This window comes from Streptomyces sp. NPDC093801 (genome assembly GCF_040701585.1).
Classification (GTDB): Bacteria; Actinomycetota; Actinomycetes; order Streptomycetales; family Streptomycetaceae; genus Streptomyces.
In genome coordinates, this window is sequence record NZ_JBFBDP010000040.1 from 1 (window position 1) to 57671 (window position 57671).

The 57671-nt window shown below is 74.5% G+C and carries 36 protein-coding genes (1 of these 36 running past the window's edge); 13 read left to right on the plus strand and 23 right to left on the minus strand.

All coding sequences use genetic code 11. From position 1 onward, the window contains the following. Positions 1 to 102: 102 nt before the first annotated feature. The 11 genes from AB0469_RS34300 to AB0469_RS34350 form a co-directional block, all read right to left on the minus strand. Positions 103 to 864, minus strand: a complete 762-nt coding sequence (locus AB0469_RS34300) for an ABC transporter permease (RefSeq protein ID WP_366455405.1) — start codon at positions 862 to 864, stop codon at positions 103 to 105. Then, positions 861 to 1814 (minus strand): ATP-binding cassette domain-containing protein, encoded by a 954-nt coding sequence (locus AB0469_RS34305; protein WP_366455406.1) that lies wholly within the window; start codon positions 1812 to 1814, stop codon positions 861 to 863. The genes AB0469_RS34300 and AB0469_RS34305 overlap by 4 nt, the downstream gene beginning before the upstream one ends. Positions 1815 to 1889: 75 nt before the next feature. Next, complete coding sequence (locus AB0469_RS34310) at positions 1890 to 2585, minus strand: alpha/beta fold hydrolase (protein ID WP_366455408.1); 696 nt, start codon at positions 2583 to 2585, stop codon at positions 1890 to 1892. A gap of 34 nt (positions 2586 to 2619) precedes the next feature. Beyond that, entirely contained in the window at positions 2620 to 6429 is a 3810-nt protein-coding gene (locus AB0469_RS34315) for an amino acid adenylation domain-containing protein (RefSeq protein ID WP_366455410.1), read from the minus strand. An 11-nt stretch (positions 6430 to 6440) separates the two neighbouring features. Then, the gene (locus tag AB0469_RS34320) at positions 6441 to 15218 is read right to left on the minus strand and encodes an amino acid adenylation domain-containing protein (protein WP_366455411.1); all 8778 of its coding nucleotides are present in this window, start codon (positions 15216 to 15218) and stop codon (positions 6441 to 6443) included. Continuing rightward, a complete protein-coding gene (locus tag AB0469_RS34325) occupies positions 15215 to 23014 on the minus strand; it encodes an amino acid adenylation domain-containing protein (protein ID WP_366455412.1) in 7800 nt (2599 codons plus the stop codon). Before AB0469_RS34325 ends, AB0469_RS34320 begins: the two co-directional genes overlap by 4 nt. Positions 23015 to 23058: 44 nt before the next feature. Further along, on the minus strand, positions 23059 to 24252 hold the full coding sequence (locus AB0469_RS34330; protein ID WP_366455413.1) for an NAD(P)/FAD-dependent oxidoreductase: 1194 nt from the start codon (positions 24250 to 24252) through the stop codon (positions 23059 to 23061). Between the two features lie 11 nt (positions 24253 to 24263). Further along, entirely contained in the window at positions 24264 to 24482 is a 219-nt protein-coding gene (locus AB0469_RS34335) for a phosphopantetheine-binding protein (protein ID WP_366455414.1), read from the minus strand. Beyond that, positions 24482 to 26047 carry an amino acid adenylation domain-containing protein gene (locus AB0469_RS34340; RefSeq protein WP_366455415.1) on the minus strand — a complete coding sequence of 522 codons (1566 nt, stop codon included), beginning with the start codon at positions 26045 to 26047 and terminating at the stop codon, positions 24482 to 24484. The genes AB0469_RS34335 and AB0469_RS34340 overlap by 1 nt, the downstream gene beginning before the upstream one ends. Positions 26048 to 26173: 126 nt before the next feature. Continuing rightward, complete coding sequence (locus AB0469_RS34345) at positions 26174 to 26896, minus strand: LmbU family transcriptional regulator (RefSeq protein ID WP_366455416.1); 723 nt, start codon at positions 26894 to 26896, stop codon at positions 26174 to 26176. A 161-nt stretch (positions 26897 to 27057) separates the two neighbouring features. After that, positions 27058 to 27273 carry an MbtH family protein gene (locus AB0469_RS34350; RefSeq protein ID WP_045946089.1) on the minus strand — a complete coding sequence of 72 codons (216 nt, stop codon included), beginning with the start codon at positions 27271 to 27273 and terminating at the stop codon, positions 27058 to 27060. A gap of 412 nt (positions 27274 to 27685) precedes the next feature. Here AB0469_RS34350 and AB0469_RS34355 point away from each other — a divergent pair, with 412 nt between their 5' ends. Together AB0469_RS34355 and AB0469_RS34360 are read left to right on the plus strand one after the other, a co-directional pair. Next, complete coding sequence (locus AB0469_RS34355) at positions 27686 to 28432, plus strand: alpha/beta fold hydrolase (RefSeq protein WP_366455417.1); 747 nt, start codon at positions 27686 to 27688, stop codon at positions 28430 to 28432. 33 nt (positions 28433 to 28465) lie between these two features. Next, entirely contained in the window at positions 28466 to 29449 is a 984-nt protein-coding gene (locus tag AB0469_RS34360; protein WP_366455418.1) for an AfsR/SARP family transcriptional regulator, read from the plus strand. 15 nt (positions 29450 to 29464) lie between these two features. On the opposite strand, the gene AB0469_RS34365 is transcribed toward AB0469_RS34360, so the two are convergent. Then, the gene (locus AB0469_RS34365; RefSeq protein ID WP_366455419.1) at positions 29465 to 30619 is read right to left on the minus strand and encodes a serine hydrolase domain-containing protein; all 1155 of its coding nucleotides are present in this window, start codon (positions 30617 to 30619) and stop codon (positions 29465 to 29467) included. Between the two features lie 253 nt (positions 30620 to 30872). Between AB0469_RS34365 and AB0469_RS34370 the strand changes: the two genes are divergently transcribed. Next, a complete protein-coding gene (locus AB0469_RS34370) occupies positions 30873 to 31571 on the plus strand; it encodes an LmbU family transcriptional regulator (protein ID WP_366455420.1) in 699 nt (232 codons plus the stop codon). Positions 31572 to 31622: 51 nt separating this feature from the next. Here AB0469_RS34370 and AB0469_RS34375 read toward each other — a convergent pair whose 3' ends face one another. Further along, positions 31623 to 32315: an FMN-binding negative transcriptional regulator gene (locus tag AB0469_RS34375; RefSeq protein WP_366455421.1), complete on the minus strand. Its 693-nt coding sequence runs from the start codon at positions 32313 to 32315 to the stop codon at positions 31623 to 31625. A 171-nt stretch (positions 32316 to 32486) separates the two neighbouring features. Here AB0469_RS34375 and AB0469_RS34380 point away from each other — a divergent pair, with 171 nt between their 5' ends. Beyond that, positions 32487 to 33833: a lysine N(6)-hydroxylase/L-ornithine N(5)-oxygenase family protein gene (locus tag AB0469_RS34380; RefSeq protein WP_366455422.1), complete on the plus strand. Its 1347-nt coding sequence runs from the start codon at positions 32487 to 32489 to the stop codon at positions 33831 to 33833. 86 nt (positions 33834 to 33919) lie between these two features. Here AB0469_RS34380 and AB0469_RS34385 read toward each other — a convergent pair whose 3' ends face one another. Further along, the gene (locus tag AB0469_RS34385; RefSeq protein WP_366455423.1) at positions 33920 to 34150 is read right to left on the minus strand and encodes an MbtH family protein; all 231 of its coding nucleotides are present in this window, start codon (positions 34148 to 34150) and stop codon (positions 33920 to 33922) included. Positions 34151 to 34376: 226 nt separating this feature from the next. Further along, entirely contained in the window at positions 34377 to 35198 is an 822-nt protein-coding gene (locus AB0469_RS34390) for an endonuclease/exonuclease/phosphatase family protein (protein ID WP_366455424.1), read from the minus strand. 229 nt (positions 35199 to 35427) lie between these two features. Here AB0469_RS34390 and AB0469_RS34395 point away from each other — a divergent pair, with 229 nt between their 5' ends. From AB0469_RS34395 to AB0469_RS34405, 3 genes are all read left to right on the plus strand, one after another. Then, a complete protein-coding gene (locus AB0469_RS34395) occupies positions 35428 to 37254 on the plus strand; it encodes a serine/threonine-protein kinase (protein ID WP_366455425.1) in 1827 nt (608 codons plus the stop codon). Between the two features lie 167 nt (positions 37255 to 37421). Next, a complete protein-coding gene (locus tag AB0469_RS34400) occupies positions 37422 to 37844 on the plus strand; it encodes a tyrosinase family oxidase copper chaperone (RefSeq protein ID WP_366455426.1) in 423 nt (140 codons plus the stop codon). Then, positions 37841 to 38686 carry a tyrosinase family protein gene (locus AB0469_RS34405; RefSeq protein WP_366455428.1) on the plus strand — a complete coding sequence of 282 codons (846 nt, stop codon included), beginning with the start codon at positions 37841 to 37843 and terminating at the stop codon, positions 38684 to 38686. The genes AB0469_RS34400 and AB0469_RS34405 overlap by 4 nt, the downstream gene beginning before the upstream one ends. Before the next feature lie 33 nt (positions 38687 to 38719). On the opposite strand, the gene AB0469_RS34410 is transcribed toward AB0469_RS34405, so the two are convergent. From AB0469_RS34410 to AB0469_RS34420, 3 genes are all read right to left on the minus strand, one after another. After that, the gene (locus AB0469_RS34410; RefSeq protein ID WP_366455429.1) at positions 38720 to 39478 is read right to left on the minus strand and encodes a DJ-1/PfpI family protein; all 759 of its coding nucleotides are present in this window, start codon (positions 39476 to 39478) and stop codon (positions 38720 to 38722) included. A gap of 48 nt (positions 39479 to 39526) precedes the next feature. Further along, positions 39527 to 40417, minus strand: a complete 891-nt coding sequence (locus tag AB0469_RS34415; RefSeq protein ID WP_366455455.1) for an aminoglycoside phosphotransferase family protein — start codon at positions 40415 to 40417, stop codon at positions 39527 to 39529. A gap of 180 nt (positions 40418 to 40597) precedes the next feature. Continuing rightward, positions 40598 to 42862: an MMPL family transporter gene (locus tag AB0469_RS34420; RefSeq protein WP_366455430.1), complete on the minus strand. Its 2265-nt coding sequence runs from the start codon at positions 42860 to 42862 to the stop codon at positions 40598 to 40600. Between the two features lie 369 nt (positions 42863 to 43231). Between AB0469_RS34420 and AB0469_RS34425 the strand changes: the two genes are divergently transcribed. The 3 genes from AB0469_RS34425 (at position 43232) to AB0469_RS34435 (ending at position 48353) form a co-directional block, all read left to right on the plus strand. Then, positions 43232 to 43996, plus strand: coding sequence for an SDR family oxidoreductase (locus AB0469_RS34425; RefSeq protein ID WP_366455431.1), 765 nt, complete (start codon positions 43232 to 43234; stop codon positions 43994 to 43996). A 71-nt stretch (positions 43997 to 44067) separates the two neighbouring features. After that, entirely contained in the window at positions 44068 to 46989 is a 2922-nt protein-coding gene (locus AB0469_RS34430) for a BTAD domain-containing putative transcriptional regulator (RefSeq protein ID WP_366455432.1), read from the plus strand. Between the two features lie 557 nt (positions 46990 to 47546). Further along, positions 47547 to 48353: an amidinotransferase gene (locus AB0469_RS34435; RefSeq protein WP_366455433.1), complete on the plus strand. Its 807-nt coding sequence runs from the start codon at positions 47547 to 47549 to the stop codon at positions 48351 to 48353. On the opposite strand, the gene AB0469_RS34440 is transcribed toward AB0469_RS34435, so the two are convergent. The 3 genes from AB0469_RS34440 to AB0469_RS34450 all read right to left on the minus strand — a co-directional run bounded on the left by AB0469_RS34440 (position 48350) and on the right by AB0469_RS34450 (position 50668). After that, complete coding sequence (locus tag AB0469_RS34440; protein WP_366455434.1) at positions 48350 to 49018, minus strand: LmbU family transcriptional regulator; 669 nt, start codon at positions 49016 to 49018, stop codon at positions 48350 to 48352. The two genes, AB0469_RS34435 and AB0469_RS34440, sit on opposite strands and share 4 nt — an antisense overlap. Before the next feature lie 211 nt (positions 49019 to 49229). Further along, on the minus strand, positions 49230 to 50069 hold the full coding sequence (locus tag AB0469_RS34445) for a DUF4097 family beta strand repeat-containing protein (RefSeq protein ID WP_366455435.1): 840 nt from the start codon (positions 50067 to 50069) through the stop codon (positions 49230 to 49232). An 80-nt stretch (positions 50070 to 50149) separates the two neighbouring features. Next, positions 50150 to 50668 (minus strand): toxin-antitoxin system HicB family antitoxin, encoded by a 519-nt coding sequence (locus AB0469_RS34450; RefSeq protein ID WP_042810695.1) that lies wholly within the window; start codon positions 50666 to 50668, stop codon positions 50150 to 50152. A gap of 174 nt (positions 50669 to 50842) precedes the next feature. Between AB0469_RS34450 and AB0469_RS34455 the strand changes: the two genes are divergently transcribed. The 3 genes from AB0469_RS34455 to AB0469_RS34465 all read left to right on the plus strand — a co-directional run bounded on the left by AB0469_RS34455 (position 50843) and on the right by AB0469_RS34465 (position 53597). Then, complete coding sequence (locus tag AB0469_RS34455) at positions 50843 to 52066, plus strand: FAD-dependent monooxygenase (RefSeq protein WP_366455437.1); 1224 nt, start codon at positions 50843 to 50845, stop codon at positions 52064 to 52066. A gap of 101 nt (positions 52067 to 52167) precedes the next feature. Then, a complete protein-coding gene (locus AB0469_RS34460) occupies positions 52168 to 52755 on the plus strand; it encodes a TetR-like C-terminal domain-containing protein (protein WP_366455438.1) in 588 nt (195 codons plus the stop codon). Next, a complete protein-coding gene (locus tag AB0469_RS34465) occupies positions 52752 to 53597 on the plus strand; it encodes an alpha/beta hydrolase (RefSeq protein WP_366455439.1) in 846 nt (281 codons plus the stop codon). The genes AB0469_RS34460 and AB0469_RS34465 overlap by 4 nt, the downstream gene beginning before the upstream one ends. Before the next feature lie 47 nt (positions 53598 to 53644). Here AB0469_RS34465 and AB0469_RS34470 read toward each other — a convergent pair whose 3' ends face one another. Continuing rightward, complete coding sequence (locus AB0469_RS34470; RefSeq protein WP_366455440.1) at positions 53645 to 54268, minus strand: TetR/AcrR family transcriptional regulator; 624 nt, start codon at positions 54266 to 54268, stop codon at positions 53645 to 53647. 152 nt (positions 54269 to 54420) lie between these two features. Further along, positions 54421 to 57671 carry the 3' portion of a beta-ketoacyl synthase N-terminal-like domain-containing protein gene (locus tag AB0469_RS34475; protein ID WP_366455441.1) on the minus strand. Its footprint extends 673 nt past the window's final position, so 3251 of the gene's 3924 nt are visible here — the last part of the coding sequence; its start codon lies off the right edge, out of view — the gene reads right to left on this strand; it ends in the stop codon at positions 54421 to 54423.

Here is a 57671-nt window from a genome sequence, read left to right on the forward strand (position 1 = left end):
ACCGCGGACGGTGGTGACGGCGGCGAGGGAGGCACCCCCGTCGCCCCGGGCCCGGCCGGGGGTCCGGCGGCCGCCGTCTCCGTATCCGTTCTCAGGCCCGGGTCACGCCCGCTTCTTGAACGTGGAGACCGCCCACACGTAGCCGAGGAGGGCGAGCCCGACGCACCAGGCGACGGCCGCGAGCGCGTCGCCGCCCGAGGGGTGGCCGGTGAGCAGCCCGCGCAGGGTCTCGATGATCGGGGTGAAGGGCTGGTACTCGGCGAACTGCCGGATGCCCGTGCCCATGGTCTCCGCGGGGACGAACGCGGTGCTGAGGAACGGCAGCATGATCAGCGGGACGGTGGCCAGGCCGGCCGACTCCACGGTCTTGGCGGCCAGGCCCGTGGCGACGGTGAGCCAGCCGGCCGCGAAGCTCAGCAGCACGATGACGCCGACGACGCCGAGCCAGTCGAGGGCAGTGGCGGCCGGGTCGAAGCCCATCGCGAAGGCCACGCCGATGATGGCGGCGCAGGCCACCAGGCAGCGCACCGAGGTGATGACGACGTGTCCGGTCAGCATCGCCCCGCGGGAGACGTCCATGACCTTGAAGCGGTTGATGATGCCCTTGGTCATGTCGTCGTTCACGGCCGTGGCGGTGGCGCCCAGACCGTAGCTGATGGCCATCACGAGCAGGCCGGGCGTGGCGTAGTCGACGTAGTCCTCGCCGACGCTGAAGGCGCCGCCGAACACCCCGACGAACATGAGCATGATGATGATGGGGAACAGGACCGCGTTGAAGACCGTGACGGGGTTGCGCACGGTGTGCTTCAGGTTGCGGCGCAGCATGATCGCCGAATCGGCCAACGGCGTCGAGACCGTGCTCACTGTGCGATCGCCTCCTTGCTGGTGTGCTCGGTGCCCGACTGGTCGGTCAGGGCGAGGAAGACGTCGTCGAGGTCGGGGCGCTGTACGGAGAACTCCTGGGCGTCGAGCGCGTGCGCGTCGAGCCGGTCCAGCAGGGCCCGCACCGAACGCGTCTCGCCGTCGCCGGGGACGCGCAGGGTCAGCTCCTCCTCGTCCCGGACGGCCTCGGTCAGGACCCGGGCCGCGGCGTCGAGTTCGACGACGTCGGCGAAGCGGAACCGGACGTGGGTGCCGGGGATCTGGCGCTTGAGCTCCTCGGGGGTGCCCTGGGCGACGAGCCGGCCCTGGTTGAGGACCGCGATGCGGTCGGCGAGCTGGTCGGCCTCCTCCAGGTACTGCGTGGTGAGGAAGATGGTGGTGCCCTCGGCCACCAGCTCGCGGACGATCCCCCACATGGTGCGCCGGCTGCGCGGGTCGAGGCCCGTCGTCGGCTCGTCCAGGAAGATCACCTGCGGGTTGCCGACCAGGGTCATCGCCAGGTCCAGCTTCCGGCGCATACCGCCGGAGTAGGTCGAGGCCTGCTTGTCCGCCGACTCCGCCAGGTCGAACCGCTCGAGCAGTCCCGTGACCACCCGGCCGCCGTCGCGCACGCGCTTCAGGTCCGCCATCAGCTGGAGGTTCTCCCGGCCGGACAGCAGCTCGTCGACCGCGGCGAACTGGCCGGTGACGCCGATGGCCCCGCGCACCCGCCTGGTCTCGGTCGCCACGTCGTGCCCGGCGACGCGCACCGTGCCGGCGTCGGCCTTCATCAACGTCGTCAGGACGTTGACCGTCGTCGTCTTGCCCGCCCCGTTCGGGCCGAGCAGGGAGAAGACCGATCCCGCGGCGACGTCGAAGTCGATGCCGTCGAGCACGACCTTGTCACCGTATGCCTTGCGCAGCCCTGAAACTGCGATCGCTGAACTTCTCATGCCTCCACTTTCCTCTCCGGGCCTGTCATCCACCTGTCACGCCCCTGACACGGCGCTGGAGTCCGTCTCCGCTGATCAGAGGGACTGCGCCGCGATCACGTCGAGGACCTCCCGGCCGGCGTCGACCAGGTACATGTGGTCGCCGGGGAACTCCGCATAGGTGAAGCCGGCCGTGGTCGCCGCCTGCCACTGCCGGGCCTCCTCCTCGGTGACCAGACCGTCGACGGCCCCGCGCAGCGAGCAGATCGGCACGGCCAGCGGTACGTCGGTGCTCGGTACGTAGCTCTCGTGCATCTCGCAGTCGGCCTGGAGCACGGGGAGGATCAGCTCGCGCATCTCCGGGTGGTCCAGGGCCTCGTGCCGGAACCCGGCGAACTCCTCGACCCGGGCGAGGAACTCCTCGTCCGGGAGCCCCGCCGCCCGCCGCTCGCGCTGGGTCCACGGGCCCGGCGAACCGCTGACGACCAGCCCTTCGACCCGCACCCCGCGCTCGCCCAGCAGGTGGGCCAGCTCGTAGGCGAGGACCGCGCCCAGGCTGTGCCCGAACAGGACGGTCCGCGCCCCTTCGCCGAGGTCGGCGACCACGTCGTCGATGCAGCCCTTGGCCGCCTCGAAGACGTCGCGGTACGGCTCCTCCATGATCCGCCGCTCCCGCCCCGGCAGCTCGACCGAGGTCACGCGCCACCGGCCGGCGGCCAGCTCCCGCCAGGGGTGGAAGAACGAGGGGCCAGCTCCGGCGAAGGGCACGCAGAGCAGTGTGGTTTCCGTCATCGCGACCAGCTCCGATCATCCGTCCGGCGGTGTGTCATGCCAGGTCCGCCAGCTTCCGGTTGAGGACCTCGAAGACCTCGGACACGGGTCCGGGGAGGTTCATCTCGTGGTGGGTGGCCGCCACGTCGTGCTCCTCGATGGTGCCGAGGACGTAGGGGCGCCACAGATGGGCGTACATCTCGTCCTTGAGGGTGGCGTGGAAGAAGACGACGTCGCCGTCGTAGACCGGGGACTCCCAATCCATCATCAGGTTCGTGTTGTTGGCGAGGACCCTGGACATGTTGTCCAGGAACTCCTGCTGGTTCCCGGTGCCGATGTACTGGCCGAAGAAGTCCTCGAGCTCGTCGCGGTAGTCCTCCACCGTCTTGTTGCGGTGGATCTCCGACCAGCCCTGGCCGCCCGGCTGGGAGTCCAGGATCGCCGTGAGGGCGATCTCGTGGCCGCGCCGGGCGAGGCCCGCCGCGACGGCCTGGACGAGGGTGCCGCCGTAGGACCAGCCGACCAGGTTGAAGGGGCCCTCCGGCTGGATCTCCAGCATCTCCCCGATGAAGTGGTCGACCATCTCGTCGATGGACTCCACCAGCGGGGCCCGACCGTCGGCGCCGCGGGACTGGAGGGCGTAGGCCTGCCGGCCCTGCACGTGCGTCACGAAGCTGAAGTACGCCCAGCCCAGGCCGCCTCCGCCGTGGAAGAACCACAGGGGCTTCCGGCCGGTGCCGGGGTCGCTGTTGAGCGGCAGGACGACGCCGAACGGGTCGGCGACCTCGTCGGGAACGGCGCCGGCGAGCAGCAGCGCGGCGAGCTCGGCCACCGTCGGGAACTTGATGATCGTCCTCAGCGGCAGCTCGACGTCGAAGTCCTTGCGGATGCGGACGCTGAGGCGGGTGGCGAGCAGCGAGTGGCCGCCGAGGGCGAAGAAGTCGTCGTCGACGCCGACGTCCTCCCGGTCCAGCAGTTCGCGGAAGACGGCGGCCAGCCTCTCCTCGTGGGAGTTGCGCGGCGCCCCGCCGGCCGGGGCGGGGGCGTGCTCCGCGGGCAGGGCCTGCCGGTCGAGCTTGCCGTTGGGGGTCAGCGGGATCCCGGCGAGGGGGATCAGCGCGGACGGCACCATGTACTCCGGGAGGCGTTCGCGCAGGTGGGCGGTGAGCTCCGGGAGCAGCGCGGCGGCCCCGCCGGCGTCCGCCTCGGGCACCACGTAGCCGACGATGCTCTTGTCGCCGTGCCGGTTCTCGCGCACCACGACGGCCGCCTGCGACACGGCGGGGTGTCCGGCCAGCACGTGCTCGATCTCGCCGAGCTCGATCCGGAACCCGCGGACCTTGACCTGGTGGTCGGTGCGGGCGATGTACTCCAGCTGCCCCGCCTTGTTCCAGCGCACGAGGTCGCCGGTGCGGTACATGCGGGCGCCGGCGGGGCCGAACGGGGAGGGCACGAACCGCTCGGCGGTGAGCTCCGGACGGTCCTGGTAGCCGCGCGCGAGTCCGTCTCCGGCGATGTACAGCTCGCCCTGCACCCCGCGCGGGACCGGGCGCAGCCGGGCGTCGAGCACGTAGACCTGCGTGTTGCCGATCGGCGTGCCGATGGCGACGCCGGCGCCCGCCTTGAGGGGGGCCGTGGTGGACCAGGTGGTGGTCTCCGACGGGCCGTACCAGTTGCCGGCCTCGGCGGCCTGTTCTGCGAGGGTCTCGGCGAGGCGGACCGGGACGGCCTCCGCGCCGGTGATGATCCGCAGGCCCCGGGCGGCGTCCGGCTCGTGGGTGAGCAGCATCTGCCAGAAGCCGGGGGTGGCCTGGACGACGGTGACGTCGTGGCGGCGCAGCAGGGCGACCACGGCCGACGGGTCGGTGACGGTCTCCTTCTTCGCCAGGACCATGGTGGCGCCGGAGACGAACGGGAGGTACAGCTCGGTGTTGGCCATGTCGAAGGAGACGGTCGTGCTGAACAGCATCCGGTCGGCGGCGGTCATCGGGAACCGGCGCCCGGCCGCGGCCAGGAAGTTGGCCACCGCGCCGCGCGGGACAGCCACGCCCTTGGGGGTGCCGGTCGAGCCGGACGTGTAGATGACGTACTGGGTGTTGTCCGGGCGGACGGTGACCTCGGGGGCGGAGTCCGGGTAGCGCCCGTAGTCGGCGGCGGCCAGGGCGTCGGCGTCGAGCACGAGCGCCGGCCCGGCCTGTTCGAGGACGAAGTCGATGCGCGAGCGCGGGTGGTCGGGGTCGACCGGTACGTAGGCGCCGCCGGCCTTGACCACGGCGAGCAGGGCCACCGGCAGGTCCGCGGTCCGCGGCAGGCAGACGGCGACCAGGGACTCGGGCCGCACACCGCGGTCGACGAGCCAGTGCGCGAGGCGGTTCGAGCGGGCGTCCAGCTCGCGGTAGGTGAGCGTCTCCTCCTCGGAGACGAGGGCGAGGGCGTCCGGGGCGGCCTCGGCCCGCCGGCGGAGGGCCTGCACCAGGCCGCCTTCGAGGGTGGGCTCGGCGGTGTCGTTGGCCTCGACGAGCAGCCGCTCCCGCTCGCCGTCGACGAGGACGTCGACGTCGCCGATGCGGGCCTGCGGGTCGGCGGCGAGCTGCTCCAGGACGCGGGCGTAGCGGGCGGCCATGTCCTCGACGGTGTCCCGGTCGAAGAGGTGGGTGGCGTAGGAGATGTCGCCGCGCAGGGCGCCGGTCTCGTCCGTGGTCATGCTGAAGAACACGTCGACCTGGGTGGTCGCGAGGAGGGCCTGCCGGTACTCGACCGCGAGGCCGTCGAGTTCGAGGGACCACTTCTCGGTGTTCTGCCAGCCGCACATCACCTGGAAGAACGGCCGGTAGGCGGCGGAGCGGTCGGGGTTGAGCCGTTCGACCAGCACCTCGAAGGGCACGTCCTGGTGCTCGTAGGCGGCCAGTGCCTTGTCGCGCACCTGGGCGAGCAGTTCGGCGAAGGTCGGGTCTCCGGAGAGGTCCATGCGGATGACCAGGTTGTTGACGAAGCATCCGATCAGGTCGTTCAGCGCCTCGTCGGTGCGGCCGGCGATCGGGGTGCCGACCGGGATGTCCTCGCCGCCGCCGAGCTTGCCCAGCAGCACCCCGAGCGCGGCCTGCATGACCATCGACATGGTCAGCCCGCGCCCGTCGGCGAGCCTCTGCAGTCCGGCCATCACCTCGGCGGCGACGGGGATGGGCACCGCGTCGCCGTCCGTGCCCGCCTCGACGGAACGGGGGCGGTCCAGCGGGAGGTTCAGCGGCTGCGGGACGCCCTCCAGCTCCCGCCGCCAGTAGGCGATCTGCTGCGCGCCGAGGCTGCCCGGGTCGTCCAGGTCGCCGAGGACCTCGCGCTGCCACATCGTGAAGTCCTTGTACTGGACGGGCAGCGGCTCCCGGTCCGGGGCCCGGCCGGCCCGGCGCGCGTTGTAGGCCGCGGCCAGGTCGCGGGCCAGCGGCGCGCCCGAGCTGCCGTCCGAGGCGATGTGGTGGACGACCAGGACCAGGACGTGCTCCTCGGGTCCGGAGCGCAGCAGGCGGGCCCGCAGGGGGATCTCCGTCTCCAGGTCGAACCAGTGCGCGACGGTCTCGTCGACGGCGGCGGACACGTCCTCGGGGGCCACCTCGGCCACCGGCACCCTGACCTGCTCCAGCGCCCGCTCCAGCGGCAGGACGAGCTGGTACGGCTCTCCGTCGTCGTCCGTCAGGTAGATGGTGCGCAGGATCTCGTGCCGGTCGACGAGGTCGCGGAGCGCGGCGAGGAGGGCGTCCTCGTCCAGTCGCCCGGTCAGCCGGAACGCCGAGGAGATGTTCCAGGTCTCCGCACCCTCCAGCTGGTGCAGGAACCATGTGCGGCGTTGCACGAAGGACAGCGGAATCATTGCTTCACTCCTCATACGAACATCTGGCGCAGACTGGGGCGACGCGGGACGGCCGATTCCTCCAGCCACGGTGCGAGCGCGGCCACCGTCGGCAGGTCGAAGATCTTGCGGATGGGTATCTCCAGCCCCAGCTCGGTCCGGGCGCGGCTGATGAGCCGGGTGGCGAGCAGGGAGTGCCCGCCGAGCTCGAAGAAGCCGTCGTCGATGCCGACCCGCTCCAGCCCGAGCACCTCGGCGAACAGCGCGACCAGCGCTTCCTCGCGGGCGGTGCGGGGCGCGCGGTAGGGGGCGCCGGTGAACTCCGGCTCGGGCAGGGCGGCCCGGTCCAGCTTGCCGTTGGGCATCAGCGGCAGCCGGTCCAGGAGCACGACGGCGGAGGGCACCATGAATTCGGGCAGCCGCTCGGCGGTGAACCGGCGCAGCTCCTCGGCGTCCGTCGCGCCCGAGGGGACGGCGTACGCGACGAGCTGCCTGCCGGAGCCGGACGCCGCCGGCCGGGCGATGACGGCCGCCTGGGCGACGGCGGGGTGCGCGGTGAGCGCGGCCTCGACCTCGCCGGGCTCGACGCGGAAGCCGCGCACCTTGACCTGCGCGTCCGCGCGGCCCGCGTACTCCAGCCGGTCCTCGCCGTTCCAGCGGGCCAGGTCGCCGGTGCGGTACATGCGCGCGCCGGCCGGGCCGAACGGGTCGGCCACGAAGCGGTCCGCCGTCAGGTCGGCGCGGCCCTGGTAGCCGCGGCCCACGTTGCCGCCGACGTACAGCTCGCCGACCGCCCCCTGGGGCACCGGTGCCAGGTCGGGTCCCAGGACGTAGGTCCGCATGTTCCCGAGCGGGGTGCCGACGGGGGCGCTGCCGGCCCGGTCCGCGGCCGTGCCGGAGACGGTGTGGGCGGTGGCGTAGAACGACTCGCTCTGCCCGTAGGCGTTGACGACCCGTACGCCCGGGAAGGCACCGCGCACCTTCTCGACGAGCGAGGAGGGCAGGGCCTCGCCGGCGAAGACGACCGTCTCGACGGCGGTGCGGCCGGCAATGCCGTCGACGAGTTCGGCGAAGGCGGAGGGGACGGTGGAGATGACACCGCCGCTCCAGCCCTCCTTCCGCTCGCCCAGCACCAGGACGTCCCGGACCAGTTCGACGACGCCGCCGGCGGCGAGGGTCGTGAAGATCTCGAACACCGAGACGTCGAAGTTGACGGACGTGCCCGCGAGGAGCCGCTTGCCGGGCTCCATCCCCACGCGGGAGGCGAGTTCCAGCACGCCGTTGACGATGTTCGCGTGGGTGATGGCGACGCCCTTGGGCGTGCCCGAGGAGCCGGAGGTGTACATCACGTAGGCCAGCTGGTCCGGGTGGGGCGGCCGGGCGGGCCCGGGGGCGTCCCCGGCCGGGCCGAGCGTGTCGAGGAGGAGGTCCGGGGCCTCGTGCTCCGGAAGCGCCCCGGCCGTCGCGGTGTCCGTCAGGACCAGGCGCGGGCGCGCCTCGGCGAGGATGGCCGCCAGGCGGCGGCTCGGGTACCGGGGGTCGACCGGAAGGTAGGCGCCGCCCGCCTTCAGGACCGCGAGCAGTCCGACGACGAGCTCCGCGGTCCTCGGCAGGGCCAGCGCGACCAGCGACTCCGGTCCCACGCCGCGCCGGGCGAGTTCGCCCGCCAGGCGGTCGGCCCGGGCGTTCAGCTCGCGGTAGGTGAGGGACTCGTCCCCCGCGACCACGGCGGGCGCGTCCGGGGTCCGGGCGGCCTGCGCCTCGACGAGGCCGCCCACGGTGGTGTCCGGGGTGGGCACGGCCGTGTCGTTGAAGGCGGAGAGCAGCCGGTCGCGTTCGGCCGGCTCCAGGACCTCCAGCTGTGCGGCCTTGAGCTCCGGGGAGGCCGCCACCTGCCGCAGGACGCGTACGAGGCGGTCGGCGATCACCTCCACCGCGTCCCGGCCGAAGACGCCCGGCGCGTACTGGAAGATCAGCTGGAGGTGCGGGTCGGCCGCCGCCATCAGGGCGAGCGGGTAGTTGGTGGCCGTGGCCGGGCGCAGGCCCGTGAAGGCGATGCCGTCCGCCGCGGTGCTCGCGGCGGCGAGGCCCTCGCGGTCGACGGGGTAGGACTCGAAGACGAACAGCGTGTCGAAGAGGGTCTGCCGGCCGACGGCACGCTGGACCTCGGTGAGTCCGCGGTGGTGGTGGTCCAGCAGGCCGGCCTGCCGGTCCTGGAGCCGGGTGAGGATCTCGGCGAGGGTGTCGCCGGGCGCGTACGCGAGGCGTACGGGGAGGGTGTTGATGAACATGCCGACCATGGCGTCCACGTCCGTCACGGCGGGCGGCCGACCGGAGACGGTCGCGCCGAACACCACGTCCCGGCGGCCGGTGAGCCGGCCGAGCAGCAGCCCCCAGGCGCCCTGGACCAGGGTGTTGACGGTGACGCCCAGCTCGGCGGCGCGCACCGCCAGGGCCCGCGCGTCCTCGGCCGGGAGCGGCACGTCGAGCTGTTCGACGCCCTCGTCCCCGATGCCCTCGGCGCCGGGGGCGAGCAGGGTGGGGTCCTCGACCCCGTCGAGCTCGGCCGTCCACGCCCGGGCGGACTCCTCCTCGTCCTGCCGGGCGCGCCAGGTCAGGAACGCGCCGAAGTCGGGGGCCGCGGGGAGGGCGGCCGGGTCTCCGCGGGAGCCGTAGAGCAGCAGCAGGTCCCGCATCAGCAGGGGTGTGGACCAGCCGTCGAAGAGCACGTGGTGGGAGGTCATCACGAGGTCGGCGCGGCCGGGTCCGGTGACGACGAGGGACAGCCGGACGAGCGGCGGGGCGTCCACGGCGAAGTGGGCGGCACGGTCCTCGACGAGGAACCGCTCGAACGCCTCGGTGCGCCCGGCGGCGTCGGCGCCGGTCAGGTCGAGGTACTGCCAGGGCAGGTCCACGCCCCCGGCCGGCACCACCTGGACGACGTCGCCGTCGGCCCGGTCGACGTACGCGGCACGGAGGTTGGGGTGGCGCTCCAGCAGGGCCTGTCCGGCCCAGCGCATGCGCTCCGGGTCGACCTCGCCGGAGAGGTGGAACACCAGCTGGTTGTGGTAGGGGTCGAAGGAGCTTCCGGCGAGCTGCGTGTGGAAGAGCATCCCGGACTGGGTCGGGGTCGCCGGCCAGATCTCGGCCAGCCTGCCGTAGCGGGCCTCCCAGGTGTCGATCTCCTCCTGGCCCACGCCGACGAGGGGCGCGTCGGACGGGGTCAGTCCGCCGGCGCCGGGGGCCGCGGCGTGCCGGGCCAGGGCGGTCAGCGCCCGGACCCACAGGCCGGCCAGCTCGGCCACCTCCTCGCGGGGGAGCACCCCGGCGGGGAAGGCGAAGGTGGCGGTCAGCTCGGTTCCGCCGGGGGCGGGGACGGCGGCCGCGCCGATCTCCAGCGCGGAGGCGGCGGGCGGCTCCGCGTCCGGTGCGGGGACCGCCTCCGGGTGGGCGGGGTCCCCGGGCAGGTCGGCGCCGGGGGTACGGTCGAGGTAGGTGAACCCGATCCGCGGTGCGGGCCGCCCGGCGGGGGCCCGGTGTCCGACGCCGTGGCCGGCGACCGCCCGCACCTGCTCCTTGACGGCCTTCAGGGCCCGGCCGGCGGCCGGACCGCCGTCGAAGGCGTCCGCGAGGTCGATGCCGGACACGTCGAGGCGGGCCGGGAACTCGGCGGTGAGCCAGCCGACCGTGCGTGAGAGGTCGGCGCCGGGCACCACGTGCTCGGCACGGTCCCGCCCCTCCAGCCGGACCGGCACCGGACCGCCGGGCAGGCCGCGCGTCTCGCGCAGCCGGGCCAGGGCCAGCGCCAGCGCGGTGATCAGGCCGTCCTCGGTACCGGCGCGGTACGCCGAGGGCAGCGGGCCGAGCAGGTCCGCCGTGACGTCCGCGGGGACCGTGACCCGCACCGTGTCCGTGCCGGCGGCGACGTCGTCGCGGACCGGGTCGGGCCGGCGGGTCCCGAGGAGGAAGTCCTCCTCGTACGCCGCCTCCTGCGGCTCGGGCGGGGCGGTTTCGGCGGCCCGGTCGGCCAGGGCGTGGGCCCAGCGGCGGTAGGAGGTGCCGGTGCGGGGCAGCACCGGGGTGCGGCCCTCGCGCGCCTGCTCCCAGGCGCTGACCAGGTCCGCGAGGAGGATCCGCCAGGAGGGGCGGTCCGCGACCAGTCGGTGCGCGACGAACAGCAGCCGGTCGCCGCCCGTGCCGGAGGTGAGCCGGACGAACTGCGTCATGACGCCCGCGTCCGGGTCGAGGCGGCCCGCGGCGGCGTCGAGCTCGGCCCGGACGTCGCCGCCGTGGACCTCCCGCAGCAGGGCGTCGGCGTCCACGGCGGCGGACGGCTCGACGAACAGGCCCGGCTCCTCGCGGTCGAGGCGGGCGCGCAGGACGTCGTGCCGGTCCAGCAGGGCCCGTACCGCCGCGGCCAGTTCCGCGCGGCCGGTGCCCTCGGGCAGGGTGAGCACCCTGGCGGTGCACAGCCGGCCGATGCCGCCGCCGTGGGCGAGGAGGCGTTCGGCCTCCGGGGGCAGCGGGGCCCGGCCGACGGCGCCTCCGGGCAGCTCGGCCAGGGCCGGGGTCTCCTCGTCCCGCCCGGCCACCAGTTCCGCGAGCCGGGCGACCGTGCGGTGCTCGAAGATCTCCCGCACGGTGATGACCGTGCCGCGTGCCTTGGCGCGGGCGACGACCTGGATGGAGCGGATGCTGTCCCCGCCGAGGGCGAAGTAGTCGTCGTCTATGCCGACCCGTTCCAGGCCGAGGACTTCGGCGAAGAGGTCGCACAGGGCCTCCTCGCGCGGGTTGCGCGGCGCCCGGCCGGTCGAGACCCGGGCGTAGTCCGGTACCGGAAGGGCCCTGCGGTTCAGCTTCCCGTTCGGGGTGAGCGGGATCCGCGAGAGCGGCACGATCGCGGTGGGCACCATGTAGTCCGGCAGGCGCCCGCGCAGGTATTCGGGGAGCTCGGCCAGCAGCGGGCCGAGCGTCTTGGCGAGGGAGGGGTCGTTCGCCCGGATCCGCCCGGCCGCGCCGCCGGCGGCGGCGAAGGCACCGGTGACGGTCCGCGTGCCGGGCTGCGGGGCGGGCAGCAGGACCAGGTCGAAGCGGCGCGCGTCGGCACCGGACCAGGTGACGACCGCGTCCCGGCCGTGCGCCAGGGCCGCGCGGCGCAGTTCCTCCGGGTCGGCGGGCGCGGCGGCCGGGGCGTGCTCCGGGTCGAGGACGCCCGCCGTGACGGCGGCGGCGGACTCCTCGGCGAGGCGCGCGTTGGGGATCCCGGTCACGCGCACCGGGCCCGAGCGGTCCACCGTCAGCGCCCGTTCGGCGAGGTCGTCGGGTCCGCTCCACGGCACGGCCGGCACTCCGGCCAGGTCGAGCGCCCCTTGCGGCTCCTTGTGCAGGACGACCTCGTAGCGGTGCCGGGTCAGCTCGTTGTGCGCCGACGCCGCCTTCAGCCGGATGTCGACGCCGACGGGGCGGCCCTGGGCCCAGTCGGTGAACCACTCGGGGGCGACGACCAGTTCCCGTTCGGCCAACAGGGCCTTCTCCACGAGGCTGCGCAGTTCCTCGGGCGCCGCGTAGGGGTGCGCCGCGCGTTGCGTGGCGGTGAGCAGCATCCGCAGCGTGGCGGCGTTGCGCACGTCGCCGACGATCACCCGGCCGCCGGGGGCGAGCAGGTCGAAGGCGGCGCACAGCACCCGGTCGAGGTAGCCGGCGTTCGGGAAGTACTGGACGACCGAGTTGAGGACGATCGTGTCGAACGTGCCCCGGGGCAGCCCGGACACGTCGTCCGCGGCCTGGGCGCCGAGCCGGACCCGCTCGCCGTGGCCGGCCTGGTCGGCCTGCCGGCGGACCCGGTCGACGACGGTGGCCGAGATGTCGGTGCCCCAGTACTCCTCGACCTCGCCGACGATCTTCGCCAGCAGCAGGCCGGAGCCGACACCGATCTCCAGCACCCGGCGCGGCGCGTACCGCAGCACCTGCGCCACCGCCGCGTCCTGCCACTCCAGCATCTGCGCGCGCGGGATCGGCTCGCCGTCGTAGGAGGAGGTCCACAGCTCGAAGTCCTCGCCGAGCGCCTCGTCGCCCGATTCGGCGTAGGTCTCGTCGTAGACCTGGCGCCACTCGTCGACCTGGCCGTCGGCGTCGGCGGCCGCGGCCTCCGGGTCGGGGACCACGTAGCCCACGAGGCGCTTGTCGTCCTCCCGGTCCTCCCGCACCACGACCACGGCCTGGGCCACGGCGGGGTGCGCGGCCAGGACGTTCTCGATCTCGCCCAGTTCGATGCGGAAGCCCCGCACCTTCACCTGGAAGTCGGTGCGTCCGAGGTACTCCAGGCGGCCGTCGGCGGACCAGCGCACGAGGTCGCCGGTACGGTACATACGGGTGCCTGCGGGGCCGAACGGGCAGGCCGTGAACCGCTCGGAGGTCAGCCCGGGCCGGCCCTGGTAGCCGCGCGCCAGGCCGTCGCCCGCGATGTACAGCTCGCCCTGGACCCCGCGCGGGACCGGGTTCAGCCGGGCGTCGAGCACGTACACCTGCGTGTTGCCGATCGGGGAGCCGATCGCCACGCCGGCCCCGCCCTCGACGCGCGCCAGGGTGGACCAGATGGTGGTCTCGGTCGGGCCGTACACGTTGAACACCTCGGCGGCCGCGTCGGCCAGCGTCCCGGCGAGCCGGGCCGGGAGGGCCTCGCCGCCGGTCAGGACCCGCAGGCCCCGGGCGGCGTCCGGCTCGTGCTGGAGCAGCACCTGCCAGAACGCCGGGGTGGCCTGGACCACGGAGACCTCGTGGCGGCGCAGCACGGCCGCGACCTCGGACGGGTCGGAGAGGGTGTCCTTGCCCGCGAGGACGACGGCCGCGCCGTGGACCAGCGGGAGGTACAGCTCCAGTGCCGCGATGTCGAAGGAGACCGTGGTGACGGCGAGCCACCGGTCGGCGGGTGACAGCGGGACGGTGCGGCCCATCGTGGCCAGGAAGTTGTCCAGCGCCCCGCGCGGGACGCTGACGCCCTTGGGGTTGCCGGTGGAGCCCGAGGTGTAGATGACGTACGCGGTGTTGTCCGGAGAGACGCGCGGGGCGGGCGCGGCGGCGGGGTGGCCGGCGGCGTCGAGGGCGCCGGCCAGCGTCTCGGCGTCGAGGACGAGGGCCGGGCGCGAGTCGGCGAGGATGTAGTCGATCCGGGACTGCGGGTGTTCCGGGTCGACGGGGACGTAGGCCGCGCCGGACTTGAGGACCGCCAGCAGGGCGACGACGAGTCCGGCCGAGCGGGGCAGGCGGACGGCCACCAGGGATTCGGGGCGCACCCCGCGTCCGGTCAGCCAGTGCGCCAGCCGGTCCGCCCGCGCGTCGAGTTCGGCGTAGGTCAGGGACTCGTCCTCGCCGATGACGGCGAGGGCGTCGGGCATCTCGCGGGCCTGCCGGGCCACGGCCTCCACCAGGCCGGGCTCCAGGGTCGGCCCGGCGGTGTCGTTGGCGGTCTCCAGCAGCCAGGCGCGCTCGTCCCGGCCGAGGACGTCGAGCTCGGAGAGGCGCAGGGCGGGGTCGGCGACGGCCTGTTCCAGGATGCGGACGAACCGCTCGACAACGGCGACGGCCGTGGGGTGGTCGAACAGTTCGGCCGCGTACTCCAGGCGGCCGTGCGCGCGCCCGGTGGCGTCCGGGACGATGTTGAAGAACAGGTCGAACTTGGCGGTGTCGGTGCCCAGGGCGACGGGGGTGACCCGCAGGCCCGGCATCTCGATCTCCGGCCAGACGAACTGCCAGGCCAGCATGGTCTGGAACAGCGGCTGGTAGGAGGTGGAGCGGTCCAGGCCGATCAGTTCCACGAGCCGCTCGAAGGGGACGTCCTGGTTGTCGTAGGCGGCCAGGGCCTTGTCCCGGGCCTGGTCGAGCAGCTCGCCGAAGGACGGGTCGCCCGACAGGTCGGCGCGCAGCACCCAGGTGTTGACGAAGAACCCGATGAGCTCGCCGAGGGCTTCCTCGGTGCGCCCCTCGATGGGGCTGCCGATCGTGACGTCCTCGCCGCCGCCCAGCTTCTGGAGCAGGACGGCGAGCGCGGCCTGGGCGGCCATGGGGGTGGTGGCGCCGTGCTCGGCGGCGAGTTTCCCGAGACGGGCGACGAGTTCCGGTTCCAGCTCGAAGGAGACGTGGCCGCCGCGGTGGCTCGCCACCGCCGGACGGGGGCGGTCCAGGGGGAGGTTCACCGGCTGCGGGACGTCGGCCAGCTCCCGGCGCCAGTAGTCCAGCTGGCCCGCCGCGATGCTCCGCGGGTCGTCCTCGTCGCCGAGCAGCTGCTGCTGCCACAGCGTGTAGTCCTTGTACTGGACGGGGAGCGGCTCCCAGTCCGGCCCCTTCCCGGCGTGGCGGGCCGCGTAGGCCTCCATCAGGTCCCGCAGGAACGGCCCCATCGAGGCGCCGTCCGCCGCGATGTGGTGGAAGACGAAGGCCAGGACGTGCTCCTGCGGGGCGACGCGGAAGACGGTCGCCCGCAGGGGCAGTCCGGTGTCCAGGTCGAAGGGCTCGGCCACGGCGGCGCGCAGCGCGGCGTCCACGGCGTCGGCGGCCGCGTCGGTCACCCGGAACTGCGGGTCCGCCTCCTTCGGCGGCAGGATCAGCTGCTCGGGCGTGCCGTCCGCGTCCTCCGCGATCAGGGTGCGCAGGCTCTCGTGCCGGGTGACGACGTCGCGCACCGCCGCGGCCAGGGCCCGCGTGTCCAGCGGCCCGTCGAGGCGCAGGACGAACGGGATGTTGTAGGTGGCGGTCGGGCCTTCCAGGCGGTGGAGGAACCACATCCGGCGTTGCGCGAAGGACAGCGGGATCATCGACGGTTCTCCGATACGGTCATCTGGCCCAGTCGGGGGCGCAGCTGCGGGCGGTTCGACTCGGCCAGTTCCGCGATCTGCTCCGCCAGCCCGGCGACGGTCGGGTTGCGGAACACCGTCGTGACCTTCACGTCGACGTCGAGGGCGCTGCGGATGCGGCCGGTGAGCCGGGTGGCCAGCAGCGAGTGCCCGCCGTGGTCGAAGAAGTCGACGTCGATGCCGATCTCCTCCACGCCCAGCAGCTCGGCGAACAGCCGGCACAGGGTTTCCTCGGTGGGGTTGCGCGGGCCCCGTCCGGGCTCGGTCCGGGCGGGGAGGTCCGGTGCGGGCAGTGCCTTGCGGTCGAGCTTCCCGCTCGGCGTGGAGGGGAGCTCGGCGAGCGGTACGACCGCGGAGGGGACCATGTACTCCGGCAGGTGCTCGCGGGCCAGGTCCGTCAGGGCCGCGGGGTCGAGCCGGTCCGGGGTCCGGCCGGCCGCCGGGACCGCGTACACGACCAGGCGCTGGTCGCCGGGGCGGTCCTCGCGGACCAGGGCGACGGCTCCGTCGACGTCCGGGTGCGCGGCGATCACCTGCTCGATCTCGCCGAGTTCGATGCGGAAGCCGCGGAGCTTGACCTGGAAGTCGGACCGGCCGATGTACTCGACCTCGCCGTCCCCGTTCCAGCGGACGACGTCCCCGGTGCGGTACATCCGGCTGCCCGGCGCGCCGAACGGGCAGGCGACGAAGCGCTCCGAGGTGAGGCCGGTCTGGCCGAGGTAGCCCCGGGCGAGCCCGGTGCCGGCCAGGTAGAGCTCGCCCGCGACGCCGGGGGCGACGGGGCGCAGCGCCGCGTCGAGCACGTACACCTGCGTGTTCCACACGGGTGCGCCGATCGGCACCCGGTCCGCGCCCGGCACGTGCCGGTGGGCGGTGACCTCGACGGAGGCCTCGGTGGGGCCGTAGAGGTTGTACACCCCGAGGTCCGGGAGGAGGCCGGAGACCTTGTTGGCCAGGGCGGCCGGGAACGCCTCGCCGGCGACCTCGATCCAGCGCAGGCTGTCGCAGTCCTTGGCCGAGGGCTCGTTGGCGAAGGCCTCCAGCAGGGAGGGCACGAAGTCCGCGCCGGTGACCCGCTCGCGCCGGACCAGGTCGGCGAGGTAGGCCGGGTCGCGGCGGCCGTCGGGGCGCGCGATGACCACGGCGGCGCCCACCTGGAGCGGCGCGAAGATCTCCGGCACCGAGACGTCGAAGCTCGCCGTCGTGCTGAGCAGGACCCGGTCCTGCGGGCCCACGTCGAAGTGGGACAGGCCCCACTCCAGCCGGTTCATGATCGCCCCGTGGGCCACCTGGACGCCCTTGGGGCGGCCGGTGGAGCCGGAGGTGAAGATGACGTACGCGGCGTGGTCCGGGGACAGGGCGCGCCCGGGGTCCGTGTCCGGGTATCCGGAGACGTCCGGGAGGTCCGCGTCGAGCACGAGCAGCGGGTCCGCGCTCTCCAGCACGAGCCGGACCCGGTCCTCGGGCAGCTCGGTGTCGACCGGGACGTAGGCGGCGCCGGCCTTCACCACGGCGTAGACGGCGACCATCAGGTCCACGGAGCGGGGGACCTTCACGGCGACCAGCCGCTCGGGGCCCGCGCCCTGCTCCACGAGCCAGTGCGCCAGGCGGTTGGCGCGGCGGTTGAACTCGGCGTAGGTCAGGGTCTCGTGCTCGCCGATCAGCGCCACCCGGTCGGGCCCGCGCCGGACCTGGGCCTCGAAGGCTCCCGGGAGGGTGTCCGCCGTGACGGGGTGCGCCGTGTCGTTGACCCCGGCGAGCAGCCGGTGCCGCTCCTCGTCCGACAGGACGTCCACGGCGCCGACGGGGGTCCGGGGGTCCTCCAGCATCCGGTCCAGCACCCGCACGAGCCGGGCGGCGAGGACCTCGGCGGCGTCGCGCTCGAAGAGGGTGGTCTGGTAGTCGAGGGAGAGCCGCAGGTAGGGGTCGGAGGAGTTGAGGGTGAGCGGGTAGTGCGAGCCGGCGAAGGGCCGGATGGCGTCGATCGTGAAGCCCGCCGACTCGTTGGCCTCGACGATGCCCTCGCGGTCGATCGGGTAGTTCTCGAAGACGACGATGGTGTCGAACAGGGAGGGCAGCCCGACACCGCGCTGGATGTCGGCCAGGCCGTAGTAGTGGTGGTCGAGCAGGGACACCTGCCGGTCCTGGAGGCCGGTGACGACCTCGGCCAGGGTGTCGGCCGGACGGCAGCGGACGCGGGTCGGCAGGGTGTTGATGAACAGGCCGACCATCTCGTCCGAGCCGGCCAGGTCGGCCGGGCGGCCGTTGACGGCGGCGCCGAACACCACGTCGTGCTGTCCGGTCAGCTTCGAGAGCAGGACCGCCCACGCGCCCTGGAGGAGGGTGTTCAGCGTGACGCCGAGTTCGGCGGCGCGGCGGGCGAGCTCGCGGCCCCTGTCGATGGAGAGCGGGACCTCGACGCGGCCGAGGGCCTCGGCCTCGCCCCGGGCGGTGCGGTCGGCGGCCACCAGGGTGGGCTGCTCGAAGCCGTCGAGCTCCTCCTTCCACCGGGCGGCGGAGGCCTCCCGGTCCTGCCGGGACAGCCAGGCGAGGTAGTCGCCGTAGCCGCGGACCGGGGGGAGCTCCTCGTCGCCGGCGTAGAGGCGGACCAGGTCCTTGATGACCAGCGGCGAGGACCAGCCGTCGAAGAGGGTGTGGTGGGCGGTGACGATGAGCTTGGAGCGCTGCGGCCCGCAGGTGAGCAGGGCCAGGCGGATCAGCGGCGGCCGCGCGGGGTCGAGCTGGTCGGCCCGGTCGGCGGCGAGGGCCGCGTCGAGCGCGGCGTCCTGCCCGGCCTCGTCGCTGCCGGTCAGGTCGAGGTGCCGCCAGGGCACGGCGACGTGCTCGGCCACGATCTGGACCGGGTCGCCCCCGGCGGTGGCGAGGAACGCGGAGCGCAGGTTCGGGTAGCGGTCGAGGAGCGCCTGCCCGGCCGCCCGCATCCGCGCCGGGTCCACGGGTCCGGACAGGTGCAGCACGAACTGCATGTGGTAGACGTCGAAGGTGCCGTCGGCGAGGGCCGCCTGGAACTGGATGCCGGACTGGCCGGGGGCCTGCGGCCAGACCTGCACCAGCCGGCCGTGGCGCTCCTCCCAGCCGTCGATCTCGTCCTGGCCGACCGGGACCAGCGGGGCGTCGGAGGGCGTGAGCCCGCCGATCCGCGGGCGGGCGGCGTACGCGGCCATGCCGTGCAGCACCTCGACCCACAGGGCGGCCAGCGCGGAGGCCCGCTCGCGGGAGAGCACGCCGGTGGGGAACATGAACACGGTCTGGAGGCGGGCGCCCTCCGCGGTGTCGGTGACGACCGAGTTGACCTCCAGCGCGGACAGCGCGGGCAGGTCCGGGTCGGGCACCGGGATCAGCTCGGAGGACCAGCCGGAGGGGGCCCAGCCCTGGCCGCGCAGGTGCTCGGGCACGTCGGCGTCGGAGATCCGGCCGAGGTAGTTGAAGCCGATCTGCGGGGCCGCGTAGTCCTCCAGCTGGACCGCCGTCTCCTCGTTCAGCCAGCGCAGCAGGCCATAGCCGAGGCCCTTGTCCGGGACGCCGCGCAGCTGCTCCTTGACCAGCTTGACCGCCTGTCCGGCCGCGGGGCCGCCGGCCAGGACGGCGTCCAGGTCCACGCCCCGCACGTCGACCCTGGCGGGGTACATGCTGGTGAACCAGCCGACGGTCCGGGAGAGGTCGGCGCCGGGGACGGCGTCCTCCTCGCGGCCGTGGCCCTCCAGCCGGACCAGGGTCGAGCGGTCGTCGCCGCGCCAGCGGTTCACCGCGAGGGCGAGGGCGGCGAGCAGCACGTCGGTGCCGGTGCCCTTGAACGCCGCGGGGAGCCGGGTCAGCACGGCCTCGGTGACCTCGGCGGGCAGCTGCACCCGTACGGTGTCGAGGGTGGACATCACGTCCACGGCCGGGTCGAAGGCGCGCTCGCCGAGCGGGAGGTTGGCGGACTCCAGTACGTCGCGCCAGTGGTCCAGCTCCTCCTCCCGCTCCGGGGAGAGCGCCTCGGACTCCAGGGCGGCCGCCCAGCGGCGGGCGGAGGTGCCGACGGCGGGCAGGTCGGGGGTGCGGCCGGAGCGGACCGCCTGCCAGGCCTCGGCGAGGTCGGACATGAGGATGCGCCAGGAGACGCCGTCCACGACCAGGTGGTGCAGGACCACGAGGAGCCGGCCCTCGCCGGAGTCCGCGGCGAACCAGACGAAGTCCGCCATTGTCCCGGCCTCGGGGTCGAGCCGGCCGGCCGAGGCGTCCAGTTCCGCCGTGGCGGCCTCCAGCGCCGCGGGGTCGTCCCACCCGCCGGCGACGGGGACGCGGCGGACCAGGTCCGCGGCCCGTACGGAGCCCTGCGGGCGGACGACGAGGGAGGGCTCCCCGCCGTCGCGCACCAGCCGGGAGCGCAGCAGGTCGTGGCGGTCCAGCACGGCGTCGAGCGTCGCGGCCAGCCCGGCCGCGTCGATGCCCCGGGGCAGGTCCAGCACGATCGACATGGCGAAGCGGTTCAGCCCGCCGCCGTGCTCGAACACGTGCCGGGCCACCGGCTGGAGCGGCATCGGGCCGACGCCGCCTCCGTCGAGCTCCGCGAGGACGGGCACCCGCTCGCCGCGGTCGGCGGCCGCCTCGGCCAGCCGGGCCGCCGTGCGGCACTCGAAGATCTCCCGCGTGGTGAGGTCCAGGCCCCGGGCCCGGGCCCGCGCCACGACCTGGATCGACCGCAGGCTGTCCCCGCCCACGGCGAAGAAGTCGTCGTCGACGCCGACCCGGTCGACCCCGAGCACGTCCGCGTACGCCGCGGTGATGATCTTCTCGGCCTCGGTGCGCGGCTCCCGGTAGGCCTCGCCGAGGAACTCCGGTTCGGGCAGCGCCGAGCGGTCCAGCTTGCCGGTCGGGCCGAGCGGCAGCCGGCCGACGGCCACGAAGGCCGAGGGCACCATGTAGTCGGGCAGCCGGGCCGCGGTGAACCGGCGCAGCTCGGCGGCCGAGGCGCCGGCCTGGACGTCCACGTCGCCGATGCCGCCGGCGCCGTCGTCGCCGACGGCCCCCTCGCCGGTGTGGACCACGTAGGCGACGAGCCGCTTGCCGCCCGAGGGCGCCTCGCGGCCGATGACCACGGCCTCGCTGATGCCCGGGTGCGCGGTGAGCGCGGCCTCGACCTCGGCGGTCTCGATGCGGAAGCCGCGCACCTTGACCTGGCCGTCGCCGCGGCCGACGCACTCCAGCTCGCCGTCGGCGTTCCAGCGGGCCAGGTCGCCCGTGCGGTACATCCGCTCGCCCGCGGGGCCGAACGGGTTGGCCACGAAGCGCTCGGCGGTCAGGCCGGGGCGGTCGTGGTAGCCGCGGCCGAGGCAGGTCCCGACCACGTACAGCTCGCCGATCACGCCCTGCGGGACCGGGGTCAGGCCGGGGCCCAGCACGTAGGCGCGCATGTTCCCCAGCGGGGTGCCGATGGGCGCGACCTCGCCGCGCTCCCACTCCCCGGACGCCGCGACGGAGAACGCGGTGGCGTAGAAGCTCTCGCTCTGCCCGTAGGAGTTCACGATCTGCGCGCCGGGCAGGGCCTCGCGCACCTGCCGCACCAGCCGGGCCGGGAGCACGTCGCCCGCGAAGACGACCGAGCGCACGTCGGGCGCCTTCTCCAGGTGGCCCACCAGCTCGCCGAGCACCGAGGGGACGCCGCTGAGGACGTGGCCGTCCCACCCGTCCCGTTCGGCGAGGGCCAGCGCGTTCGCCACGACCTCGGCGGTGCCGCCCGTGGACAGGGTGGTCAGCAGCTCGAAGACCGAGACGTCGAAGTTGACGGAGGTGCCCGAGAGCATCTTCCATCCGGGCGGCGCGTCGAGGACGCGCACCAGTTCCCGTACGCCGTTGACCACGCTGCGGTGGGTGATCGCCGCGCCCTTCGGCTTGCCCGTGGAGCCGGAGGTGTACATCACGTACGCCAGGTTGTCCGGGGCCAGCGGCGCGGTGCGGGCGGCGTCGTCCGGCGCCCCCTCGGGCGCGGCCTCCCAGGCGGCGCGGTCGTCGAGGTTGACGGTCGGAACCTCGTGCTCCGGCAGTTCCCGGGCGGTCGCGGTGTCCGTGAGCACGAGCCGCGGGCGGGCCTCGCAGAGCACGGTCCGCGCCCGTCCGGCGAGGTACTGCGGGTCCACCGGCACGTAGCCGGCACCGGACTTGAGGATGCCGAGCAGGCCGGCGACCAGGTCCTCGGTGCGCGGCAGCGCCAGCACCACGAGGTCCTCCGGGCCGGCGCCGCGACGGATCAGCTCCCACGCGACGGTGTTGGCCCGTTCGTCGAGCTCGCGGTAGGTCAGCGTCCGGCCGTCGCACACGAGCGCCGGGGCGTCCGGCGTCCTGGCCGCCTGCTCCTCGAACAGCTGCGGGACGGTCCGTGCGGGCAGTGCGGCGGCGGTGTCGTTGAACCGGTCGAGGAGCAGCTCGCGCTCGGCGTCGTCGAGGACGTCGACGGCGCCGACGGTACGGCCCGAGTCGGCGGCGAGGGCGCCGAGCACGCGCACGAACCGGGCCGCGAGGGTCTCGACCGTGCCCCCGTCGAACAGGTCGGTGGCGTACTCCAGGCGGACCTCCGCCCCGCCCGAGGCGTCCGGGATCATGTTGAAGAACAGGTCGAACTTGGCCGTTCCGGTCTCCAGCGTCTCGGACTCGGCGGTGAGACCGGCGAACTCCAGCTTCCCCAGGGGCTCCTGCCAGGCGAGCATCACCTGGAAGAAGGGGTGGTAGGCGGTGGACCGGTCCGGGTTGAGCAGCTCCACCAGCCGCTCGAAGGGGATGTCCTGGTTGTCGTAGGCGGCCAGCGCCCGGTCCCGCACCCGCAGGAGCAGCTCGCGGAAGGTCGGGTTCCCGGAGAGGTCGACGCGCAGCACCCAGGTGTTGACGAAGAAGCCGACGAGGTCGCGCAGTTCCTCGTCGGTACGGCCGGCGATGGGCGCGCCGATGGGGATGTCGTCGCCGCAGCCGAGGTGGTGCAGGAGCACCGCCAGCGCCGAGTGCATGACCATGGAGACGGTGATGTCCTGCTCCGCGGCCAGCTTCTCCACGGCGGCGAGCAGAGCGGGTTCGACCGGGAAGCGGACCAGTCCGCCGTCGGGGCCCGTGCGCTTGGGGCGCGGGCGGTCCGTCGGCAGGGCCAGCGGCTGCGCCATGCCGTCCAGGGCCTCGCGCCAGTACGCCAGCTGTCCGGCGGCCAGGCTGTCCGGGTCCGTCTCGTCGCCGAGCACGTCCTGCTGCCACAGCGTGTAGTCCGCGTACTGGACGGGGAGCGGCTCCCACGCGGGGGCCGCTCCGTCCCGGCGGGCCGCGTAGGCCCCGGCGAGGTCGCGCAGCAGCGGCCCGAGGGACTCCCCGTCCAGGGCGATGTGGTGCACCACGAGCACGAGGGTGTGCTCGCCCGGGCCGGTCCGCAGCAGCGTGGCGCGGATCGGCGCGTCGGCGGCCAGGTCGAAGGTCTCCTTGGCCGCCCGGTCGACCGCCGCCGCCCGCTCCTGCGGGGCGATGTCGAGGACCGGCAGGCCGAACGTCTTCTCCCCGGACGCCAGGACCCGCTGGTGCGGGATCCCGTCGTCGCCCTCGACGATCACCGTGCGGAGGACCTCGTGCCGGTCGACGACGTCGCCGAGCGCCGCCTCGAGCGCGCCCGCGTCCAGCTCACCGGTCAGCCGCAGGGCGAAGGCGCCGTTGTAGGTCGGCGAGGGGCCATCGAACCGGTCCACGAACCACAGCCGGCGCTGCGCGAACGACAACGGGATCATTGTGTCTCCAAATTCGGCGGAGCAGGGAGCAGGTCGGTCGTCGCTCAGCTCTGGTCGAGCAGGGTCAGGAGTTCTTCGTTGTAGAAGTCGTCGATGGAGATCGCCCCGGACAGCGTGGAGAAGTACCGGTCGATGTGCTCCTGGTGGCCGACGAGCTTGCGCAGCATCTCCGTGCGCCCCTCGGGCTTGAGTTCGGCCACGTTGAGGGCGCCCTGGTACTGGCTGTGCGCCTCGTTGCCCAGGCCGTTCTCGTAGCGGCGCAGGGCGGACCGGAGCGCGGCGTCCTCGTGGAGCCGCTCCCCGACGAGGTCGGTGAGCGACTGGGCCTGGACGAAGGCCTCGGTGATGCCGCGGGCGGTGATGGAGTCCTTGTGGTTGACCGCGTCGCCGACCAGGACCCATCCGGGCCCGTAGGCCTTGCGGAAGAAGTTCTCCTGGTGCCCCGTGCCGTACATCTGCTCGACGCGGCTGCCCTCCCGCATCCGCTCGTACAGGTCGGGGGCGGTGGTGCGGGCGGCTTCGAGGTAGGCGGGCTCGACGTCCCTGCGGACCGTGTTGTAGTCGGCCTGCGGGAAGTAGGTCATGATCAGCTTGAGGTCGTCGTTGGTGGGGACGGCGGCGACCCACCGCCCCGGCCGCTCGTACAGCTCGAAGCTGGAGGGGACCCCGGCCCAGTAGCTGTAGTAGACGCAGGTGGCCCGGGGGTGCTCGATGACGTAGGGCGCCCCGGCCTTGCGGGCCACCAGCGACCGCATGCCGTCCGCGCCGACGACCAGGCGCGCCCGGTCGGTGGCCTCGGCGCCGCCGGGCGTGGTGTACCGCACGCCGACGACCCGGTCGTCCTCCCAGAGCAGGTCGTTGACCGCGCAGCCCTCGCGGAACTCCACGCCGGCCGCCACGGCGCCCTCCGCGAGGATCGGGTCGAGCACGTAGCGCCGGGGGGCGTACGTGGTCGTCAGGCCGTCCATCGGCAGGGAGAAGCCGTCGATGCGGACGCCGGGGCCCTCGTAGCGCTCGTGGGTGATCGGCTGGCAGCCCGTGTCGCGGATCCGCTCCAGCAGGCCCCACCGGTTGAGCAGGGCCACGCCCTGCATGTGGATGTAGTGCGAGGACAGCGTGTCCTGCGGGAAGCGGGCCTTCTCCAGGAGCAGGACGCGGTAGCCCCGCTGCGCGAAGAGCATGGCGGTCGGCGAGCCGGCGCAGCGGGCGCCGATGACGATGACGTCGTAGTCGGACACGGCGTCCCCCCTCACCGGTTGGATTCGATGTAGGCGGAGATCGACGCGATCGTCGGGTTGAGGAACATCTGGTCCATCGGGACCTCGACGCCCAGTTCCTCGATGTAGGCGCCCTGGATCTTGGTCATGATCAGGGACTGGCCGCCGAGGGCGAAGAAGTCGTCGTCGGCCGCTATGTCGTCGCGCTCGAACTCACGGCACCAGATGGCGCGCACACCGTCGGCAATCATCACAGTCCTCTCGCTTGGGCATCGACGAGCGCCGCGCGGTCCACTTTTCCGTGCGGGCTGAGCGGGATCCGCGGGACGTTGGTGAACCGGGCCGGCACCATGTTCCGCGGCAGGTCCTCCAGGAGGCGGGCGCGCAGGTCGTCCTCGGCGAGGTCGCCTCCGGCCGGGACGACGAACGCGGACAGCTCGGCCTCGCCGGAGCCGGTGTAGGTGACCGCGACGGCGGCCTCCCGGACCCCGGCCAGCCGGCCGAGGGCGCGCTCGACGTCGGAGGGGTCGATGCGCATGCCCCGCACCTTCACCTGCGCGTCGATCCGGCCGAGGACGACCAGCTCCCCGTCCGCGTCCACGTAGCCGCGGTCGCCCGTGCGGTACGCCCGGCGCGGCACCCCGTAGACCTCGATCGTGGTGAACCTCGCGTTCTCGGGACCGCTGCCGCCCAGGTAGCCGGCGCCGACGCCGGCGCCGGAGATGCAGATCTCGCCCTGCTCCCCCGCCGCGACGCCGCGCAGCTCCTCGTCGAGGAGGTGGATGTCGGTGTTGTGGGCCGGCCGGCCGACCGGGGCGACCTCGTGGGCGCCGGGCCGGTACCCGGCGAGGTCGTAGGAGGTCGCGACGTCCGTGCACTCGGCGACGCCGTACTGGTGGAGGAGGGTGCAGGTGTTGCCCTCGCGCCGTGCCCAGTCCGTCAGCCGTTCGGCCTTGAGGGGCTCGCCGCCGAAGAGCACGTAGTCGAGCCGGGTCAGTGCGTCGCCGCCGCGCGCGGTCTCCCAGTCGACCAGCAGGTACAGGGTGCTGGAGGCGCAGTGCACGGTGCGGATGTCGTGCTCGTTCAGGGTGCGGTAGGCCAGCATGGGGTCGAAGTTCCGGCTGGCCATGAGGTGCTGGGTGGCGCCGCAGAACAGCGGTGTCATCAGGGCGCGCTGCGAGAGGTCGAACCCGAAGGCGCTGACGACCAGGTTGTGCGAGCCCCGGTGCAGGCCGTACTCGATCCTCAGCCAGTTCATCAGGTTGAACCAGCCCCCGTGGCGGACGGCGGTCAGCTTCGGGGTGCCGGTCGATCCGGAGGTGAAGACCGCGTAGCACAGGTCATCGCCGGTGACCTCGACGCCGGGGGCGGTGTCCGGGAGGGCCGCCAGCCGGTCGGACAGCTCCTCGAAGCCGGCGACCTCGACGGGCGCCTGCCCGATCAGCCCGGCCGTGGCCGGGGAGGCGACGATCAGGGCCAGGTCGGGGACCTGGTCCAGCAGCAGCCGGAGCCTGGCCGGCGGGTAGGCCGGGTCGAACGGCACGTAGGCCGCGCCCGCCTTGAGCGTGCCGAGGATCGCGACGAGCAGGTCGGCCGAGTAGTCGAGGCAGAGGCCGACCTTCGCGCCCCGGCCGGTCCCCCGCGCGGCGAGGAAGTGCGCGAACCGGTTCGCCCGGGCGTCCAGCTCCGCGTACGTCACCTGCCGGCCGGCGCAGGAGACGGCGACGGCGTCGGGGGTGGCCCGGACGTGCGCCTCGAACTGTCGGTGGACGACGGGCGCCGAGGGCAGGGCGACCCGCTTTCCCTGAAGGATCATCAACTGGCTCCGGTGTGAGAGGTGTCCGGCGGGGCGGGCCGCCGGCGCACCACGGGGAACGGGACCGGCCCGCCCCGCGGCGGCGCGGCGCCGGGCGGGCTTCCGGTGCTGGGCGGTCTTCCGGTGCTAGGCGGTCTTCCGGTCGGCGGTCTCGATCAGCCGGGTCACCCACTGGTCCACGGGCAGGCCGTGGGCGGCCGCCGTCTTCGAGAGGTGTTCCAGCTGGTCGGCAGAGAGCTCGATCGTGAGCGTCGTGACCTGGCGGCGCTTGGCCGCGGAGTCGGCCAGCCGGGACACCCCGGGCTCCGCGCCGTCCCCGGCCGCCGGGAGGGGCGCCGTGTCGTTCTGGACGGCGAGGGCGGCGCGGACCGCCCTGCGGAGTTCGTTGCGCGACCACTTCTGCTGCTCGGCCTTGCGCAGCCAGTAGTCCTGCTCCGGCGGGGCCAGGCGGGCCACCTCGGCGTGGTGGGCGAAGCTGAGGGCGTCGCGCCTGCGGTGGTGGTCGAACCGCCGCGCCACCCAGGCGTAGTTGCGCAGGGTCTGGTAGTCGAGGCCGGTGCGCTCGATGGCCTCCTTGTAGCGGCGCCACCCGTAGGCGGCCTCGCCGAAGCGGAGCCAGTCGGCGAGCCACCAGGCAGAGGAGTTGCCGAGCTCGCGCAGGTTGGTGCCGATCTGCTCCCAGGAGCGCTCCGGCAGGTTCGGCGGGAGGATCATCCCCGTCTTGCGCACCTCGGCCTGTGGTCCCGCGAAGGACAGGACCACGTCCCCGTGCGCGGGCCCGCCGCCGTTGCCGACCGGCCGGGCCCGGAGGCCGCCCGCGGTTCTCGCAGCGCCGCTCACCATCTTCATCCCCCAACATCAGATTGTCTGCCTGGGCGCCAGCCGGCCGCCCGCCCGGATGTCCGGGCCGGCGGTCGCTGTCGCTGCGCTGCGCCCGGCCCGCCCGTGTGCGCGGGCGGCGGCGGGACGCAGGTGTGCGGGGCCCGTGGGCGGGCGGCTCGCGTCCGGCGTCAGTCGGCCGCCATGGCCTCGCGCAGGCTCCTGGGGCGCAGGTCGGTCCAGTTCCGCTCGACGTACTCCAGGCATGCGGCCCGGTCCGCCTCGCCGAAGACCACCCGCCAGCCCGCGGGCACCTCGGCGAACACCGGCCACAGGGAGTGCTGGTCCTCGTCGTTGACCAGGACGTGGAAGCGGCCGTCCCCGTCGTCGAAGGGGTTCGTGCTCACGTGACACTTCCTTAACTGTCATGGGATGACTCGGGAAGGGGAATCGCCGGGCCGGGTGGGGGAAGCGGGCGCGGGGCGCCGGTCGGCGTCGCGACAGGGCGTCCGGCGCTCCGGTTCGAGCGGTGGTGCGGTGTCCCGGCCTTGCGGGCCGGATCGCGGGGACCGTTCGGGCTGGGCTGCCCGCGTTGCCGGTCCGGCTCGGCGCCCACTGTATCCACGGCCCTTTTGAGACACGGTCGAGTTCCGCTCGGGAGGACGGGCCGGGGCGGTCGCGGCGCGCCCCGCGCCGCGACCGCCTGAGGATCGTTGGAGAGCCGCCACACCTGCGGCACAGGCCACCTGATGCGCGCACACCGCCGGCCGGGCGCGGCCCTATGGTGCGAGGGTGCGCGGCCCGATCCGAGGGAGAGAGATGGACAGCACACGTCCTGCCTTGCGCTTGTTCGTCCTGCACCACGCGGGCGGCTCCCACCTGCCCTACCGCCACTGGCCCGCCGGACTGCCGGACACCTGGGACGTGCGGCTGCTCGACGCCCCGGGCCACGGCTTCCTCCTCGACCTGCCGCCGCTCACGGACGCGGGCCGCCTCGCCGACTTCCTGCTGGGCGGGATCGAGGCCGAACTCACCGTCCCCTATGCCCTTTTCGGCCACAGCATGGGCGCCCTCGTCGCCTACGAGATGACCCGGCGGGCGGCCGGCCGGGGACTGCCGCTGCCCGTGTGGGTCGGTGTCTCCGCGCGCACGGCGCCGCAGCCGGCGGGGCCGGACCGGCCGTACCACGAGCTGCCCGACGCCGAGTTGCGGACCCGTCTGGACCTGCTCGGCGGCACGCCCGACGGGATCTTCGACGACCCCGAGCTGTGGTCCGTGTTCGAGCCGGTCATCCGGGCCGACCTGCGCCTGGTGGAGGAGTGGCGCCCGGCTCCCGGGGCCGGTCCGCTGCCGGTGGCGCTGTCGGCCTACGCGGGCGCCGGGGACGCGCACGCCTCGCCGGCGCGGATGGCCGGCTGGGCGGCGTACACCGAGCGCTTCCTGGGCCTGCGGGTGCTGGAGGGCGGCCACTTCTACTTCCAGGACGATCCCGGGCCGCTGCTGCGGCAGATCGAACGGGACGCGACGGCGGCGCTCGACGCGGCGGGCGTGGCGCGCTCCTCCTGACCCTTGCGTTGCCGGCCCGTGCGAGGAGAAGACATGCAGTTCCGCATTCTCGGTCTGGTGGAGGTCCGCGACGAACAGGCCGGCCTGCACCTGCTGCCCACGGGCGCGAAGCAGCGCGCGCTGCTGGGGGCCCTGGTGGTGAAGGCCGGGCACCACGTCTCCGTGCAGCAGCTCATCGACGAACTGTGGGGCGAGCGGCCGCCCGCCAACGCGGCGAACGCGCTCCAGGTGCAGGTGGCCCGGCTGCGCCGGCTGCTGTCCGGGCCGGAGGAGGGCCGGGACGCGCGGCGGCGGGAGCGGCCGCCGTGGATCACGACCACCTCGTGCGGGTACACCCTGCGGATCGCCCCCGCCGAGACGGACGCCGCCTGCTTCCAGCAGCTCACCGACACCGCCCGGCGGATCCTGCACGAGGACCCGGGGCGGGCCGGCGAGCTGCTGCGCCGGGCGCTGTCGCTGTGGCGCGGTCCGGCCCTGGAGGGCAGCGTGCTCGGCGACATCTGCGCGGGCCGGGCCGCCCAGCTGGAGGAGCACCGGCTGACCGCGCTGGAGATGATGTACGACGCGTACCTGCGCACCGGGCGCCACGGCGAGATCACCGGCGAGCTGATGGTGCTCACCACCGACAACCCCTTGCGGGAGAGGTTCTACGACCTGCTGATGGTCGCCTTCTACCGCTGCGGCCGGCAGGCGGAGGCGCTCCGCGTGTACGAACGTGCGCGCCGCCGCATGGTGCACGAGCTCGGTGTCGAGCCGGGCCCCGTCCTGCGCGGCCTGATGCAGGCGATCCTCCACCACGACCCGGCCCTCGCCGTGTCGGCGGGCGCCCTCCCGGCCGGACCGTCCCCGGCGGGGACGGCGCCCGCCGGGGCGGACGCGGCGGGCGGGGACGCGGTGCTCCCGCTCTTCGAGGAGATCGCCCGCCTCCAGCACCGCATCGAGCAGCTCCAGCAGGAGCAGGAGCGGCTCCTGTGCCGTTTCGACGAGTTGACCGGTGCGGCCGCGCGCACGGCCTGATCCGGAAGGGACGGCCTAGGAGCAGTACTCGGCGTTGACGATGGGGAGGATGGTCTCCGCACCCCAGTTGGCGTTGTAGTTGAACGTCAGCTGGTGGCGGGCGTCCTCGGTGAAGGCGGACAGGGAGATCCAGCCCAGGGCGCCGCCGTCGTGGTACCAGAGGACGGTGCCGCAGCCGAGGGTGAGCCGTTCGATGCCGAGTCCGTAGGAGGCGCCCGGGAAGTCCGGGTTGTCGACGGTCGTCTTCATCTCGGCCAGCTGCCGCGGCGGCAGCAGGCGACCGCGCATGAGGGCCTCGTAGAACCGGTTCAGGTCGCCCGCGCTGGAGATCATGTCGCCGTTGCCCCAGCTCTGCGACGGGTTGGTCTCGGTGACGTCGTCGATCCGGTCGGGCTGGGCGGCGAAGAGCCGGGAGTAGCCGCGGGCGCTCGGCTGGGGCAGGAGGGCGCTCGTGCCGGGGTTGGACGTGGCCTTGAGCCCCAGCGGCTCGATGATGCGCCTGTGCACCTCCTCCGCGTACGGCCGGCCGGCGGCCTTCTCCAGGACCATGGCGGCCAGGACGTCGTTGGTGTTGGAGTACCAGTGCCTGGCGCCGGGGCGGAAGGGCGGCTCGTGGGAGAGGGCCACCTTCACGCGCTGCTCGGGCGTCAGGGTGTCGTACCGGTGCCGGAGGTAGCCGTCTCCCGCCAGGTAGGTCTCGGCGTACTGCGGGTCGGCGAGGAAGTCGAAGAGGCCGCTGGTGTGGTTGAGGAGCTGGCGCACGGTGATCGCGCGGCCGTCGTTGCCGTTGCCCGTCACCAGGCCGGGCAGGTAGCGGTCCACCGTGTCGTCGAGGCCGAGCTTCCCCTCCGCCTCCATCTGGAGCAGGGCCGTCGCCACGAAGGTGTTGGTCATGCCGCCGATGCGGAACCGGTCGTTCTTGCCGCGCGGCGCCCCCGTCGTCCGGTCGCCCACGCCGGCGGCCGTCTTCCACACGCCGCCGCCGTCCCGCCCTTCGGCGGCGACGCCGGGCACCCCGGCGGCGACCGCCGCTTCGATCGCGCGCTGCGTCGCCTGGTGGCCGGCCGCCGGGGGTGCCTCCCACGCCGCCCGGGCGGGTCCCGTGAAGGCGGTGGCCATGAGTGCGGCCGCCGCGACTGCGACCACGCCGGCTCTGGGTCTCTTCCGCATCGTCATACCCCTCTCCGGAAATTCATCTGGTCGGAAAAATACCTGCCCACAGGTTCTTTTCGGCCTTGGCGGCCGAATTCCCAGGCATGGGCGGGCGGAAATCGATCCGCACAGGAGAAAGGGCCGTCCCGTCGACGGGACAGCCCTGGGGCGCCGCGTGGCGCGCGGCCGTTCGAACGCTGCTCCGGCAGCCCTCCAGCCCGCCCCGCAACAGTTCTCGCCGGTTGTGTACGCCCCTTCTCCTGGAGGCACGATGGCACGTCAGGCCGGTCACACCGCGGCGGCGCAGGGCAGCCCGGCGACCGCTCCCCCACAACCCCCGTCGTGGCAGCCGCAGACCGCGGGGGCCGCGCCGCGCAGGGGCCAAGTGCTGACGACCAAGGTGGGCCTGCAGATGCCGGCCGGGATGGCCTACGACGAGTGGGAGCGCGCCGGGCACCAGCTCGTCGGCGTGCTCGACTCGTCCTGCTGGTGGCTGGGCGACTGGCTCAAGTACGGCAAGGACCACTACACCGACCGGTACCAGCGCGGGATCCGCGCCGCCGGCCTCTCGTACCAGACGCTGCGCAACTACGCGTGGGTGTCGAGACGCTTCGACCTCGGCCGGCGCCGGGCCTCCCTCAGCTTCCAGCACCACGCCGAGCTGGCGTCCATGCCGGTCGGGGAGCAGGACCTCTGGCTGGACCGGGCCGAGCAGCGGCAGTGGAGCACCAAGCAGCTGCGCGCGGCCCTGCGCGCCACGCGCCAGGGCGGTCAGCCGGAGCGCGCGCCCATCGAGCCGAGCCGCCGGCTGGAGGTCCCCGGCAGCCGCGTCCAGTGGTGGCACAAGGCCGCCGAGCAGCTGGGCGTGGACTTCGAGCAGTGGGTGATGACCACCCTGGACAGCGCGGCGGCGAGCGCCCTGGAGGACCTCGGCGGGCGGGAGGAGCGCAAGGAGGCGGTCAGCGCCTGAGGCCCGGGCGCGGGGTCACCGCCCGGGACCCGGGCGCGGGCCGGCGCCGCGTCAGGGCAGCCGCCCCATCAGTCCGGCGGTCTCGCGCCTGTACGTGCACGCGCTCTGTCCGAACGACTCGCGGACCCGCTCGCGCACCTCGTCGGGCTGCTCCTGACTGAGCTTGAACATGCCCTCGGCCCCGGTCACCGTGAACCGGAAGGCGCCCACGTCGGGCACGATCTTCCTGAAGTAGTCGAGGGACCCGGTCATGTCCCAGCCGTCGCCGAACGCCCCCTCGAAGGCGCGCACGGTGGACTGCACCACCTCCAGCGTCTCCTCGATCGAGTCGATCTTCTCCACGACGCCCCGGACGTGCACCGAGGTGAAGTTCCAGGTGGGAGCGGCCGGGCTCTTCGCGTACACCGTGGGCGACACGTAGGAGTGCGGTCCGGTGAACGTCAGCAGCAGGACGCCGCCCGTCTCCAGGGCCGCCCAGTGCGGGTTCGCCCGGTTCATGTGGCCGAGCAGCGTGGCCCCGGGCAGCTCGCCGGTCCACTCGCCGGAGGTCACGGGATCGAAGATGACCGGGAGGTGCGTGGCGAACGGACCGTCCTCGGGGCTGCCGTTGGCCACCGCGAGCGCCATCGGATTTCCGCGGATGAGGTCGACCATCCACGAACTGTCCGGTTCACGGTAAAAGCTGGGCACGAACACCCGGATTCCCCCTTTCGGCAATTGCCTCCTGAAATCTCCGCCGACCATACCGGCGTCCCGCCGACAGGACAACGATTCCGGATACAGCTCGCCCCGATAACCCTTCAAACGCTCTTCATGCAGTTTTCGAGTTGCCCCGGGGCCTCCCCCGGGCAACACTTCAGAACGGTCTCTCGGGCCACCGGCCGAGTTTTCCAGACGCAAGGGGGAGAATTTCCTATGGGCATAACGGGCAGGCGCGACCAAGAGATCTACGACGTCATCGGCATCGGGTTCGGCCCGTCGAACATGTCGCTCGCGATCGCCTTGCAGGAGCACGGGGCGGGCGTCCCGCTGCATCCGGTCAGGTCCCACTTCTTCGAGCGGCAGCCCACGTTCGGCTGGCACCGGAACATGCTGCTGCCGTCGACGACCATGCAGATCTCGTTCCTGAAGGACCTGGCGACCTTCCGGAACCCGATGTCGCGGTTCAGCTTCGTCTCGTACCTGCACGCCTCGAACCGGCTGGTGCAGTTCGTGAACAACCAGAGCTTCATCCCGACCCGGCAGGAATTCCACCAGTACCTCGAATGGGCGGCCGCCGGCCTGCGCGACCAGGTCACCTACGGCGCCGAGGTCACCTCGGTCCGCCCGGTGACCGGCGCCGGGTCCCGCACGCCGGACCTGCTGGAGGTCGAGGTGCGCACCGGGGACGGGGTCAGCGTGGTCACCGCGCGCAACGTGGTCGTCTCCACGGGGCTGGTGCCGCGCATGCCGGAGGGGGTGTCGGCCGGCGAGCGGGTGTGGCACAGCTCGGAGTTCCTGACCCGGTTCAACGCGCAGGACCCGGCGGAGCTCAAGAGCGTGGCGGTGGTCGGCGCCGGGCAGAGCGCGGCCGAGGTCACCCGGTTCCTCTACGACACGCTGCCCCACGCCGAGGTCTCCGCGGTGATCCCGTCGTACGGCTACTCCGTGGCCGACGACACCCCCTTCGCCAACCAGGTGTTCGACCCCGACACGGTCGACGAGTACTACTTCGGCACCGAGGGGGCGCGGGACGCGTTCTGGCGCTACCACCGCAACACCAACTACTCGGTGGTCGACGCCGACGTCATCCGCTCCCTCTACCAGCGGTGGTACGACGAACAGGTGCGCGGGGTCCAGCGGCTGCGCTTCCGGAACCTGACCCGGGTCGACGGGGTCGAGGGCTCCGGGAGCGGGGCGCGGGTGGTCCTGCGCTCGCTGCTCGACGACAGCCGGGAGGAACTGGCCGTCGACGCACTGGTGTTCGCCAGCGGCTACGACGGCCTCGACCCCGCCCGCCTGCTCGGCGAGGACTTCGACCGGCACTTCCAGCGCGACGCGGTGGGCCGGCACCGGGTGGAGCGCGACTACCGGCTGGTCTCCACCTCGGGGCTGACCTGCGGGGTCTACCTCCAGGGCGGCACCGAGCACAGCCACGGCCTGACCTCGGCGCTGCTGTCGAACATCGCGATCCGCAGCGGCGAGATCGCCGACTCGATCGTGCTGCGGCGCACCGAGCGGGAGCTGGGGCGACGCGTGGAGGAGGCGCCCTCGGCGGCCTGAGACGGGTACGCCACGGGGCGGGCCCCGGCGCTGCGGCGGCAGCGCCGGGGCCCGCCCCGTGGCCGTCGGGGGCGGAACCCGTCAGCTCACGCGGCGCCGGCCGCGCCGGCCTCCATCGCCTCCCGCAGGCTCCGCGGCCGCAGGTCGCTCCAGTGCTCCTCCACGTACGCGAGGCAGTTCGCGCGGCTCTCCTCGCCGAACACGGCGCGCCAGCCGGCGGGAACCTCGGCGAACGCGGGCCACAGCGCATGCTGGAGTTCGTCGTTCACCACTACGTGGAAACGGCCCTCGGCATCGTCGAACGGGTTGCTGCTCATCGAACCACTCCAATTCAAGCCGTCCACGGCCCGCCGTCGGACGGAGGGCGGGCCGCGTCATCGGTCGGGGGACGGTGCGGATGGTGCCGGCAATTCCGCCAGGCCCGATCATGGCACCTTTCGGGAATCCCGTGGAGCCCCGGGATTCTTTTCCCCGACCACCCCGACCACCCCGACGTCCGAGGCTCCCGCCGCTTCCGCGGCCCGCTGTCCCGTCGACCGGACCTCAGCCCCTCAGGCCGACGGCCCGCAGCATGCGGTGGTCGGAGACGGCCGGGTCGAGCGGGAGGACCTCGGCCTCCCGCCGGGTGAGGTCCGGGTAGCCGAAGAACACGTAGTCGAGCTTCTTGTCGTTCCAGGTGGGGTGGTCGTCGGGGTCGGCCTCGGCGAAGCCGGCGGAGTAGAAGGGCTCGGTGGAGGCCGTGCCGGGCGAGTGGTTGAAGTCGCCCGCCAGGAGGACGGGGAGGCCCTGGTCCCGCCAGGCGCCGGCCTGCGCGGCGAGCCTGCGCGCCTCGGGGGCGCCGCGGGTGCCGTCGTCCCAGTAGAGGTGCACGGAGCAGGCCCAGTTGGTGAGGCCGTGCAGGGCGTTGCGCACGCAGGGCACCCGGATCGGCTCGGACTCGCCGCCGACGGTCAGGTCGAGGTCGGCCGTGGCGCTCACCGGCCCCCTCACCAGGACGGCGTTGCCGTAGGGGTGGCCGCCGCAGACCTGCGGGAGGCCGGAGAGGGTGGGGCCGTAGTGGCCCCGGAAGCCCTGCGGGGCGAGCCGGGCGAGGATCTCGTCGTACTGCGGCTCGCACACCTCCTGGAGGAAGAGCTGGTCGGCGTTCCAGCCGGCGGGGTCCGCCTGGGCCACGACGCTGTCGATGCGGCGGTCGTCGTCGTAGGGGGCGGCGGAGCACATGTTCCCGCAGATGTTGTAGGTGACGACGCGCAGCGGCGGCGCCCCGGCGGCCCGTGCGGGCGGCGCCGTGCAGGGGGCGGCGAGGAGGAGGGCGGCCGAGGCGGTGAGGGCGGCGTGCAGGGGGCGGGGCAGGCGGCAGCGCATGGCGGGGCTCCCGGTCGGGCTGGCGGGGTGCGGGCGGGGGCGGGGGGCAGGGCTGTCACCGGTCAGGTCCCCGGCACCGGCGCGCATACGCACCCCGGCGGGTGCGCGCCCCCGGCGCGGGGCCAACTGCCGTGCGCGGGGCGGGAACCGGCGCCGGAGCGGCTGTCGTGGTGGCGGGGGCGTCGGGTAGTTTTCCCCGGTAACCGATCTCGATCCCATTGGGGCTGACGTGGTGGAGCTGGACGGGAGCGGGGCCGTGCCGCTGGAGGCGGACGATCCGCGCCGGATCGGGGAGATCGCGCTGGCCGGGCGGCTCGGGGCCGGAGGCATGGGCCGGGTGTTCCTGGGGGTCTCGCAGGGCCGGTACGTCGCGGTCAAGCAGCTGCTGGCCTCCGTCGTCGGCGAGGACGAGGACTTCGTACGGCGGTTCGGGCACGAGCTGGACAACCTCGCCCGGCTGCCCGCCGGGGCCACCGCGCCGCTGCTCGCGAGCGACCGGACCGCGCGGCCCCCGTGGTTCGCCACCGCCTACGTGCCCGGGCTCACCCTGCGCGAGGCCCTCGAGGTGCACGGCGGCCCGCTGCCCGCGCGCTCACTGTGGCGGCTGCTGCGGGAGGCGGCCGCGGGCCTGGAGCCGGTGCACGCGCTGGACATGGTGCACCGGGACCTGAAGCCGACCAACGTCATGCTGACCCTCGACGGGCTCACCCTCATCGACTTCGGCGTCGCGCGGGCGGCCGAGCAGAGCCGGCTCACCCGGACCGGCATGGTCGTCGGCACACCCGCGTACATGGCGCCCGAACAGGCGTCGGGGGCGCGGGGCCTGAGCGGTGCCACCGACGTGTTCGCGCTGGGATCGGTCCTCGCGTACGCGGCCTGCGGGGAGCCGCCGTTCGGGGACGAGTCCGGGCACGGGGTGCTGTACCGCATCGTGCACGAGGAGCCCGGCCTGGAGCCGCTGCGGGAGCTGGACGCGGAGCTCGCCGAGGTGGTCGGGGCCTGCCTCGCCAAGGATCCGGAGGACCGGCCCGGGGCCGCCGAACTCCTCGAACTGGCCTCCCGGCACGTCCAGGACGAGGGCCCCCTGTGGCCGGAGGCCGTCACCGCACGGCTGTCGGAGCGGGCCGCCTTCGCGGCGCGGGTGCAGGAGCTCGACGTACCGACCCTTCCGCTCGGCGGAAAGGGTCCCGGGGAGCCGGAGCCGGAGCCGTCGGCGGGGACCGGCCGGGCCGAGCCGGCCGGGCGCGGCAGGCGCGCCCGGATCCTGCTGGCCGTCGTCCCCGTGGTCGTGGTCGCGAGCGGCACGACGCTCGCCGTCCAGCACCTGCCGTTCGCCTCCTCGCCGCCCGCCAAGGCGGAGGCGGGGGCCGCGCCCCGGGAGGGCGGGCCGGCCTCCTCCCCCGCGCCGGGCGGCCCCTCGGCCCCGGCGTCCGCGGGCGCGTCGGCGCCGGGCGCCTCCCCGTCGGGTACGGCCCCGCCGCTACCGCCGGCACCGGCCCCGGGCGGTGCGGTCCAGGGCGGGCAGGACCCCGGGAGCGCGGGACAGGGCGCGGCGGGCGCCCCCCAGGGCGGCGGCCCCGCGAGCACCCCCGGGACGGGAACGGCGCCCGGTACGGGCACCGGCCCGGGGAACGGCGCGGGCGGGGCGAACCCCTCCGGCGGGGGCGGGTCCACGACGGCCGCACCCCCGCCGCCCGCCTCCGGGGCGGGGCGCTACCGCAACGGGAACAACGGCGAGTGCGTCGTCCAGGTCTTCGGCTCCTCGGCCCCCGGCGACTGCGGGAGCGGGTCCGCCCGGTGGGCCGTGCGCGGCAGGCCGGACGGCAGCTTCAAGCTCGTCAACGAGCAGAGCGGCCAGTGCCTGTACTCCAACGGCCCCAACCAGGCCGTCTTCGTGGGCGACTGCGCCCAGGACATCGGCCGGCTGTGGCGCACGGGGGCGAACGGGACCCTCCGCGATTCCGCGGGCGCCTGCCTGGACCTGGGCTTCGGCGGCGGCCTGGTGACGTCCGCGTGCGACGGTGACGCCTCGCAGCGCTGGACGCGCCAGTCCTGAGCGGCACGCCGGCAGACCGGAGGGCGGCACTGGCCGGAACCTGCTGTCATGACCACGTAAGATGACGGCCGGTACCGACGGCCCCACCGGCGCTCCGCCCCGCCCCGGGAAGTGGATGCGCGGGGCACCGATCAGGCGTTCCCGTGCTTCTGATACCTATTCAAGCCATGAACATGATCACTCGCCGGCAGGCGCTGGGGCTCGGCTCCGGTGTGGCCGCAGCCATCGGACTGGCCGCCTGCTCGTCCAAGTCGACCCCCGCCCCGGCGGCCGGCGCCTCCGGCGCCTCGGGGGCACCGGGCCCCTCCGGAGCACCCTTCTCCCTGCCCACGGGCACCATCGACGAGACCTACGAGGGCCACCGCATCCAGATCACCGTGGGCCCCGGCGGCCACCACGGCATGGCGATGCCCGTCGTCAAGATCGACGGCAACGACCTGCACCTGATGCCCAACGCCGACGGCAGCTGGGTCACCGTCGTCAACCACTACGAGACGTTCCCGGACCCGATCTCGGCCGCCCGCGCCGCCGTCCGCGAACTCCAGGGCGCCGACCTCGTCCCGTTCGTCGCTAAGGAAGCCAAGCTGTGACCGTCCGCAAGAACCAGGCCACCCTCACGCCGGACGAGAAGCGCGCCTTCGTCAACGCGGTGCTCGAACTGAAGCGGACGGGCATCTACGACCGGTACGTCAACGCCCACAACTGGTACCTGCTGAACGACTCGGACTTCGGCGACCGGATAGGCCACCGCTCCCCGTCCTTCCTGCCCTGGCACCGCCGGTTCCTGCTGGACTTCGAGGCGGCGCTCCAGCGGATCGACCGGAACGTCTCGCTCCCCTACTGGGACTGGACCGTCGACCGCACGGCCAACTCCTCCCTGTGGGCCTCCGACTTCATGGGCGGCACCCGCCGGGGGCGCGACGGCCAGGTGCTCGACGGGCCCTTCGGCGCCCAGGGCGGCAAGTGGGTGCTGACGGTGGGCGTGGACCGCCGCACCTACCTGCGGCGCGGCCTCGGCTCCGGGACCCCGCAGCTGCCGACGCGGGCCGACGTGGACTCCGTGATCGCCATGCCGGTGTACGACGCCGCCCCCTGGAACAGCGCCTCCAGCGGGTTCCGCAACGCCCTGGAGGGCTGGCGGGGCGTCAACCTGCACAACCGGGTGCACGTCTGGGTCGGCGGCCAGATGACCTCCGCCGCCTCCCCCAACGACCCGGTGTTCTGGCTGCACCACGCCTTCATCGACAAGCTGTGGGCCGAGTGGCAGGCGAAGAACCCGAAGTCGGGCTACCTGCCGGCCACCCGGACGGCGAACGTGGTGGACCTGCGGTCCGTCCTGAGCCCGTGGAACAACGTGACCCCGGCCGACATGCTCGACCACCACAAGTTCTACACGTTCGACACCGAGGCGGGCGGCCAGCAGCGCTACTAGGCCGTCTCTTGCGGATCTCGCCTGACCCGCGGGCTACCGGCCGGTGCGCAGGACGGTGCCGCGGCGTTCGAACTCCAGCAGCGCCTCCACCCCGGAGGCGGCCTCGGCACCGAGTTCGCGTTCCAGGAGCCACAGGGCCGCGTCGATGCCGGAGCTGACGCCGCCCGCGCAGACCAGGTCGCCGTCGTCGACGACGCGTGCGTCGCGGACGTCGTGGCCCAGGTCGCGCAGGTCCTGCTTGGCCCGGACGTGGGTGGTGCAGGGGCGGCCGTCGAGCAGCCCGGCCGCGTGCAGGATGAAGACGCCGGTGCACACGCCGACGACGGTGAGGCCGGGCCGTGCGGCCCGGCGCAGCGCCTGCGGGAGGGTGCCCTTGCCGATCTCCGCCCAGACGCCGGCGCCGTCGCGCTTGCGGTAGCCGCCGCCGAGCACGACGACCGCGTCGGCGGAGGAGGGGTCCCAGTGGCCCGGTACGTCGACGACGGTGCCGAAGGAGGCGCGGACGCGGCCCGGGCGGCCGGTGGTGACCAGGGTGGGCTCCACCGGCCGGCCCAGGGCGGCCGCGAGGGCGAACACCTCCAGGGGGCCGAACAGGTCGAGTTCCTCGACGCCGTCGAAGGCGACGAGGTGGACGCGCAGGGGCTTGGCGGCGGAAGCAGGGGCCCCGGGCGCCGCGGCGGGCGCCGGATTCCCGGCCGCCGCCGCGGGGGCCGCGCCGGCCCAGCTGGCCGCGAGGGCCGCGCCGCCGGTCAGGGTGGTCGCGATCAGGTGCCGTCGGTCGAAGTCGCTCATGGGCAGGTGGTCGTACGGCGGAGCCGGGGAGTTCCCGGCCGTCCTCGGTCAGCCGGTGCGGCGGTGGTCGGCGAGCACCTCGGCCACGGTGCGGTGCGCGACGGCGGCGAGGACCGGGTTGGTCCCGCGGTAGTAGTGCTCGGCGGTGAGACCGAAGCAGAGCGCCCAGCCGCGGCCGCGGGCCCAGGTGGCGTCGTCCGCCCCGGACGCCTCGCGGAACGGCGCGCGGGTCGCGGCCGTCAGGAGGGTCCAGGCGGCCATGGTGTCGCAGGCCGGGTCCCCGGCGCCCACCCCGCCGAAGTCGATGACGGCCCGCAGCCGTCCGCCCCGGGCCAGCAGGTTGCCCGGCAGGAGGTCGCCGTGGAGCCAGACGGGGGCGCCTTCCCACTGCGGCAGCCGGAGGGTCTCCTCCCATACGGCGGTCGCGGCGGTCGCGTCGTGCGTCCCGTCCGCGCCGAGGTCGCGGATGGCGGCGCGGACGCCCTCGTCGCGGGTGGCGACCGGTCCGCCGCGGAAGGACACCGGCGCTCCCGCGGCGTCGACGCCGCGCAGGGCCGCCACGAAACGGCCGAGTGCGAGGGCGGTCTCGTGCAGGTCGGCGACGGGTTCGGCGAAGAGGTCCTCGCCGTCGAGCCAGCGGTAGACCGACCACGGATGGGGGAAGCCCTCGCCGGCGACGCCCCGGCCCAGCGGCTCGGGGACGTCCAGCGGCAGGTGCGGCGCGAGGTGCGGCAGCCAGCGGTGCTCCTTGGCCACGTCGGCGGCGGCGCCCGGGATCCGGGGCAGGCGCACCACCAGGTCGTCGCCCAGGCGGTACATGGCGTTGTCCGTGCCGGCGGAGACCACCCCGGCGACGGGGAGGCGGGCCCACCGGGGGAACTGGGCGCGGATCAGCGCGGCGACGAGGGCCTCGTCGGTGTCGGCCTCGTCCTGGTGCATCTTCGTGCCGGCTGCCACGGGGCTCCTCGGGGCGGTGCGGGGTGCGGGCGGCCCGGAGCCTATGCGGCGCCGGGGTGCGGGGGCGAGGGGTTTTCGGCGGCGCCCGGGACCGGACGCCGCGGCCCGTACGCCGGGGGTCGGATCCCCGGCGTACGGGCGCGGTCGCGGTGCGGGCGGTGCTCAGGCGGAGTGGTCGTGCTGGGCCTCGCGGGCGTGGGCGGGGTGCGGGGCCGGGCCGCCCTGCGCGACCGGGACCGACGGGCGGCGGTTCAGCTTCTCGCCCTCGACGTCCATGTTCGGCAGCAGCCGGTCGAGCCAGCGAGGCAGCCACCAGGCGGACTTCCCGAGGAGGGCGAACAGGGCCGGGACCAGGGCCATGCGGACCACGAAGGCGTCGAGGAGGACGGCGGTGGCGAGGCTGAACCCGACCATCTTCACGAAGTCGTTCGTCTCCAGGATGAAGCCGGAGAAGACGCTGGTCATGATGATCGCCGCGGCGCTGACGACCCGTCCGCCGTAGCGGAACCCGGTGACGACGGCCTCGGTGGGCCGGGCTCCGTGGACGTACGCCTCCCGCATCCGGGTCACGAGGAAGACCTCGTAGTCCATCGCGAGGCCGAACACCACGCCGATCATGAAGATCGGGAGGGTGCTCATGACGGGTCCGGGCTGCTCGATGCCGAGGACGCCGGCGAGCCAGCCCCACTGGAAGACGGCCACGACCGCGCCCAGGGCGGCGGAGACCGAGAGCAGGAAGCCGAGGGCCGCCTTGAGCGGGACGAGCAGCGAGCGGAAGATCAGGACCAGGAGCAGGAAGGCGAGTCCGACGACCAGGCCCAGGTAGGGCAGCATCGCGTCGTCGAGGGTCCGGGAGAAGTCGATGAACAGGGCGGTCTGGCCGGTGACCAGGATCTCGGCGCCGGTGTCCGCCCCGATGGCGCCCGCCCTGGCGCGGATGGTGGTGACCAGTTCCTCGGTCCGGTGCTCGGTGGGGCCGGAGGCCGGGACCACGTTGAGGACGGCGGTGTCGCCGGCGGGGTTGGGCGTGGCGGGGGTCACCGTGGCGACGCCGTCGACCCGGGCGAGTTCCGTGCCGACGGCGGCGGCCGCGGCGGCCGCGTCCTTGGCCTGGACGGTGACGGTCAGCGGGCCGTTGAAGCCGGGCCCGAAGGACTCGGACAGCATGTCGTAGGCCTTGCGCTGGGTGGTGTCGAGCGCCATGGTGCCCTCGCCGGGCAGGCCGAGCCGGAGGCTCGCCGCGGGCACGGCGAGGGCGCCGAGGCCGAGGACGCCGACCGCGAGGACCAGCAGGGGGCGGCGTACGACGAACTGCGCCCAGCGGGTGCCGAGGTTGGGCTTCCGCCGCGCGGCGAGCCGGTCGGCCCTGCGCTGGAGGCGTGCGCTGAGCGGCTTGCCCTGGATGGCCCGCCGCTCCAGGCGGGGCATGACCTTGACGGGGGCGAAGCCGAGGAGCGCGGGGACGAGGGTGACCGCGATGAGCACGGCGATCGCGACGGTTCCGGCGGCGGTCAGGCCCATCTTGGTGAGCATGGGGACGTTGACGACGGCGAGGCCGGCGAGCGCGATGATGACGGTGAGGCCGGCGAAGACCACGGCCGAGCCGGCGGTGCCGACGGCGCGGCCGGCGGCGTCGGCGCGGTCGCGGCCCTCGGAGATCTCGGCGCGGTAGCGGGAGATGATGAACAGGGCGTAGTCGATGCCGACCGCGAGGCCGATCATCATGGCCAGCGTGCCGGTGGTGGCGGACAGGCCGAGGGTGCTGCCGAGGGCGGTGACGGCGGCGCTCCCGACGGCCACGCCGATGACGGCGGTGAGCAGGGGCATGCCGGCGGCGACCAGGGAGCCGAAGGTGAGCAGCAGGACCACGGCGGAGACGAGGATGCCGATGCCCTCGGCGCCGCCCATGGCGGCCTCGACCTTGACGGCGTCGCCGCCGGACTCGACGGTCAGGCCGTCGGCCCGGGACTTCTCCAGGACCGCGTCGAGTCCGTCGTGCGCCGCGTCGGTCAGCTTGAGGGCCGGGACCTTGTAGGCGGCCACGGCGTAGGCCGTGGTGCCGTCCTTGCTGACGGCGCCGGTCGTGAAGGGGTCCGAGGCCGAGACCACGTCGGGCGCCTTGGCGAGGGCGGCGACGAGGCGCTCCACCTTGGCCTTCTCGGCCGGGTCGGAGAGCGTGCGGCCGACGGGGGCGCGGACCACCACGCGGGCGGTGGCGCCGTCCGCGCTCGCGGCCGGGAACTTCTCCTTGAGCACGTCGAAGGCCCGCTGCGACTCCGTGCCCGGCATGGAGAAGGTGTCGGCGGGCGGGGGCGGGGCGGTGGAGGCGGCGAGGCCGACGGCGACCAGGACGGCGAGCCACAGCAGGGTCACCAGGCCCCGCCGCCGGAAGGCGAACCGGCCCGTCTTGTAGAGGAAGGTGGCCATGGCGAACAGACTCCCGTGGGTTCGGCGGGGAAGGAGACAGACGTCGGAAGAGCGGTCCCGTGCGGCGCGGGGGCCGTCGGGTGGCACCACTATGGCACACACATGGCACTTCAGGGAGCCACAAAGGCGCACCATTTGATGGCACAGCTGCGCCACATGGCGCCAAAGGGCCTCGAAACCGGGCAGATGTTTCCCGTGGTAGCCCCGAACTACGCGTAGAACAAGGCAGCTCCATACAGGCGCCACCGTGACACCACCACGGCTCCACCAGCTGCGGTGAGCGGACGGTGAGTGTGCGGTGAGCGGGCCGGGCGACCGTGGTTCCCGTCGCCGGACCACGGAGGTCCGGCCCGGTACGAGGAGCAGGTCATGGGCACGCTGAACGGCAGGACGGCACTGGTGACGGGCGGCTCCCGGGGCATCGGCCGGGCGGTGGCGCTGCGGCTGGCGGCCGAGGGCGCCCTGGTCGCCGTCCACTACGGCGGCAACGAGGAAGCGGCCCTGGAGACGGTGGCGCTGATCGAGGAGGCGGGCGGCCTCGCCTTCGCGGTGCGGGCCCGGTTCGGGGAGGAGGGGGCGGTGGACGCGCTGTTCGAGGGGCTGACCGCCGGGCTCGCGGGGTGCGGGCTGGACATCCTCGTCAACAACGCGGGCATCGGATCGGGCAGTTCGATCGGCCAGGTCACCGAGGAGGAGTTCGCCCGCCTGCTGGCGGTCAACGTCACCACCCCGTTCTTCGTGATCCAGCGCGCGCTGCCGCTGCTGAACGACGGCGGGCGCATCGTCAACATGGGCTCGACGGCCAGCCGCTTCGCGGTGACGAGCCAGATCGGGTACACCGTCACCAAGGCGGCCCTGGAGGCGATGGCCCCCTCGCTGGCCAACGAGCTCGGCCGGCGCGGCATCACGGTGAACACGGTCGCACCGGGCGCCGTCCGCACCGACATGACCGCCGGCTACACGGCCGTCCCCGAGGTGGTCGCCGCGCTGGAGGGGATCACCGCGCTCGGACGGCTCGGCGAGCCGGAGGACGTCGCCGACGTGGTCGGCTTCCTGGCGGGGCCGCAGGGGCGGTGGATGACCGGCCAGACCGTGGACGTCTCCGGGGGCACCTGGCTCGGCCCCCTCGGCTGACCACCCACCCCTCCGGGCGGGCCACCGGACGACCGGCTCCCGGTGATCGACTCCCGTGGATAATCACCGCCATGCGGTTCTCCATCCTCGGCGAGACTCTGGCCCTGCGCGACGACGGCACCGAGGTCCCCCTCGGCGGACCCGCCCGGCGCGCCCTGCTGACCCTGCTGCTGGCGCGCCCCCGGGAGGTGGTGGCGGCCGAACGGCTGGCCGACGAGATGGCCCCGGACGGCGCGATGTCGGCGCACGCGCTGCAGTCCCAGGTGTCCCGGCTGCGCGCGGCCCTCGGACCGGCCGTGATCGAGCGGGCCGGGGCCGGCTACCGGGCCGCCGTGGACCCCGAGGACGTGGACGCGGGCCGGTTCGAGCGGCTGGTCCGCGAGGGCCGCGCCGCGCTGGCCGGGGACGACCCCCGTCGAGCGGCCGAACTCCTGCGGGCGGCTCTGGAGTTGTGGCGCGGATCGGCGCTGGCCGACCTGGCGCACCTGGCGGAGGCCGACGCCGCCCGGGCCGTCGGCATACGGCTGGAGGAGCTCCGGCTCGGGGCGGTCGAGGACCGGATCGAGGCCGAGCTGCGGCTCGGCGGCCACCGGGACGCCGTGGCGGAGCTGCGGGAGCTGACCGGCCGCCATCCGCTGCGCGAGCGCCTCGCGGCCCTGCTGATCCGGGCCCTGTCCGCCGAGGGCGGCCAGGCCGAGGCGCTGGCCGTGTACGAGGAGACCCGCGGTCGGCTGGCCGACGAGCTCGGCAGCGACCCTTCCGCCGAACTGCTGTCGCTGCACCGTGAGTTGCTGGACTTCGACCCCTCCCCCGCGCAGGTCGGCCCGCCCGCCCAGCTGACCTCCTTCGTGGGCCGCGCCGATGAGGTCGCCGAGGTGGCCGGGATGCTGCGGGTGGCGCGGCTGGTGACGCTGGTGGGGCCGGGCGGGGTCGGCAAGACCCGGCTGTCGGTGGAGGTGGCGGGAGCCGCCGCGGACGACGTGTGCTTCGTGGAGCTGGCCCCGCTGCGCGACGGCGCCGGCCTGCCGCAGGCGGTACTGGCGGCGCTCGGGCTGCGCGGGAGCGGGCTGCGGCCCGACGGCGGGCAGGGCCCCTTCGAGCGGCTGGCGACGGCCCTGGCGGACCGGGTGCTGCTGCTGGTCCTGGACAACTGCGAGCACCTGGCCGGGGAGGCCGCCGCGCTGGCCGGGCGGCTGCTGGCGGTCTGCCCCCGGCTGCGGATCCTGGCCACCGGCCGGGAGCCGCTGGGCGTCATCGGGGAGCACCTGTGGCAGGTGCGGCCGCTGGAGGACGGGGCGGCCGTACGGCTGTTCACCGAGCGGGCCTCGGCGGTCCGGCGCGGCTTCACGGCCGCCCCCGGGCGGGTGGAGCGGATCTGCGCGGCCCTCGACAACCTGCCGCTGGCCATCGAGCTGGCGGCCGCCCGGCTGCGCACGATGGACGTGGAGGACCTGGCGGGCCGGCTCGACGACCGGCTCGGGGTGGCCTCCGCCCGGGCCAACCGCAGCGCCGACGAGCGGCACCGCACGCTGCGCGCGGTCGTCGCCTGGAGCTGGGACCTGCTGTCCGGGCAGGAGCAGCGGGCCGCGCGGCGGTTCAGCGTGTTCCCCGCGGGCGCGACCTCCCGGGCGGCGCTGGCGGTGTGCCGGGCCGACGGCGAGGAGCTGGGGCCCGAGGTGCTGGAGTCCCTGGTGGACAAGTCCCTGCTGGAGTTCGCGGGCGGTCGCCTGCGGATGCTGGAGACGATCCGCGCGTACGGCGCCGAGCGGCTGGAGGAGGCGGGCGAGACCGCGTCCGCGGGCCGTGCGCACACGCGGTACGTGCTGGAGCTGGCCCGCGCGGCCGATCCGCATCTGCGGGGGGCCGGGCAGCCGCAGTGGCTGGAGCGGATGGCGGCCGGGCAGGACGACCTCCTGGCCGCGCTGCGCCGGGCGGTCGGGGAGGGCCGCTGGGAGGCGGCCCTGGAACTCCTGGCGTCGGCCTCGGCGTACCTGTGGATCCGCGGGGTGGCGGGGTCGGTCGCGGCGCGGGCCGCCGCGGTGCTCGACGCCGTCGGGGACGCTCCCCCGGCGGGGCTGGGCGAGGAGTACGCGGCGTGCGTGCTGCTGGCCGCGGCCGGTCCCGGCGGGCCGGCGCCGTGGCGGCGCCACCGGGCGCGGGCCGGCCGCCTGCTGGCCGCCGCCTGGCCGCAGGACGGCGGGGCCGGCGGGCGGTATCCGGTGCTGCTGCTGCTGTGGATGATGCGCAACGCGGCGGAGGCCGATCCGCTGGAGGCGTTCGCCCTGGTGTCGGCGCAGCGCGACCGCCCCGATCCGTGGGTCCGGGCGGTGGCGGCGTACGTGGCCGGGTTCGGGCCCCTCGGGGCGGGCGACCCGGCCGGGGCCGAACGGGCCTTCGCCGAGGCCGCCGAGGGGTTCCGGGCGGCCGGCGACCGCTGGGGCGGCGCGCTGGTCCTGGACGTGCTCGCGGGGATGGCGGCGGGTCGCGGGGACCGGGCGGTGGCGGTGGCGCTGACCGACGAGGCGCTGGCGCTGACCGAGCGGCTCGGCGCCCTGGAGGACAGCGCCGACCTGCTGGTCAACCGGGGCGACCACGTCGTGGACGGGGACCCGGCGGCGGCCGGCGCCGACTACGCCCGGGCGGCGTCCCTCGCCCGCCGGGCCGGGGGTTCCGCGGCCCTGGCGGCGGCCCTGCGCGGGCTCGGCGACCTGGCCCTGCGGGACGGGGACCCGGCGGAGGCCGAACGCCTGTACGGGGAGGCCCTGGAGCGGATCGACCCGCACTGGGTCAAGAGCGCGGGGAGCCGGGTCCGGGCCCTCGTCGGACTGGGCCGGATCGCGCAGTCGCACGGGAACCGGGCGGGGGCCCGGGCCCGCTACGCGGAGGCCGCCGCGGCGGCGTCGGCCGTGGTCGGCGGTACCGGCCCGGAGGCACTGCGCCTGCTGGGCCTGCCGCAGGAGGTCGTCGACACGCTGGTCGCGCACACGGCCTGACGACCAGGCGGACACACCGCGCCGCGCCGATCGTGCCACCGCCGGCCCCCGCCCGGCCACCGGGCCCCGGACCGGCCCCGGGACCGCCCGCGCCCCTGCACGCGCGGCACCCACCCGGCGAAGCCCGGAAGCCCGCCGCAGCGGGGAAGGCCTCGCGGTCCGGGAAACGGCACCCGCCGGAATCCGGAGCGGAAGCCGAACCCACGGGGGCCGGCGGGGCGGCGGGGTGCCGTGGTGGCTGTCCCGCCGGCGGGACAGGCGGCGGGGTGGAGGGGTACGGGCATTGCCCGACCGAGGGCGGTCTTGCCATGCTCGAACGCGGCGGCGCCCGCTCCGCCGGCCACCGGCCGGGCGGGCGCGGGGGTTCGGGCGCGGCCCGCGGCCGGGGAGCCGCGACCGCCGTCCGGCGCCGGACCCGCCGCCACGGACGAACCGTGCGGGCCGGACGGACACCACCCGCCGGTCGCCTTCCGTTCCGCTCGGGTCCGCCCGGCTCTGCCACCGTCCAGACCAGTCCCGCCACCCAGGCCCCTCAACCCCGCCCCTGGAGCCCATGGATGAACACCGAACTGCTGATGTCGGACGCCACCCACTTCCGCATCGACTACGTGATCAACCCGTACATGGACACCGGCGTCCAGCCGGACGCGGGGGCCGCCGTCGCCGAGCACGACGCGATCGCCGCCGCCCACGTCGCGGCCGGCCGCACGGTCCACCGGATGACGTCCGCTCCGGAGTGCCCCGACATGGTGTACACGGCCAACGGGGCCTGGGTGTGCGGCGACCGCGCCGTGCTGGGCGACCCGCCCGCCGCCCGCGCCGCCGAGATCCCGTACTTCCGGTCGTGGCTGAAGGAGAACGGCATCGACGTGTTCGACGCCCCGTACGCCTTCAGCGGCCAGGGCGACACCCTGGCCTGCGGGGACCTCCTCCTGGCCGGCCACGGACAGCGCACGGACCGCCGGATGCACGACGTCCTGGCGGACCTGACCGGCCACCAGGTGGTGCCGCTGCGCACGGCCGGGGCCGAGTGGTACGACCTGGACCTGGCCGTGGCCGTGATCGACGAGGGCACGCTCGCCTACTACCCCGGCGCGCTGGAGGCCGGGAGCGTCGGCGTGCTGCACTCCCTCGGGCTGGAGCTCATCGAGGTCGCCGCCGCCGAGGCCCGGGCCTTCGCCCTCAACCTGATCAGCGACGGCACGACCGTGACGATGACCACCGGCGCGCCCCGGCTGGCCGCGACCCTGCGCGAGCGGGGCTCCACCGTGGTCGAACTCGACACGGCGCAGCTGCGCAAGGGCGGCGGCGGGGTCCGCTGCACCGCCCTCACCCTGGACAACCCGGTCCCGGCGGGCCGCTAGGCCGTCGTGGCGGGGGGTTCGGTCCGGGCCTGGACGGCGGACTGGAGGACGTGGGCCGCCCAGTCGTTCAGGCTGAGGCCGCAGGCGGCCGCCACCTCCAGGAGCCGTTCCAGGTCCGGCTTCGGCAGCTCGATCCGCAGCGTCGCCGCCCCGTCGGCGGTGTCCGCCGCGGCCCCGCCGCGCTGTTCGGCCAGGCCGGCCCGGAGCTGTCTGCGGAGCTCGTTGCGCGACCACCGCTGTTCCTCCGCGCGGCGCAGCCAGTAGTCCTGCTCCGGCCGGGCCAGGCGGGCCACCTCGGCGTGGTGCGCGAAGCTGAGCGCGTCGCGGCGCCGGCCGTGCTCGAACCTGCGGGCCACCCAGGCGTAGTTGCGCAGGGTCTGGTAGTCGAGCCCGGTCCGCTCCACGGCGTCCCGGTAGCGGCCGCTGTAGGCGTTCTCCCCGAACAGGAGCCAGTCGCCGAGCCACCACGCCGACGAGCTCGCCAGGTCGCGGAGCTGCGTGCCGATCTCCTCCCAGGTCCGCTGCGGCATCGCCGGCGCGAAGGTCATGCCCGACCTGGTCAGCCCTTCCAGGCAGGGCAGCCGGCTGAGGGTCACCCTGCGCCCGCCGGGAAAGCCGGGTTCCCGGGTGGTCGTCGGCTCTTCCCGTGTGCGGATGCCGGACATCTCGCATCATCCCCCTGCGGCTCGACCGGCCACTCGGCACGTCATGGCCTTCCGGCTGGCCACACTAGGCACGCGCGGGCACGCCATCACGGGGGTTGAGACGGACTTGACGGCGATCTGAGCAATCCTGCGCAGGAGGCCGGGCCCCGCCCGGCGGCCGGTCCCGGGAGGCGGCCGGTCCCGGAAGGCGGCCGGTCCCGGGAGGCGGCCGTCAGACGGCCCGGGTGATCACGATGTCGCCCATGGAGGTGCGGGCCCGGACCTCGACGACGCCCTCGGACCCCTCGGGGCCGCCGGAGGCGCCGAGGGAGTTGTGCACCCTGCCCAGGCGGGAGGTGACGTCGAGCCAGGCGGCGACGGAGGGGCGGATGGCGATGTCGATCCGGCCGGCGGCGGTCTGGAGGTCGGCCTTGCCGCGGGCCAGCTCGCCGACCCGGATGGCGCCGCTCGCGGACCTGGCCTCGACCGAGCCGTGCGCCCGTTCGACGGTGATGGAGCCGTTGGAGCTGTTCGCCCGGACGTCCCCGGTGACCTCGCCGATCTCGGTGTCGCCGTTGAGGTTCTTGACGGTGGCCGTGCCGTCGACCCGGCCGAGGCGGATCCGGCCCGCGCCGTGCACCTCGGCGTCGCCGGCGCACACGTCCAGGAGGACGTCGCCGTGGCCGGTGCGCAGCTCCGCCGGGCCGGCGGCGCCGACCCGGATGTCCCCCGCGCCGCACTTCAGGACGCACGTGCCGAAGGCGCCGTCCAGGACGAGGGCGCCCACGCCCGTCGCGGCCCGGACCCGGGAGCCGGCGGGCAGTTCGATGCGCACGTCGACGGAGCCGATCCGGCCGAACGGGAGGCGCTTCCTGGCGCCGCGCACCGTCAGCGTGCCGTCGGCGTGGTCGATCCTGCTGTCCCGGGCCGCGCGCTCGTCCTCCGGGTCGGCGGGGTCGGCGGGGACCACCTCGACGACGGTGTCCGGCCGCTCGCCGGCCGTGAGGAACACGGATCCCACCTCGATCTCGACGGAGACGGCGATCGGTGCGGGGGTCTCGAAGGCAAGCATGACGGTCCGATCCTCATGACGTGGTGCGGGTGCCCGCCGGTCCGGCGGAGGAAGGTGCCGGCGCGGCCGGGCGGCGCGCGTCAGCGGACCCACCCGGTGTAGCTCTGTCCGGCGCGGGTGCGGCGCAGACCCGCGGGCGGTTCGGCGGCGGCCCCGGCGAGGGCCGCGGACAGGGTGCGCACGACCCAGGAGTTGACGGAGATCCCCTCGCGGACCGCCGCCTCCTCGGCACGGGCCTTGAGGTGGGCGGGCAGGCGGAGGTTGATCCGCGCCGTCCCGCCCTCCTCGCCCTCGGGCGGGAGGGGGGCCGGCGGTACGGCCGGGGCGGCCGGGCGCTCGTCGAAGGGGGGTTCGGCCTGGGGGACGGTCACGACGAACTCGGGGTCCAGGCCGCGCAGCCGTACCGACACCGATCCCGGGGCCAGGTCCCGTGTGACCTCGTCCATCGCGTCGGACAGGGCGCCCAGCAGGATCAGCCGGGCGGCCGACTCCAGCGGAGCGGTGAGCCGGCCGGCCAGGGCGCGGGCCTCGTCCCCGCCCGCGTCGGCGGCGACGGCGAGCTCGTGCCGGAGGTTCTCTACGTACGGCCTCAGATCCATGGCGCCACTATGGCACACGCATGACACCATGACCAGGATCGACGTGCCAGGTCACCGGCGGCCGGCGGCACCACGCCGGGTGCCGCCGGCCGCTCACCGGCAGCGGACGGGCAGCGGATCACCGGTGAGCCGGCGGTGACCGTGCGGTGAGCGCCCCCGCGCACCCTGGGCCACATGACGCAGACCACCGCGCACACCACCGCCGCCCGGACCGTCCTGATCTCCGGCGCCTCCGTCGCCGGCCCCGCGCTGGCCTACTGGCTCCACCGCCACGGCTTCGCCCCCACCGTCGTCGAGCGCGCCCCCGCCCTGCGCGACGGCGGCTACGCCGTCGACTTCCGCGGCGAGGCCCACCTGGCGGTGCTGCGCCGCATGGGGATCCTGGACGCCCTCGAGGCCGCCCGGACCGGCACCGGCTCGATGTCGTACGTGAACAGCGCGGGCAGGCGGCTGGCGGACCTCCCCGCCGACCTGTTCGCCGGGGACCTGGAGGTGCTCCGGGGCGACCTGGCCCGGATCCTGTACGACGCCACCGAGGAGCACACCGAATACGTCTTCGGGGACTCCGTCACCTCCCTCACCGAGGACGCCGACGGCGTGCACGTCACCTTCGAGCGCGGCGCGCCCCGCCGCTTCGACCTGGTCGTCGGCGCCGACGGCATGCACTCGCGCACCCGCGCCCTGGTCTTCGGGCCGGAGGAGCGCTTCGTCAGGCACCTCGGCGTCTACTGCGCCGTCTTCACCACGGCCAACCACCTCGGCCTCGACCACACCGGGCACGCCTACCTCACCCCCGGCCGGCTCGTGTCGATGTACAGCGCCCGCGGGAACACGGAGGCCAAGGGCGTCTTCTACTTCGGCTCGCCGCTGCTGGACCTCGACCGCCGCGACGTGGCGCGCCAGCAGGCGCTGCTCACCGAGCGGTTCGCGGGCAACGGCTGGCAGAGCGACCACCTGCTGGAGCAGATGCGCCACGCCCCGGACTTCTACTTCGACTCGGTCGGCCAGGTGCACATGGACGGCTGGTCGCGCGGCCGCGTCGTACTGCTCGGCGACGCCGCGTACTGCCCGTCGCCCCTGTCGGGCATGGGCTCGGGGCTCGCGCTGGTGGGCGCGTACGTCCTCGCCGGCGAGCTCGCCGCCGCGCGCGGCGACCACCGCACCGCCTTCGCCCGGTACGAGCGGGAGATGCGGGCGTACGCGCAGGGCTGCCAGAAGATGGGCGACGGGGTCGCCCGGATGATGGTCCCCGAGAGCCGGCTGCTCGCGGCGTTCCTCAACCGCTACTACAAGGTCATGCCGTACCTGCCGGGCAAGAACCTGCCCGCGCGGATGGCCCGCAAGGCCGCCGAGAACATCACCCTGCGCGACTACACCGCCGAACCGACCGGCCGTTAGCCCGCTCCGGAATCCGGCTGGACACCAAAACCTAGATCCCCTAGCTTTAAACCTAGAGCAACTAACGAAGGCCTGTGCCAGGGCCCGAGGGGAGGCGCCGTATGGTGCGCGCGGGACTCAACGCCGCACGGCTGACGGAGGCGGCCGCCGAGATGGCGGACGAGGCCGGCATCGAGAACGTGTCGCTGTCCGCGCTCGCGCGGCGGTTCGGCGTGAAGGACGCGAGCCTGTACTCGCACGTGCGCAACCTGCGGGACCTGCGGGTGCGGGTGGCGCTGCTGGCCGGCGAGGAGATGACCGGGCGGATCGCGGTCGCCGTCGCGGGGCGGTCGGGCAAGGACGCGCTGGTCGCGTTCGCCGACGCCTACCGGGCGTACGCCCTGGAACGCCCGGGCCGGTACGCCGCCTCGCAGATGCGGTTCGAGCCGGAGGAGGTGGCCGGCTCGGCCGGTCTCCTGCGCAGCGTGGAGCTGACCTACGGGATGCTGCGCGCCTACGGGCTGGAGGACCCGGACCTGACGGACGCGGCCCGGCTGCTGCGCAGCACCTTCCACGGCTACGTCCACCTGGAGCTGAGCGGGGCCTTCGGGCACTCCCGCGAGGTGCGGACGTCCTGGGCGCGCGGGCTCGACGCACTCCACGCGGCCCTGGAGAACTGGCCGACGACGCACGAGGGGGAGAAGGAATGACCACCACCACACCGGTCAGCGGGACGCTCGGGGTCCCGGGGGCCACCCTGTACCACGAGCGGCGGGGCGAGGGCCCCGTCCTGCTCCTGATCCCCGGCGGGGGCGCGGACGCCGGCCTGTACGCGGGGATGGCGCCGGCCCTGGCCGCCGCCGGGCGGACCGTCGTCTCGTACGACCCCCGGGGCCAGTCCCGCAGCGCCCTCGACGGGCCGGCCGCCGACCAGCGCGTGGAGGACTGGGCCGACGACGCCCGCCGGGTGCTGGAGCTGGTCTCCCCCGGCGAGCCGGCGGACGTCCTCGGGTGCAGCGCGGGCGCGGTCGCCGCGCTCGGGCTGCTCGCCCGCCACCCGGAGCGGGTGCGCCGCGTGGTGGCGCACGAGCCGCCGCTGGTGGAGGTGCTGGAGGACCCCGCGCCGTACCGGGCGCTCTTCGCCGAGGTGCGCGAGCTGACGCGGACCCGGGGGCCGGGCGAGGCGATGGCCCGCCTGGGCGAGGGCCTGGGCGGGGAGCCGGCCCGGCGGGAGGAGCCCGCCGAACTGCCGCCCGAGATCCTGGAGATGGCGCCGCGCATGTACGCCAACCAGCCGTTCTTCCTGGAACACGTCCTGGCCCCGTTCACGGGCAGCACCCCGGACGTGCCCGCCCTGCGGGCCTCCTCCGCCCGCCTCGTCCTGGCGGCCGGGGAGGACTCGCGGCCGATCCCGGCCCTGTACGGCCCGGCGACGCGGCTCGCGGACCTGACCGGCGCCCGCTTCGCGGAGTTCCCGGGCGGCCACGTGGGCTGCGCCGAACACCCGTCCCGCTTCGCCGCCCGGCTCCTGGAGGTCCTGGGCGGGAACTGAGACCCCGTCCGTCCCCGCCGCTGTCCGGCGGGGACAGCGGCGGGGCGTCAGGAACGGCGGGCCGGCAGCGGCATGATGCCGTCGAGGACGGTTTCGCAGGCGGTGCGCAGGTCGGCCGCCAGGTCCCGCTCGCCCTCCGGGCTCCGCGCCCAGCGGAAGACGGTGCCGAGGTAGACGTCGCGCAGCAGGAGACCGGCGAGGCGCGGGTCCACGGTTTCGGCGACCTGGCCCCGCCGACGGGCCTCGATCACGAACTCGCTCAGCATGTCGCTGAGGAAGGGCTCCTCCTGCAGGACGTAGCCCGCCTTGACCCAGGCCGTGGTGAGGGCCCGGGTCAGGGCGCTGTCGCGCAGACTGATGTCGGCGAGCAGACCCATGCACGCCAGGAGTGCGCGGCGGGGGTCGTCCTCGGTGGTGGCGGCGAGGCCTTCCCGCAGGACGGTGCGGCGCTTGGCCCCCCATTCGGTGATGAGGTCCTCCTTCCGCTGGAAGTGGTTGAAGAAGGTCCCGCGCGCCACGTCGGCCTTGTGGGCGATCTCGTCGACGGTGGTCTGGTCGTAGCCCTGGCTCGCGAAGAGCTCGATGGCCGCGTCGTAGATGCTGTCGCGCACGCGCTGCTTGTTGCGCTCCCTGCGGCCTTGTGGGGCATCTGCGGTGATGGTGCTGGTCATGTGCTCTCCTGTCGCGCGACCGCCGGCGCGCAAGGCCGCTGGCCTCCTGACGTGACCAGCGGCGGGAGACGTCCCGCCGCACCGGCACCTTCGACCTTTTGTATCACGATCAATTTATGAATCACAGTCCATCTTCTGTGGCCGATCCCACGTCACGCGGCCGCCCCGGCGGTGAGGTCCCGGATGCTCTTGCCGCCCAGGAGCTGGCGCATCGGGATCTCCCAGTCCAGGGTGCTGCGCAGGTCACGGCTGAGCTGCGTGGCGGTCAGGGAGTCGATGCCGTAGTCGCGCAACGGCCGCCGGACGTCGATGCGTTCGGGCACCATTCCCAGGACCCGGGCCGCCCGGTCGACGAACAGGCCGGTGCGGTCCCCGTGCCGCTCCTGCCGCGCGTCCGCCTCCGCCCTCCTCTCCGCCTCCTGCGGCGGGGACGTCCGCTCATGGGTGGGACGGGCCGCGTACGGCTGCGGTTCCGCCTCACCGCGCAGCCGGACGAGGGCTCCTGAGGAGCCGCGCAGGACGCCGGCGGCGGCCGAGGCGGTGCGCAGCGGGACGGCGAGGGCCGACTGGAGCCGGACGGCCAGGGGCGGGGCGACGCCGACGCGGCGCAGCCGGATGCCGCGGAACTCGGCCAGCAGGCGCCCGTCCGGGCCGAGGACGTGGACCTCCGCGCGTGCGGCGTCCCCCCGCAGGAGGGGGGCGACGGTGGCGTGGACCCAGAACTCCTCGGTGAGGTCGGCGTGGAAACGGACCCGTTCGAAGGCCTCCGCCGTGTAGGCCCGGTGGTCCCCGGGCGTATGGGGCAGGGCCGCGATCAGCGGGAGGAAGCAGGCCTCCCAGGCTCCGTGGGCCGGTATGCCGGGCCCGGGCCGGGACATCTGGGCGACGGCCTCGCCACCCCGCAGCCACAGGTGGCGCAGGGTCCTTATCGCGGGCAGCACCTCGTACCCGCGGCGGGCGGCGCCCCCGAGGAACTCCCGGGGCGTCAGGTGGCGGCGGCAGCGGGCGAGCGCGTCGTCGACTTCGGCCCGGCCGTGGCGGGAGGGCGGTGCGGGGGTGGTGTGCAGCTCGGCGCGCAGGCAGGGGACGGGCTCCCGGCCGAGGGCGTCCGCGCGGGCGGTGTAGGTGCCGGGGCGGCCGGGATCCAGCCGGATCCGGACGGTGCGGACGGCACCCTCGGCAGGGGCCTCCACGAGTTCCCCGCCCACGAGGACGCGGGTCAGGGTCACCTCTTCGGCGCGTCCGGAGGCGCGGGCCAGGTCGTGGAGGTGGGCGAGGTGGGCGACCGGGGGGACGGGGGTGAGGCCGCGCAGCCTGATCGCGGCGATCCGGTGGTCGTACGGGATGTCCGCGACGTGGCTCCCCGCGGCGGGGGCGTGGACCGCGGCCGGGAGGCGGCGCAGCGGCTCGGCCTCCCAGGGGTAGGCCGGGAGCGGGGCGGGGCGGGCCCGGTCGCGGAACCAGCGGTCCCAGCGCACGGGACCGCCGAGGGTGAAGTAGGCGCCGAGGGAGCGGGCGAGGGACAGGGCCTCGCCCTCGGGCAGCCGGCGGGTGGTGGAGGTGACGACGGCGACGGGGGCTCCCAGCTCCTGGAGGGTCTCCTCGACGGCGGGGCTCAGCAGGGGGTGGGGGCTGATCTCTACGAAGACGTGCTCCGCCTCCTTGGCCAGGTGCCGGACGCTGTCGGCGAAGCGGACGGGGCGGCGGAGGTTGTCCGCCCAGTACCCGGCGTCGAGTTCGGTCCCGTCGAGGTAGGCGGTGCGGACCGTCGAGTGCATCGCGGTGCGGGCGCGGCGGGGCGTGACGTGGGCGAGCAGGTCGAGCAGGTCGTCGCGCAGGGGGTCCATGGCCGGGCAGTGCGAGGCGACGTTGGTCCGTACGAGGCGGTGGAAGACGCCCTGCTGTTCCAGGCGCCGGGCGATCCGGCGCAGTCCGGCGCGGTCTCCGGCCAGGATGGTGCTGGTGGGGGCGTTCTCGGCGGCCACGCAGACGCCGGGCTCGTCCGCGACGAGGGCCTCGGCTCTCTCGTGCAGGAGTTCCACGGCCATCATGGCGTTCTGGCCGGTGGTGCGCTGGAGCAGGGCGCTCCGGCGGCAGATGACGGCGGCGGCGTCGGCGAGGGAGAGCGCTCCGGCGGCGGCCGCGGCCGCGGGTTCGCCCATGCTGTGGCCCACGCAGACCTCGGGCTCGACGCCCATGTCGCGCCAGTGCGCGGCCAGGGCCGTCTGGACCGACCACAGCAGGGGCTGGATCGTGTCGACCCGGTCGGGGAGGGAGTCGTCACCGTCCTCGGCGAGGACCTCGCGCACGGACCTGCCCGTCTCGGCCCGGACGACGGTGTCGCAGGCGTCGAGGGCGGCGCGGAACGCGGGCGAGGAGGCCAGCAGCGAGCGGCCCATGCCGGACCACTGGGATCCCTGGCCGGGGAAGACGAAGACGGGGCGGCGCGGGCCGGCGAACCCGGCTTCGCCCGTACCGCCGTCCGGGGTGGGGCGGTCCTCGGCGAGGGCGCGCAGGGTGCGGGCGAGGCCGTCGTGGTCGGCGCCGGTCGCCCAGAGGCGGTACGGGTGGGCGTCGCGCTTGAGGGCGGCGGTGGCGCACAGGTCCCACAGGGGGTGGTCGCGGCCCGCCCCGCCGGGGGCGAGGTGGGCGGCGTGGGCCGCGGCGAGGCGGCGCAGGGCGGCGGGCGAGTGCGCGCTGAGGACCAGCAGGTGGGTGGGGCGGTCCGGGGGCAGTTCGCTGAGGCCGTGCGGGGGTGCGGCGGGCCGGGGCGCGGGTGAGGCGACGACGACGTGGGCGTTGGTGCCCGACAGGCCGAAGGAGCTGACGCCGGCCACGACGGTGCCGGATCCGCCCCGGGCGGTGACGGGCTCGTTGCGGGTGACGAGCCGCAGCGGAGCGTCCTGCCCCGCGAGTAAGGAGTGCGGACTGGTCGCGTGCAGCGAGGCGGGGACGAGGCGGTGCTGGGTGATCAGCACCGTCTTGACGAGGCCCGCGATACCGGCCGCCGCTTCGGCGTGGCCGATGTTGGTCTTCACCGAGCCGATCCTCAGCGGCCGGTCCGCGGGGCGGTGGCCCCTCACGGCTTCGGCCAGTGCGAGGAGTTCGACCTCGTCCCCGGTCGGGGTCCCCGTGCCGTGGGCCTCGACGTAGTCCAGCCGGCCGGGGTCGGCACCGGCGCTGCGCCAGGCGCCCCGGATCATCGCGGTCTGGCCGTGGACGGCCGGGCGGATCAGGGAGCCGCTGGCGCGGCCGTCGTTGGTGACGGCGCTGCCGGGGAGCAGGGCCAGGACCGGGTCGCCGGCGTGGAGGGCGTCGCGCAGGCGCTTGAGGACGACGACGGCGACGCCCTCACTGCGGACGAAGCCGTCGGCGGCGGTGTCGCCGAACCGGCAGCGTCCGC

Coding starts and splice junctions, on each gene's coding strand:
- AB0469_RS34370 (WP_366455420.1), top strand. CDS start 30,873: ATGGCACGTCAGGCCGGTCACACCGCGGCGGCGCAGGGCAGCCCGGCG.
- AB0469_RS34470 (WP_366455440.1), bottom strand. CDS start 54,268: ATGACCAGCACCATCACCGCAGATGCCCCACAAGGCCGCAGGGAGCGC.
- AB0469_RS34305 (WP_366455406.1), bottom strand. CDS start 1,814: ATGAGAAGTTCAGCGATCGCAGTTTCAGGGCTGCGCAAGGCATACGGT.
- AB0469_RS34385 (WP_366455423.1), bottom strand. CDS start 34,150: ATGAGCAGCAACCCGTTCGACGATGCCGAGGGCCGTTTCCACGTAGTG.
- AB0469_RS34345 (WP_366455416.1), bottom strand. CDS start 26,896: ATGAAGATGGTGAGCGGCGCTGCGAGAACCGCGGGCGGCCTCCGGGCC.
- AB0469_RS34380 (WP_366455422.1), top strand. CDS start 32,487: ATGGGCATAACGGGCAGGCGCGACCAAGAGATCTACGACGTCATCGGC.
- AB0469_RS34445 (WP_366455435.1), bottom strand. CDS start 50,069: ATGCTTGCCTTCGAGACCCCCGCACCGATCGCCGTCTCCGTCGAGATC.
- AB0469_RS34465 (WP_366455439.1), top strand. CDS start 52,752: ATGACCACCACCACACCGGTCAGCGGGACGCTCGGGGTCCCGGGGGCC.
- AB0469_RS34335 (WP_366455414.1), bottom strand. CDS start 24,482: ATGATTGCCGACGGTGTGCGCGCCATCTGGTGCCGTGAGTTCGAGCGC.
- AB0469_RS34415 (WP_366455455.1), bottom strand. CDS start 40,417: ATGCACCAGGACGAGGCCGACACCGACGAGGCCCTCGTCGCCGCGCTG.
- AB0469_RS34455 (WP_366455437.1), top strand. CDS start 50,843: ATGACGCAGACCACCGCGCACACCACCGCCGCCCGGACCGTCCTGATC.
- AB0469_RS34340 (WP_366455415.1), bottom strand. CDS start 26,047: ATGATCCTTCAGGGAAAGCGGGTCGCCCTGCCCTCGGCGCCCGTCGTC.
- AB0469_RS34410 (WP_366455429.1), bottom strand. CDS start 39,478: ATGAGCGACTTCGACCGACGGCACCTGATCGCGACCACCCTGACCGGC.
- AB0469_RS34430 (WP_366455432.1), top strand. CDS start 44,068: ATGCGGTTCTCCATCCTCGGCGAGACTCTGGCCCTGCGCGACGACGGC.
- AB0469_RS34390 (WP_366455424.1), bottom strand. CDS start 35,198: ATGCGCTGCCGCCTGCCCCGCCCCCTGCACGCCGCCCTCACCGCCTCG.
- AB0469_RS34460 (WP_366455438.1), top strand. CDS start 52,168: ATGGTGCGCGCGGGACTCAACGCCGCACGGCTGACGGAGGCGGCCGCC.
- AB0469_RS34435 (WP_366455433.1), top strand. CDS start 47,547: ATGAACACCGAACTGCTGATGTCGGACGCCACCCACTTCCGCATCGAC.
- AB0469_RS34365 (WP_366455419.1), bottom strand. CDS start 30,619: ATGCGGAAGAGACCCAGAGCCGGCGTGGTCGCAGTCGCGGCGGCCGCA.
- AB0469_RS34400 (WP_366455426.1), top strand. CDS start 37,422: ATGAACATGATCACTCGCCGGCAGGCGCTGGGGCTCGGCTCCGGTGTG.
- AB0469_RS34355 (WP_366455417.1), top strand. CDS start 27,686: ATGGACAGCACACGTCCTGCCTTGCGCTTGTTCGTCCTGCACCACGCG.
- AB0469_RS34375 (WP_366455421.1), bottom strand. CDS start 32,315: ATGGTCGGCGGAGATTTCAGGAGGCAATTGCCGAAAGGGGGAATCCGG.
- AB0469_RS34420 (WP_366455430.1), bottom strand. CDS start 42,862: ATGGCCACCTTCCTCTACAAGACGGGCCGGTTCGCCTTCCGGCGGCGG.
- AB0469_RS34360 (WP_366455418.1), top strand. CDS start 28,466: ATGCAGTTCCGCATTCTCGGTCTGGTGGAGGTCCGCGACGAACAGGCC.
- AB0469_RS34315 (WP_366455410.1), bottom strand. CDS start 6,429: ATGATTCCGCTGTCCTTCGTGCAACGCCGCACATGGTTCCTGCACCAG.
- AB0469_RS34440 (WP_366455434.1), bottom strand. CDS start 49,018: ATGTCCGGCATCCGCACACGGGAAGAGCCGACGACCACCCGGGAACCC.
- AB0469_RS34425 (WP_366455431.1), top strand. CDS start 43,232: ATGGGCACGCTGAACGGCAGGACGGCACTGGTGACGGGCGGCTCCCGG.
- AB0469_RS34450 (WP_042810695.1), bottom strand. CDS start 50,668: ATGGATCTGAGGCCGTACGTAGAGAACCTCCGGCACGAGCTCGCCGTC.
- AB0469_RS34325 (WP_366455412.1), bottom strand. CDS start 23,014: ATGATCCCGTTGTCGTTCGCGCAGCGCCGGCTGTGGTTCGTGGACCGG.
- AB0469_RS34320 (WP_366455411.1), bottom strand. CDS start 15,218: ATGATCCCGCTGTCCTTCGCGCAACGCCGGATGTGGTTCCTCCACCGC.
- AB0469_RS34310 (WP_366455408.1), bottom strand. CDS start 2,585: ATGACGGAAACCACACTGCTCTGCGTGCCCTTCGCCGGAGCTGGCCCC.